The 57,671-nt window shown below is 32.5% G+C and carries 50 protein-coding genes and 1 tRNA gene (1 of these 51 running past the window's edge); 32 read left to right on the top strand and 19 right to left on the bottom strand.

Annotation, left to right across the window (positions count from 1 at the left end):
* Window positions 1-1,203: the 3' portion of a bifunctional folylpolyglutamate synthase/dihydrofolate synthase gene (locus tag OS191_RS13900; RefSeq protein ID WP_267156321.1), read on the top strand. The gene continues 15 nt to the left of window position 1, outside the view; the window shows 1,203 of its 1,218 coding nt (coding positions 16-1,218); the start codon falls outside the window, past its left edge; its stop codon occupies window positions 1,201-1,203.
* Between the two features lie 64 nt (window positions 1,204-1,267).
* A tRNA-Val gene (locus OS191_RS13895) sits at window positions 1,268-1,342 on the top strand.
* Between the two features lie 54 nt (window positions 1,343-1,396).
* On the opposite strand, the gene OS191_RS13890 is transcribed toward OS191_RS13895, so the two are convergent.
* A complete protein-coding gene (locus OS191_RS13890) occupies window positions 1,397-2,245 on the bottom strand; it encodes an AraC family transcriptional regulator (protein WP_267156320.1) in 849 nt (282 codons plus the stop codon).
* Window positions 2,246-2,393: 148 nt separating this feature from the next.
* Between OS191_RS13890 and OS191_RS13885 the strand changes: the two genes are divergently transcribed.
* From OS191_RS13885 to OS191_RS13855, 7 genes are all read left to right on the top strand, one after another.
* Window positions 2,394-3,308: a dihydrodipicolinate synthase family protein gene (locus OS191_RS13885; RefSeq protein ID WP_267156319.1), complete on the top strand. Its 915-nt coding sequence runs from the start codon at window positions 2,394-2,396 to the stop codon at window positions 3,306-3,308.
* Window positions 3,309-3,417: 109 nt separating this feature from the next.
* Window positions 3,418-5,001, top strand: coding sequence for an aldehyde dehydrogenase (NADP(+)) (locus OS191_RS13880; RefSeq protein ID WP_267156318.1), 1,584 nt, complete (start codon window positions 3,418-3,420; stop codon window positions 4,999-5,001).
* A 4-nt stretch (window positions 5,002-5,005) separates the two neighbouring features.
* On the top strand, window positions 5,006-6,742 hold the full coding sequence (locus OS191_RS13875; protein WP_267156317.1) for a DUF885 domain-containing protein: 1,737 nt from the start codon (window positions 5,006-5,008) through the stop codon (window positions 6,740-6,742).
* Window positions 6,735-7,745 carry a 4-hydroxyproline epimerase gene (locus tag OS191_RS13870; protein WP_267156316.1) on the top strand — a complete coding sequence of 337 codons (1,011 nt, stop codon included), beginning with the start codon at window positions 6,735-6,737 and terminating at the stop codon, window positions 7,743-7,745. The genes OS191_RS13875 and OS191_RS13870 overlap by 8 nt, the downstream gene beginning before the upstream one ends.
* Before the next feature lie 49 nt (window positions 7,746-7,794).
* Window positions 7,795-8,040 carry a four helix bundle protein gene (locus OS191_RS13865; protein WP_267156315.1) on the top strand — a complete coding sequence of 82 codons (246 nt, stop codon included), beginning with the start codon at window positions 7,795-7,797 and terminating at the stop codon, window positions 8,038-8,040.
* Window positions 8,041-8,179: 139 nt separating this feature from the next.
* Window positions 8,180-9,424, top strand: coding sequence for an NAD(P)/FAD-dependent oxidoreductase (locus OS191_RS13860; protein WP_267156314.1), 1,245 nt, complete (start codon window positions 8,180-8,182; stop codon window positions 9,422-9,424).
* 2 nt (window positions 9,425-9,426) lie between these two features.
* The gene (locus tag OS191_RS13855) at window positions 9,427-10,719 is read left to right on the top strand and encodes an aminopeptidase P family protein (RefSeq protein ID WP_267156313.1); all 1,293 of its coding nucleotides are present in this window, start codon (window positions 9,427-9,429) and stop codon (window positions 10,717-10,719) included.
* A 96-nt stretch (window positions 10,720-10,815) separates the two neighbouring features.
* Here the strand turns inward: OS191_RS13855 and OS191_RS13850 are convergent, their stop codons facing one another.
* From OS191_RS13850 to gldJ, 3 genes are all read right to left on the bottom strand, one after another.
* Window positions 10,816-12,159: a S28 family serine protease gene (locus OS191_RS13850; RefSeq protein WP_267156312.1), complete on the bottom strand. Its 1,344-nt coding sequence runs from the start codon at window positions 12,157-12,159 to the stop codon at window positions 10,816-10,818.
* A 70-nt stretch (window positions 12,160-12,229) separates the two neighbouring features.
* Complete coding sequence (locus tag OS191_RS13845; RefSeq protein ID WP_267156311.1) at window positions 12,230-13,507, bottom strand: UDP-N-acetylmuramoyl-tripeptide--D-alanyl-D-alanine ligase; 1,278 nt, start codon at window positions 13,505-13,507, stop codon at window positions 12,230-12,232.
* A 65-nt stretch (window positions 13,508-13,572) separates the two neighbouring features.
* Window positions 13,573-15,264, bottom strand: a complete 1,692-nt coding sequence (gene gldJ / locus OS191_RS13840; protein WP_267156310.1) for a gliding motility lipoprotein GldJ — start codon at window positions 15,262-15,264, stop codon at window positions 13,573-13,575.
* Window positions 15,265-15,527: 263 nt separating this feature from the next.
* On the opposite strand from gldJ, the gene porU reads away from it, so the two are divergent.
* The 8 genes from porU (at window position 15,528) to OS191_RS13800 (ending at window position 30,077) form a co-directional block, all read left to right on the top strand.
* Entirely contained in the window at window positions 15,528-19,406 is a 3,879-nt protein-coding gene (porU, locus tag OS191_RS13835; RefSeq protein WP_267156309.1) for a type IX secretion system sortase PorU, read from the top strand.
* A 35-nt stretch (window positions 19,407-19,441) separates the two neighbouring features.
* Window positions 19,442-20,686: a type IX secretion system outer membrane channel protein PorV gene (porV, locus tag OS191_RS13830; RefSeq protein ID WP_267156308.1), complete on the top strand. Its 1,245-nt coding sequence runs from the start codon at window positions 19,442-19,444 to the stop codon at window positions 20,684-20,686.
* Between the two features lie 101 nt (window positions 20,687-20,787).
* A complete protein-coding gene (gene cdd / locus OS191_RS13825) occupies window positions 20,788-21,270 on the top strand; it encodes a cytidine deaminase (RefSeq protein WP_267156307.1) in 483 nt (160 codons plus the stop codon).
* A 176-nt stretch (window positions 21,271-21,446) separates the two neighbouring features.
* A complete protein-coding gene (pdhA, locus tag OS191_RS13820; protein WP_267156306.1) occupies window positions 21,447-22,445 on the top strand; it encodes a pyruvate dehydrogenase (acetyl-transferring) E1 component subunit alpha in 999 nt (332 codons plus the stop codon).
* A gap of 3 nt (window positions 22,446-22,448) precedes the next feature.
* Window positions 22,449-24,101, top strand: a complete 1,653-nt coding sequence (locus tag OS191_RS13815) for a pyruvate dehydrogenase complex dihydrolipoamide acetyltransferase (RefSeq protein ID WP_267156305.1) — start codon at window positions 22,449-22,451, stop codon at window positions 24,099-24,101.
* Between the two features lie 97 nt (window positions 24,102-24,198).
* Window positions 24,199-25,221 carry a M28 family peptidase gene (locus OS191_RS13810; RefSeq protein ID WP_267156304.1) on the top strand — a complete coding sequence of 341 codons (1,023 nt, stop codon included), beginning with the start codon at window positions 24,199-24,201 and terminating at the stop codon, window positions 25,219-25,221.
* Complete coding sequence (locus OS191_RS13805) at window positions 25,211-25,897, top strand: SDR family NAD(P)-dependent oxidoreductase (RefSeq protein WP_267156303.1); 687 nt, start codon at window positions 25,211-25,213, stop codon at window positions 25,895-25,897. The genes OS191_RS13810 and OS191_RS13805 overlap by 11 nt, the downstream gene beginning before the upstream one ends.
* Window positions 25,898-26,039: 142 nt before the next feature.
* Entirely contained in the window at window positions 26,040-30,077 is a 4,038-nt protein-coding gene (locus OS191_RS13800; protein WP_267156302.1) for an FG-GAP-like repeat-containing protein, read from the top strand.
* A gap of 76 nt (window positions 30,078-30,153) precedes the next feature.
* Here OS191_RS13800 and OS191_RS13795 read toward each other — a convergent pair whose 3' ends face one another.
* Window positions 30,154-30,660, bottom strand: coding sequence for a DUF3124 domain-containing protein (locus OS191_RS13795; RefSeq protein ID WP_267156301.1), 507 nt, complete (start codon window positions 30,658-30,660; stop codon window positions 30,154-30,156).
* A 118-nt stretch (window positions 30,661-30,778) separates the two neighbouring features.
* Between OS191_RS13795 and ctlX the strand changes: the two genes are divergently transcribed.
* Complete coding sequence (gene ctlX, locus OS191_RS13790; RefSeq protein WP_267156300.1) at window positions 30,779-31,711, top strand: citrulline utilization hydrolase CtlX; 933 nt, start codon at window positions 30,779-30,781, stop codon at window positions 31,709-31,711.
* Here the strand turns inward: ctlX and OS191_RS13785 are convergent.
* Window positions 31,708-33,768: a tetratricopeptide repeat-containing sensor histidine kinase gene (locus OS191_RS13785; RefSeq protein ID WP_267156299.1), complete on the bottom strand. Its 2,061-nt coding sequence runs from the start codon at window positions 33,766-33,768 to the stop codon at window positions 31,708-31,710. The genes ctlX and OS191_RS13785 overlap by 4 nt on opposite strands.
* A 443-nt stretch (window positions 33,769-34,211) precedes the next feature.
* On the opposite strand from OS191_RS13785, the gene argS reads away from it, so the two are divergent.
* The 3 genes from argS to OS191_RS13770 all read left to right on the top strand — a co-directional run bounded on the left by argS (window position 34,212) and on the right by OS191_RS13770 (window position 37,094).
* Window positions 34,212-35,996 carry an arginine--tRNA ligase gene (gene argS / locus OS191_RS13780; protein WP_267156298.1) on the top strand — a complete coding sequence of 595 codons (1,785 nt, stop codon included), beginning with the start codon at window positions 34,212-34,214 and terminating at the stop codon, window positions 35,994-35,996.
* A gap of 79 nt (window positions 35,997-36,075) precedes the next feature.
* The gene (locus OS191_RS13775) at window positions 36,076-36,570 is read left to right on the top strand and encodes a MepB family protein (RefSeq protein WP_267156297.1); all 495 of its coding nucleotides are present in this window, start codon (window positions 36,076-36,078) and stop codon (window positions 36,568-36,570) included.
* Between the two features lie 131 nt (window positions 36,571-36,701).
* On the top strand, window positions 36,702-37,094 hold the full coding sequence (locus OS191_RS13770; RefSeq protein WP_267156296.1) for a hypothetical protein: 393 nt from the start codon (window positions 36,702-36,704) through the stop codon (window positions 37,092-37,094).
* Window positions 37,095-37,098: 4 nt separating this feature from the next.
* Here the strand turns inward: OS191_RS13770 and OS191_RS13765 are convergent, their stop codons facing one another.
* The 12 genes from OS191_RS13765 to OS191_RS13710 all read right to left on the bottom strand — a co-directional run bounded on the left by OS191_RS13765 (window position 37,099) and on the right by OS191_RS13710 (window position 48,072).
* Window positions 37,099-37,761, bottom strand: a complete 663-nt coding sequence (locus OS191_RS13765) for a hypothetical protein (RefSeq protein ID WP_267156295.1) — start codon at window positions 37,759-37,761, stop codon at window positions 37,099-37,101.
* Between the two features lie 67 nt (window positions 37,762-37,828).
* Window positions 37,829-38,284 carry a tRNA (cytidine(34)-2'-O)-methyltransferase gene (locus tag OS191_RS13760; RefSeq protein WP_267156294.1) on the bottom strand — a complete coding sequence of 152 codons (456 nt, stop codon included), beginning with the start codon at window positions 38,282-38,284 and terminating at the stop codon, window positions 37,829-37,831.
* Window positions 38,285-38,368: 84 nt separating this feature from the next.
* Entirely contained in the window at window positions 38,369-38,512 is a 144-nt protein-coding gene (locus tag OS191_RS13755; RefSeq protein WP_267156293.1) for a hypothetical protein, read from the bottom strand.
* Window positions 38,513-38,657: 145 nt separating this feature from the next.
* On the bottom strand, window positions 38,658-39,692 hold the full coding sequence (locus tag OS191_RS13750) for a DUF481 domain-containing protein (RefSeq protein WP_267156292.1): 1,035 nt from the start codon (window positions 39,690-39,692) through the stop codon (window positions 38,658-38,660).
* Between the two features lie 12 nt (window positions 39,693-39,704).
* The gene (locus OS191_RS13745) at window positions 39,705-41,420 is read right to left on the bottom strand and encodes a metal-dependent bile salt hydrolase (RefSeq protein ID WP_267156291.1); all 1,716 of its coding nucleotides are present in this window, start codon (window positions 41,418-41,420) and stop codon (window positions 39,705-39,707) included.
* 52 nt (window positions 41,421-41,472) lie between these two features.
* On the bottom strand, window positions 41,473-42,237 hold the full coding sequence (gene trpA / locus OS191_RS13740) for a tryptophan synthase subunit alpha (RefSeq protein ID WP_267156290.1): 765 nt from the start codon (window positions 42,235-42,237) through the stop codon (window positions 41,473-41,475).
* A gap of 95 nt (window positions 42,238-42,332) precedes the next feature.
* Complete coding sequence (trpB, locus tag OS191_RS13735) at window positions 42,333-43,514, bottom strand: tryptophan synthase subunit beta (protein ID WP_267156289.1); 1,182 nt, start codon at window positions 43,512-43,514, stop codon at window positions 42,333-42,335.
* Window positions 43,504-44,121, bottom strand: coding sequence for a phosphoribosylanthranilate isomerase (locus OS191_RS13730; protein WP_267156288.1), 618 nt, complete (start codon window positions 44,119-44,121; stop codon window positions 43,504-43,506). Before OS191_RS13730 ends, trpB begins: the two co-directional genes overlap by 11 nt.
* 17 nt (window positions 44,122-44,138) lie before the next feature.
* Window positions 44,139-44,924 carry an indole-3-glycerol phosphate synthase TrpC gene (gene trpC / locus OS191_RS13725; RefSeq protein ID WP_267156287.1) on the bottom strand — a complete coding sequence of 262 codons (786 nt, stop codon included), beginning with the start codon at window positions 44,922-44,924 and terminating at the stop codon, window positions 44,139-44,141.
* Window positions 44,921-45,919, bottom strand: a complete 999-nt coding sequence (gene trpD / locus OS191_RS13720) for an anthranilate phosphoribosyltransferase (protein WP_267156286.1) — start codon at window positions 45,917-45,919, stop codon at window positions 44,921-44,923. Before trpD ends, trpC begins: the two co-directional genes overlap by 4 nt.
* An 82-nt stretch (window positions 45,920-46,001) precedes the next feature.
* The gene (locus OS191_RS13715) at window positions 46,002-46,568 is read right to left on the bottom strand and encodes an anthranilate synthase component II (RefSeq protein WP_267156285.1); all 567 of its coding nucleotides are present in this window, start codon (window positions 46,566-46,568) and stop codon (window positions 46,002-46,004) included.
* 100 nt (window positions 46,569-46,668) lie between these two features.
* Window positions 46,669-48,072: an anthranilate synthase component I family protein gene (locus OS191_RS13710; protein ID WP_267156284.1), complete on the bottom strand. Its 1,404-nt coding sequence runs from the start codon at window positions 48,070-48,072 to the stop codon at window positions 46,669-46,671.
* 377 nt (window positions 48,073-48,449) lie between these two features.
* On the opposite strand from OS191_RS13710, the gene OS191_RS13705 reads away from it, so the two are divergent.
* From OS191_RS13705 to OS191_RS13690, 4 genes are all read left to right on the top strand, one after another.
* Window positions 48,450-48,968, top strand: a complete 519-nt coding sequence (locus OS191_RS13705; RefSeq protein WP_267156283.1) for a TlpA family protein disulfide reductase — start codon at window positions 48,450-48,452, stop codon at window positions 48,966-48,968.
* A 5-nt stretch (window positions 48,969-48,973) separates the two neighbouring features.
* The gene (locus OS191_RS13700; protein WP_267156282.1) at window positions 48,974-49,570 is read left to right on the top strand and encodes a thioredoxin family protein; all 597 of its coding nucleotides are present in this window, start codon (window positions 48,974-48,976) and stop codon (window positions 49,568-49,570) included.
* A gap of 97 nt (window positions 49,571-49,667) precedes the next feature.
* Window positions 49,668-49,982: a rhodanese-like domain-containing protein gene (locus tag OS191_RS13695; RefSeq protein WP_267156281.1), complete on the top strand. Its 315-nt coding sequence runs from the start codon at window positions 49,668-49,670 to the stop codon at window positions 49,980-49,982.
* A 39-nt stretch (window positions 49,983-50,021) separates the two neighbouring features.
* A complete protein-coding gene (locus tag OS191_RS13690) occupies window positions 50,022-50,414 on the top strand; it encodes a rhodanese-like domain-containing protein (RefSeq protein ID WP_267156280.1) in 393 nt (130 codons plus the stop codon).
* On the opposite strand, the gene OS191_RS13685 is transcribed toward OS191_RS13690, so the two are convergent.
* Window positions 50,406-51,290: a helix-turn-helix domain-containing protein gene (locus OS191_RS13685; protein ID WP_267156279.1), complete on the bottom strand. Its 885-nt coding sequence runs from the start codon at window positions 51,288-51,290 to the stop codon at window positions 50,406-50,408. The two genes, OS191_RS13690 and OS191_RS13685, sit on opposite strands and share 9 nt — an antisense overlap.
* 122 nt (window positions 51,291-51,412) lie before the next feature.
* Between OS191_RS13685 and OS191_RS13680 the strand changes: the two genes are divergently transcribed.
* From OS191_RS13680 to OS191_RS13650, 7 genes are all read left to right on the top strand, one after another.
* Window positions 51,413-51,625 (top strand): hypothetical protein, encoded by a 213-nt coding sequence (locus OS191_RS13680; RefSeq protein ID WP_267156278.1) that lies wholly within the window; start codon window positions 51,413-51,415, stop codon window positions 51,623-51,625.
* A gap of 27 nt (window positions 51,626-51,652) precedes the next feature.
* Window positions 51,653-51,889 (top strand): hypothetical protein, encoded by a 237-nt coding sequence (locus OS191_RS13675; RefSeq protein ID WP_267156277.1) that lies wholly within the window; start codon window positions 51,653-51,655, stop codon window positions 51,887-51,889.
* Window positions 51,890-51,901: 12 nt separating this feature from the next.
* Entirely contained in the window at window positions 51,902-52,426 is a 525-nt protein-coding gene (locus OS191_RS13670) for a hypothetical protein (protein WP_267156276.1), read from the top strand.
* A 196-nt stretch (window positions 52,427-52,622) separates the two neighbouring features.
* Complete coding sequence (locus tag OS191_RS13665) at window positions 52,623-52,886, top strand: hypothetical protein (protein ID WP_267156275.1); 264 nt, start codon at window positions 52,623-52,625, stop codon at window positions 52,884-52,886.
* Window positions 52,887-53,211: 325 nt separating this feature from the next.
* The gene (locus OS191_RS13660; protein WP_267156274.1) at window positions 53,212-55,158 is read left to right on the top strand and encodes a sensor histidine kinase; all 1,947 of its coding nucleotides are present in this window, start codon (window positions 53,212-53,214) and stop codon (window positions 55,156-55,158) included.
* A 114-nt stretch (window positions 55,159-55,272) separates the two neighbouring features.
* Complete coding sequence (locus OS191_RS13655) at window positions 55,273-55,995, top strand: LytR/AlgR family response regulator transcription factor (protein ID WP_267156273.1); 723 nt, start codon at window positions 55,273-55,275, stop codon at window positions 55,993-55,995.
* 351 nt (window positions 55,996-56,346) lie between these two features.
* On the top strand, window positions 56,347-57,671 hold a 1,325-nt coding region (locus OS191_RS13650), incomplete at its 3' end, for an Ig-like domain-containing protein (protein WP_267156272.1).

Genomic DNA, 57,671 nt, shown 5'->3' with positions numbered 1-57,671 from the left:
ACTGTAAATTGGATGTTTTCTCGACTTCCAATGTATCAAAGACAGGGAAAATCGGCTTATAAAGCAGATTTAAAGAACACCTTGCTGTTAGCTGAATATCTAAATAATCCTCATCAAACTTTTAAATCTATTCATGTGGCCGGAACTAACGGAAAAGGTTCCACGAGTCATATGTTAGCTTCTGTATTACAAGAAGCAGGATATAAAGTAGGTTTATTTACTTCCCCGCATTTAAAAGACTTTAGAGAGCGCATAAAAATTAATGGAACTTTAGTAAGTAAAGCTTTTGTGATCGATTTTATAAAACAGAATAAAGTTTTTTTAGAATCTGAAAGTTTATCCTTTTTTGAAATGACTTCAGGAATGGCATTCGATTATTTTGCAAAGCAGCAGGTAGATATTGCTATTATTGAAGTTGGATTGGGTGGTAGATTAGACTCTACAAATATTATTACTCCTGAAGTTTCAGTAATTACAAATATAGGACTGGATCATATACAATTTCTAGGAAACAACTTAGAAGCTATTGCAACTGAAAAAGCAGGCATTATAAAACCACATGTTCCTGTAGTTATAGGTGAAACTCAAAAAGAAACAACCAAGGTGTTTCAAGAGGTTGCTAAAAAAAATGGTTCAGATATTTATTTTACAGATGCTTTAACACATCAAACATATCCAAGCGATTTAAAAGGCACCTATCAGCAGAAAAATATCAAAACTGTTTTGCAAACTCTTCAAATTCTAAAGCAAAATTCTTTTAAAATTTCAGAAAACCAGGTTAGAAAAGGGTTGTTACAGGTAGTAAAAAATACCGGTTTACAAGGAAGATGGCAAATACTACAAGAGCATCCTAAAGTTATTTGTGATACAGCACATAACAAAGAAGGGCTAAAATATGTAATTAAACAGTTGGAGGAAGAAGTATATAATAGCTTACATATTGTTTTTGGAGTTGTAAATGATAAGGATCTTAGCTCAATTTTAAGCATTATGCCAAAAAAGGCCACCTATTATTTTTGTAAACCAGATGTTCCAAGAGGAATGGATGCAAATATTTTGCAACAAGAATTTTTGCATACAGGTATCAAAGGTAGAAGCTATATAAGTGTAAATGAGGCATTAGATGCTGCAAAAAATAAGGCTTCAATCAAAGATTTGATTTATGTTGGAGGAAGTACTTTTGTAGTTGCAGAAATAATTTAATTTTTTTTGCAAAAAGCTTTTGCAATATGGAAAACTAATTTATATTTGCAGTCCAATTACGAAAGGGCGCGTAGCTCAGTTGGTTCAGAGCACCTGGTTTACACCCAGGGGGTCAGGGGTTCGAATCCCTTCGCGCCCACAGAACAAAAAAGGTCTATACAATTTGTATAGACCTTTTTTTATTTCATTCTTTCTACTTAGAATTTTCTTGTTTGTATATTAGAGGTGTTTTATGTTTCACTTTTTTAAACTGTCTGTTAAAATTGGAAATGTTATTAAAACCAACCTTATAAGCCACATCAGAAATGGTTATATCCTGGCTAGTTAATAGGTGTTTACAAGCATGTTCAATTCGTAGTTCGTTTAAAAAAACAACATAGGTTTTATTCGTGTACTTTTTAAAGTATTTGCAAAAAGCATTTTTAGTCATATTTGCCACACTTGCCACAGACTCAAGCGTAATGTCTTTATCAAAATGTGTCATGGTATAATCAAAAACATCTCTCATGCGTTCTCCTTCGGTTACTGAAAAGTTTTTTTCATAAATAAAAGATGAAAGGCTTTTATATTCACATATAGAAAGTAGTTTTAGCAATTCCAACAAGATAATTAAACGCTCCAATTTACTGGCATTTTCTATTTTAGCAAAAAGCATTCGTATGTCTTCTTGATGCGATGTGGCTTTGAAACCATGAAGCGCTCTTTTAAAAAACACTTGAATTTCGGTCAATTCTTCCAATCTAAAAAATTCAGTACCAAAACTATCTTCCGTAAAGAATAAGGATTGCATATGAGATTGATCTGCTAATTCTCTATCACTTTGAAAAACATGTGGCTGTTGACTTCCAAGAATGATAATATCACCCGATTTATAATGATTAATGGCATCTCCGGCAATGAGTGTACCTTCACCTTGAATTATTAAACTTAATTGAATGTCTTCATGTTGATGCAGTTTGTCATAAAAATAAGGCTCCAGATCCACTTGATAAACCAAATTTGCTAATTCGGGTTTTGGTATTTTAAAAGGAAGGACTTTCATTTTTACATTTTATAATTAAGTACAAAATTAAGCATTATATTTTGTTTTTATCTAAAACTGGATAATATAGTATGATAATTGGATAAAAATAGCTTATCACTTAGTTTGATTCTTAATTAAATTTGTGTTTAATAAAACACATTATAATATGGGTATTCAATGGAAAGGCATCATGCCAGCAGTTACAACTAAGTTCACAGATACAGATGAACTGGATTTAAAAATGTTTGAAGTAAACATTCGTGCACAAGTAGAAGCAGGAGTTCATGGCATTGTACTTGGAGGTACTTTAGGGGAGGCTAGTACGTTGTTAGATGAAGAAAAACGCAGCTTGACAAGAACAGCCGTAGAATTAGTAAAAGATAAAGTTCCAGTGCTTATAAACATTGCTGAACAAACTACTAAAGCTGCCATACAAGCTGCTCATAAAGCTGAAGAAGATGGGGCTCAAGGCTTGATGATGTTGCCACCCATGAGATATACTTCTAGCGACAGAGAAACCGTTGAATATTTTAAAGCCGTAGCCAATAATACGTCTTTACCAATTATGGTGTATAATAATCCGGTAGACTATAAGGTTAAGGTAACCATGGACATGTTTGATGAGTTGTTAAAATGTGATAATATAGAAGCGGTTAAAGAATCAACCAGAGATACCACCAATATTACACGTATAAAAAATTATTTTGGAGATAGATTAAAAATTATGACAGGAGTAGATACCATTGCACTAGAGAGTTTACTAATAGGTGCAGATGGTTGGGTTGCTGGTTTGGTTTGTGCTTTTCCTGCCGAAACAGTAGCTATTTACGAGCTTCAAAAAGTTGGTAGAATTAAAGAGGCTTTAGAGATTTATAGATGGTTTATGCCTTTGTTAGAATTAGATATCAATCCAAGATTGGTTCAAAATATTAAATTAGCTGAAGTAGCAACTGGAATTGGAACAGAAAATGTTCGTGCACCACGATTACCTCTCATTGGAGATGAACGTAAATACGTGTTAAGTGTTATAGAAAATAGTTTAAAAAACAGACCAGTACTTCCAGATTATAAAAATCTTTAAGTTTTTTAGGAAATAACAGCTATTTTTTATCTTTAACAGAGCGAAAAGAGGTTTTATATAAAATCAAAAAAAAATCAATTATCCCTTTTGGGGAGAGAAAAGTTAAAACATGATAACAGGAAAAAATTATATTGGGAAGCAACTTTCAGCAAAAGGACACAATACATACAAAACCTTTAATCCACAGCTCAATATTGAAAATACTCCAATTTATACGGAAGCAACAAAAGAGGAGATCGATGAAGCTGTTAGTCTAGCTTCTAAAGCGTTTAAAACATTTAGAAATATTTCAGGAAAAAAGAAATCTGAATTTCTAAATGCCATTGCGGAAGAAATTTTAGCTTTAGACTCTCAATTAATAGAAACTTACTGCTCCGAGACCGGCTTGCCAGAAGGTAGAGCTAAGGGTGAGAGGGGTAGAACTGTTGGACAATTACGTGCTTTTGCAGACTTACTAAACGAAGGTTCTTGGGTAGAAGCAAGTATTGATACAGCTCAGCCGGATAGACAACCTATGCCCAAATCGGATATTAGAAAAATGTTAGTGCCTCTAGGGCCAATAGTTGTTTTTGGTGCGAGTAATTTTCCATTAGCATATTCTACAGCAGGAGGAGATACGGCAGCAGCTTTGGCAGCTGGATGTCCGGTACTTGTTAAATCTCATCCCATGCATGCCGGAACAGGAGAATTGGTAAGTTCAGCAATTGTTAAAGCAGCTGAAAAAACAGGCATGCCAAATGGTGTATTCTCTAATTTAAACAGTAGTGGTATTGAAGTAGGCACGCAACTAGTGTCACATCCAGGAGTTAAAGCTGTTGGTTTTACAGGAAGTATTCGTGCAGGACGCGCTTTATACGATTTAGCAGCAAAACGCGAAGAACCTATTCCTGTTTTTGCCGAAATGGGAAGTATTAATCCCGTAGTTATTTTACCTCATGCTTTAAAAAATAGAGGTGAAGCCTTAGCAAAAACCTATGCAGGATCTATTACTTTAGGAACTGGACAGTTTTGTACCAATCCTGGATTGTTATTAGGAATTAAAGGAGATTCTTTAACGAATTTTATACAGAATTTATCTGATGAAATCGTAAAGATTGCTCCATCCTGTATGTTGCACCCAAACATTATTGGTGCTTATGAAACTAACAAGCAAAAAGCGCTGTCTCAACCTGAATTGACTGTTGTGGCCGATTTTGATACGGATGTGAAAACTAATTATGCCAGACAAACAGTAACCACAGTTGAAGGACGTAGTTTTTTAAAGAACACTACATTACATCAAGAAGTTTTTGGACCCTATTCTATGGTTGTTCAATGTGAAAACAAAGAGCAATTAGAGCAGATTATCTCTAGTCTTGAAGGTCAGTTAACAGGGACTTTAATTGCAGAAGATGATGAAGCAACACAATATGTACAAGTTATAGAAGCGCTTCAAAATCGCGTAGGGCGACTTATTTATAATGGGGTGCCAACAGGCGTTGAGGTTTGTCCGTCCATGGTTCATGGTGGGCCTTATCCTGCTTCGACGGATAGCCGATTCACAGCCGTAGGAATCCATTCCATAAAACGTTGGGTAAGACCATTTAGTTATCAAGATTGGCCAAATAATTTGTTGCCAGACGAACTGAAAAACGAAAATCCATTAAAAATTTCACGCTTACTCAATAATAAGCCATCAACAGATACCATCTAATTCAATGAAAGTTTTAAAGCTTTTAATATTCTTTTTCTTTATAAGTCTTATGGCTTGTAAAAAGGAAATTTATGTAAATGACTTTTCAGAAGTTTTATTAGAAGATGTTATTAAACGGTACGAAACTGAAAGAACATACGATTTTGAACCTTATGAATCGGTTGATAATACAGCTAAATTCTATCAGAATGAAGCAAATTTTTCTAAAGAACTTCAACAGGAGCTTTTAAAAGTTAATAAAGAAGGATTAACAGAATCTGAAAAAATTTCTCTTGAATTATTGAATTTTGTATTGCAGGATAAAATCGATTCAAATATCTATAAAACCTACCTGAATACCATTACTTCAGAATCCGCTTTTCATTTGAATTTAAGTCAGATGGCAAACATCACTTTTGCAGATTATAAGCAGGTTAAAGCCTATTTAAATCAGTTGCACGAATTGCCTAAAAAGGTAGATTATAATTTGGACATTTTAAGAGAAAGTGTCAAAGAGGGGATGTCTCAACCAGCAGCTGTTTTTGGTGATTATAGTTTTTCTTATAGCAAACATTTAGTTAGCGATTATACAGAAAGTGAATTTTACCAACCTTTTAAAAAGTTGCCAGAAAGCTTAACGAGTCATCAAAAAGACAGTGTTTTACTGGCTGCAAAAACAAGTATAGAAACGGATGTAATAGCTCCATATCAAAAAATTAAGGATTTCTTTGAAACTGAGTATTTTTCAAATTCAAGAAAAGATTTGGGAATTATTTCTATTCCAAATGGGGAAGCGTTTTACCAAAATAGAATTAATTTCTTTACCACAAGTACTCAATATACAGCTGAAGATATTCATCAAATAGGGCTAAAGGAGGTGGCTAGAATTAAAGCTGAAATGCAAGTTATTATTGAAGATTTAGGTTTTAAAGGAAGCTTTGAAGACTTTTTAAAATTTCTTAGAACCGATTCTCAGTTTTATGCAAAAACACCCAAAGAGTTAATGATGTTTGCTCGGGATATTTCAAAAAGAATAGATGGCGAGTTACCAAAATACTTTAAAACTTTACCAAGAAAGCCTTATGGAGTAGTTCCCGTTCCTGCCGCTATTGCACCAAAGTATACAAGTGGCAGATATTCTGGGTCTCATAATGATAAGACAGCTGGGTTTTACTGGGTAAACACCTATAATTTGCCTAGTAGAACTTTATATACCATTCCAGCTTTAACGGCTCATGAGGCTGTTCCGGGACATCATTTACAGATATCTTTAAACAATGAGTTGGGTGATTCTATTCCAAAATTTAGAAGAGATTTATATTTGTCTGCTTATGGCGAAGGTTGGGGCTTATACTCTGAATATTTAGCAAATGAAATGGGGATTTATACTACGCCTTACGAAAAGTTTGGACAATTAACTTATGAAATGTGGCGAGCTTGTAGATTGGTTGTAGATCCAGGAGTTCATGCAAAAGGTTGGACTCGCCAGCAAGTAATTGATTATATGGCTGCAAACACAGCATTGTCTATGCATGAAGTAACTACAGAAACCGATAGATATATTTCCTGGCCAGGACAAGCCATTTCATATAAAATAGGAGAAATAAAAATTAGAGAATTACGAAAAAAAGCTGAAATCGAATTAAAAGAGAAGTTCGATATCAGAGAGTTTCATGAAGTAATTTTAGGACAAGGGACTGTAACCTTAGCCATAATGGAAACACGTGTAAATAATTATATTCAGAGAGTAAAAAATGAGTAAAAGCACTTTCTTTTGTATCGATGCTCATACTTGTGGAAATCCTGTAAGGGTTGTTAAACAAGGTGGTCCAAACCTAGTTGGGAGCACCATGAGTGAAAAACGACAACATTTTTTAAAAGAATTCGACTGGATTCGAAAAGGTCTTATGTTTGAACCTCGTGGTCACGACATGATGAGTGGAAGTATTTTATATCCACCACACAATCCTGAAAACGATTTTGCTATTCTTTTTATAGAAACCTCTGGCTGTTTGCCAATGTGTGGACATGGAACCATTGGCACAATTACCATTGCTATTGAAGAAGGTTTAATTATTCCAAAAGTTCCTGGAAAGATAAGAATGGAAGCACCTGCAGGATTAGTAGAAATTGAATATCAACAAACCGGAACAAAAGTAGAATGGGTAAGGTTAAAAAACGTTAAGAGTTTTTTAGCTGCTGAAGATTTAAGCATAGATTGCCCAGAACTAGGAGATATTACCTTCGATGTGGCTTATGGAGGAAATTATTATGCTATTATAGATCCACAACAAAATTTCTCTGGTGTTCAAGATTTTTCGGCATCTAAGCTTATTCAATATTCTCAGGTAATTAGACAGCGTATTAACGAAAAATATCCGAACTTATTTGTTCATCCAGAAAATGAAACCATCAAGGATGTCACGCATTTGCTATGGACAGGAACACCAATAGACCCAACATCATCTGGTAGAAATGCTGTTTTTTATGGAGATAAAGCCATCGATAGAAGTCCGTGTGGCACGGGAACTTCAGCCAGATTAGCACAATTATTTGCCAAAGGAAAATTAAAAGTAGGCGACCATTTTATTCACGAGAGTTTTATTGGAAGCAAGTTTGTTGGACGAGTAGAAAAAGAAACTATCTTAGATGGAAAATTAGCCATAATTCCAAGCATCCAAGGTTGGGCGAAAATTTATGGACATAATAGCATTACTATAGATACTGAAGACGATCCTTATGCTTTAGGTTTTCAAGTAATTTAAACAGTGATATAATGAATTAATGATTTAATGAACTAATAAAGATTAAATTATGAATAAATCGGACTTTATTGAGCATTTAAAGGATAGAACAAGAAAATTAGCCGTCGATATTATTCTATTCTATGAAGAACTTCCTAAAACTGATTCTACAAGAGTTATTGGAAGGCAATTAATTCGTTCGGTAACATCGACGGCCACAAATTATCGATCAGCTTGTATTTCTCGGTCACAAAAAGAGTTTTTTGCCAAAATTTCAATAGTTGTGAGGAAGCAGATGAAACCTTATTATAGTTAGAAATTTTAAGAGATACAAAATTAGCTTCTGAAGAAACTTTGAAACCATTTATGGATGAATCATTAGAGATTGTTAAGATTGTATCAAAAGCTAGAAAAAACATATATCCCAATAATTAATTCATTATCTCATTAACTCAATGAAAAAAGTTATCATCATCGGAGGAGGCATCATTGGTTTATGCTCTGCTTATTATCTTCAGAAGGAAGGTCACCAAGTAAGCATTATAGATCAATCCAATATGGATTCAGGCGCTTCTTATGTCAACGCTGGCTATTTGTCGCCTAGTCATTTAGTGCCATTATCGGCTCCTGGAGTTATGAAAAAAGGCTTAAAATGGATGTTAAACCCTGCAAGTCCTTTATATATAAAACCCCGTTTGGATGCCGATTTTATAAAATGGACGTTGGCTTTTAATAAATCCTGTAATGCCAATCATGTTAAGAAATCTATTCCAGTAATAAAGAATATCAGCCTCTTAAGCCAGACCTTATATGACGATATAAAGCGAGATGAAGATTTTAATTTTCAGTACGAAAAGAAAGGTTTGCTCATGTTATGTCAGACAGATAAGACGCTAGAAGAAGAGCTTGAAACAGCTCATTTAGCAAAACGTGAAGGTTTGGATGTTCATGAAATAAGTAAAGAGGACTTAAAACTGTTAGAACCAAATGCTACTTTTAATATCAAAGGTGCCACCTATTATAAATGCGATTCTCATACCACACCTCAAGAATTTATGGAAGATATGAAAGCTCATTTAAAAGCTGTAGGTATTCAGTTTTTTTTAAATGAAAGAGTTGAAGACTTAGTGCAGGATAAGGACATAATTGTAGCTATTAAGACCAAAAACCAAACCTTGAAAGCAGACGAATTTGTTTTGTCGGCTGGTTCCTGGAGTTCCTTATTAAGTAAAAAATTAGGCTTGAAACTATTGCTTCAAGCAGGAAAGGGCTACCGTATTAATACCACTCAAGATACTGGAATTACCATTCCTTCCATTCTTGCCGAAGCCAAAGTGGCTGTAACTCCCATGCACGGATTTACACGTTTTGCAGGAACTATGGAAATTGCAGGAATAAACGATAAAGTTAATAAGATTCGAGTAGAAGCCATCTCGAAAGCCACAACAAGCTATTATCCAGAAGTGATATTAACTCAAGAAGAAAAAAACGATGTAGCGTCTGGTTTACGTCCAGTGTCTCCCGATGGTTTGCCATATATTGGAAAGTCCTCAAAATGTAAAAACCTTACCATTGCCACAGGACATGCTATGATGGGTTGGAGTATGGGACCAGCAACAGGAAAGCTGGTTTCAGAAGTTATTTCCAATAAAAAACCTATATTAGACCTTCATCCATTTCATCCAGATAGAAAATTTTAAATATGCGTTACAATCAAATTCCAAAGAGTTTATTTATAAAAAATAGAAATAATTTTACGGCTAAAATGAAGACGAATACTTTAGCCATTCTTACATCCAATGATGTTAAGCACAATAATGCAGACGATGTGATGGGCTTTACCCAAAACAACGATTTGTTTTATTTGTCTGGTATCGATCAGGAAGAGTCTATTTTAATTCTGTACCCAGATGCCATTAGGAAAGAAAATCGGGAGATGCTTTTTGTGAAGGAGACCAATGAGCAAATTAAAATTTGGGATGGCGATAAATTAACAAAAAAACAAGCCACAGATATTTCAGGAATTACTCGTGTAGAATGGATTCACTACTTTGAAAAAGTGTTACAACTGATGGCGTTTGAAGCCGATGGTATATACCTTGGACATAACGAACATATAAAACGTGTTACTTTTAATCAGCAAACCCAGCAAGACAGAATGATTGCTTGGTGTAAGGAGAAATATCCGTTGCACGAATATCACCGAGTAGCAAAAATTACTCGAGACTTAAGACTTATTAAATCTGAAGAAGAAATTGCCCTCATGCAACAAGCTGCAGATATTAGTGTGGTATCTTTTAAACGTGTTTTAAAAGCCTGCAAACCTAAAATGAAAGAGTTTGAGCTTGAGGCTGAATTAGTTTATAATTTAATTAAGTCGGGAGGTACACGCCATGCCTTTAAACCTATAGTGGCATCAGGCAAAAATGCTTGTGCTTTACATTACAATACCAATGACGATATTTGTGATAGTGGTGAAATGATTCTTTTAGATTTTGGAGTATGCTATGCCAATTATAATAGTGATACAACCAGATGTTTTCCTGTAAACGGGAGCTTTTCTGAAAGACAAAAAGAAGTTTACAGCTCCGTTTTATACTGTTTAAAAGAGGGGAGTAAGTTGCTTAAACCTGGAGTCCTTCCTTCAGATTATGAAATGCAAATGGCAAAACTGGTAGAAACTGAACTTATAAAATTAGGTTTGCTAGATGCCGAAGATGTAGCTAAGCAAAACCCTGAAAAACCTTTATATAAAAAATACTTTATGCATGGAACGGCGCATCATATTGGATTGGATGTTCATGATGTTGGCTTGTATTCTAAAGTGTTGGAGCCAGGAATGGTTTTAACATGCGAGCCGGGTATTTATATTCCAGATGAAGGTATTGGTTGTAGATTGGAAAACGATTATCTCATTACCAAAGATGGAAATGTCAATCTAACTGAAGCTATGCCTATTGAGATTGAAGACATTGAAGCTTTAATGACATCCTAAAGATGTAAGAAGTTTAAGCTATCTTTATAATATAAAAAAGGTGGAAAAGTTAGTTACTTTTTCACCTTTTTCATTTAGATAATATGTGAGTTTTTTCTAGTTTGTTTTTAGGGTATCTGTTTGTTCATTTACTAGCCATGAATCAATAATATCATAAATTTCTTTCTGTTTTTCTGGGCTAAAACTCTTAATTCTAGTTGTGTGACTGCCTTGAGGTAAAACAAATTTGTATAGCTCTCTTTTTGTAGCGTCATTTTCCAACTCTACAGCTGTAGCACTCCAAGAATCATATTCTCCATAAATAAATAGCATGTCCTCTGCTACATAGTCCAAAAAGTTTTTAACCTCTTGCATAGGAGTATAATCGTAAGTTTTTGAGATTCCTTCAGGAAAAGCCCATTCAAATTTATAAACCTTTTCTTCTGTATTTAAATACTGTTTAAATGGTGCTGTTTCATAGCCGTAAATACCTTGTTCAGTTAAAGCTGCCCAGAAATAGGGTTGTAAACTTTCTACAGACTTTTCTTCAAAAAAACCATATCCTACCACGCTAATTAAATGTCTATACATTTCTTGAATAGTAACATCTCCGGTTGGAATACTTTCAACAGGTGTACCCCATTGCCAAAAGGCAAAAGAATATTCTAGAATGGTGTAATCTAAGGCTTTATCAACTCCAAACTCCCAAGACATATCTTTTTCTATGGCTGCAGTTTTCATCATCTCTAAAAGAGCCTCTCTATTTTCAAAGCATAAATCTTGAAAGGCTTTTACTTTATCCCGGTTTTGTTGGGTGCTTACTTCCTTTAGAAATTTATAAACTCTAGGATCTTCACGTTCAAAATTTAAAGGACCCACATAACAAACACAAGCATCCACATTTTTAGGGAAATATCTACGGTGTAGCATAACGGTTTGACAGCCTTTAGAAATTCCTGTAGAAATAAATTTAGTGTCAGGATATAAAGCATTTCTAATAGCATCTATAATTCTAGCCTGGTCTTTAGCTGCGTTTTTAACTGTAAGCGTGTTCCAATCTATTTCTTCAGGACGTGAGTTGTTAAAATATCGATGCTCAATGTTTAATTGGTTTGCATTATAATGTTTAGCCAATTCTCCAGCTCTTTCTGAGCCAATGCCATACCCTTGAAGCTCTACAATTACTGGTTGTTCTGGATTTTCATAACCTAAAAACACACGTTGTTTAAAATGACCTTTTGTAGAATCTTCGTAATCTACAGGTTGTTCAAACCAGATTTCATAATTTTCATCAAAATGACTTACTGGTTTTCTTTTTTCAATACTAATCACGTTTTCCATACTTGCTAGTTTCTCAAACGTTGTAAGGGTTATTTCTGGTGGAACTGTAGGTTTTAAAGTTTGACAACCTACTAAAGAAAGTATAAAAAGTGTGAGGGAAATAGAACGGAAAAACGGCATATTTAAAAAAGTTTATTTTTTAGTTTAAGAAAGGCTAAATATAATCATTAAAAATATTTTTGGTTTAAGATTATTCTAACAAATCTAAAATTCGCTCTAAAGCCATACCACGAGAACCTTTGATTAATAGTGTTGCATGCTTTAAAGTATTTAAATTAAAATGTGTTTTAAAATCATTGAAAGATGAATAGGTTTCATTTGTCTTAGAAATTGATTCATGAAAATTTTCACCAATAAAAATAACTTTTGAAATATTTAATGAATTAGCAAATTCAGCAATGGCTTGATGTTCTTTTTTGGCGTCTTGTCCTAATTCGAACATGTCTCCAAGAATGGCTATTTTGTTTTCAGTTTCTAATTTTCCGAAATTCTCTAAGGCAACAGTCATACTTGATGGATTGGCATTATAAGCATCAAGAATAATTTTAATATTTCCTTTTTTTACAATTTGCGATCGGTTGTTTTTTGGTACATAATTCTCAATGGCAGATTTTATTTGTTGGTCATTAACTTTAAAATAAGTTCCAAGAGCTACAGCAGCAGAGATATTGTTGAAGTTGTATTCGCCTATTAGCTGACTGTTAATTTCGTTTTTATTGTAGGTAATTGTTACTTCTGGTTGGGCACTTTTAAAATGAATTATAAAATCATCGGTTTTATTTTTACCAAATGAAAGCGTCCTTGCACCTTTACTTTTTTCTAATTGAATAGGATCATTGGAATTAACAAATATGATTTTCTTGTGTTTTATTAAATGTAGGTAGAGTTCAGACTTCGCTTCAATAACACCTTCAATACTTCCAAAACCTTCTAAATGTGCTTTCCCAAAATTGGTTATTAAGCCATAATCTGGAAACGCAATATTGCACAAAAATTCTATTTCTTTTGGATGATTAGCACCCATTTCTACAATGCCAATCTCAGTATCCTTAGTCATCTTTAAAAGAGTTAAGGGAACGCCAATGTGGTTGTTGAGATTGCCAATGGTGGCTGAAGAGTTGTATTTTTTACTGAGAACAGCGTTTATTAACTCTTTTGTAGTTGTTTTTCCATTACTTCCTGTTAGAGCAATAATAGGTAGTTTTAAATATTTTCTATGAAAACTAGCTAAGTCTTGAAGTGTTTGTAGAACGTCTTCTACCAAAATACATTGGTTACTTGTAGCACATTCTTTTTCATCCACAATACAATAGGAAGCCCCGTTTTCTATGGCTTGTTTGGTAAAGGCATTCCCGTTAAAGTTATCTCCTTTTAGCGCAAAATACAAATCGTCTTTAGCTATTTTTCGGGTGTCTGTTGAGACAGATGGATGCTTTAAAAAAAGTGTATGGAGTTGTTCTGTGTTCATAAAATAAAAGTATAAAAAAAGTCCTAACTAATTGTTAGGACTTTTTTAAAAGATATGAAAATTTCTTAATTTTTAGTTTTGTTCTTGTTTTTAGATTTAGAACCAACTCTAGACATGGCACATCTAAAGCCAATATAATCTGTAGCCATAGTTTGTGGGAAATAACGTCTTTGTGCAGGATCTAACCAGTATTCTCTGTCTTTCCAAGAACCACCCTTGTAAACACGAACTTCGTCGTTGATTAATGAGGTTCTTTTGTTAGATTTATCGTACTCTCTAATTAATGCTCCTGTAGAATCATCTAAAGATACATTGTGTTTTGGAGAGTTATACATTTTGCTTGTTACAGAATTTTCTGATCCAAGACCTTCTTCGTCTCCAAAACTTTCTCTGTATTGGCGAGACGATTGTTTGTCTCCATCTCTAAAGTTTCTGTTATCAGATCTATCGAAGTTTTGTCTTAAATAAGTTTCATCATCGTCAACTGGAACTTGAGCAATTTCTCCAGGTAAGTCTCTAGCAATTACTTTTCCGTTAGGTAAGGTATCGAAAACAATTTCGTCTGTAGTTACAATTTTAACAGTACCGTCTTCACCAATAGCGTTTTTAGTATATACGTTTCCACGGTAGTAGTTAAAGTCGTTAAACTCGTCATCAACTATAGGTCTGTAAACATCGGCAACCCATTCGGCTACGTTCCCAGCCATATCATATAAACCAAAATCGTTTGGAGCATATTGTTTTACTTCGTTGGTAATATCTGCACCATCATCAGACCATCCAGCAATTCCACCGTAATCTCCTTTTCCTTGTTTGAAGTTAGCCAATTGGTCTCCACGAACTTTACGTTTTCCTGAACGTGTATATTGTCCATCCCAAGGGTATTTCTTTCTACCTCTATAAATGTTGTAGTTTCTTAATTCTGTTAATCCTAATGCAGCATATTCCCATTCCGTTTCCGTTGGAAGTCTATAACTAGGAGAAATGATACCAGTTTCTCTACCAGCGTAAACACCAATAGTATCTCCAGAAGCAGTAGTTTGTACTCTTCTTCTAGAGTTTTGTGGATCAGTAAGACTGTCATTACCACCATACACTTGCGTTGGTGCATTAATATAGGTGTCTGTGTTAAAAGTTTCACCGGCTTCTACACTAGTAATTTTAGCATCTCTAGCTATATAACCAGCGTTTTCTAAATACATTTCGTTTACACGATCTGTTCTCCAGTTTGCAAATTCAACTGCTTGAATCCAACTTACACCTACTACAGGATATTCTCCATATCCAGGGTGACGTAAATAGTTTTCTGTCATTACTTCATTATAACCTAAACGGTTTCTCCAAACTAGAGTGTCTGGAAGTGCACCATCATAAATCGCTCTATAGTTTTCTTCAGAAGGAGGATAGATTCTTTTTAACCAATCTAAGTATTCCATATACATTTTATTGGTTACCTCTGTTTCGTCCATATAAAAAGATTGAACGTGTTGTTGGTTTGGAGAATTGTTCCAATCGTGCATCACGTCGTCTTGAACACGACCCATGGTAAAAGTACCACCTTCTACAAACACTAGTCCTGGAGCAGTTTCTTGTTCTTTAAATTGGGTGTTATATTGGAAACCACCATCTCTGGAGTTTATGTCCCAACCAGTAGCTCTGGAGCTGTTAGAGCTCGATGATCTTTTACAACCAATCGTAGTTAAAGAAATTGTTACTAACAACAAGATCTTGAATGCCATTACTTTTTTCATATCCATACTTTTAAGTAAGCTTATAATATTTTTGGTGACGCAATATAAGAAATATCGGTTATAATACAAGTTAAAATAAAAAAATTGATTAAAATTTTATGCACTTCATCCTATTTATTAAACCGTATAACGATGATTTTCGCGTTTTATACCGTTAATTTGTGTTTAAATAACGTGCTTTTTTATAAATTATTATTGTAATTTTGATTCCTTAGTTAAAATTGTTTGTTTTGTGATACTAACAAGCAATTATTCACGTTATCTAATCAATGAAAAAGAAATTATTATTCCTAACCTTTTTTGCAACATTAGTTATCTATTCCCAACAAAAGCAATTTCAGATTGTTTGGGAAGGGGAAAAGGTATTGTCAGCCGGAAGTTATTCTGTAATAGTTCCTTCATTTAATGAAGCGAATTTTAATTATAGTGATACTGAAGGACTACAATATATTTCGCAGTGGAAAATTAACCAAGCTGTTGATGCGTCTTCTGTAAACGTTGAAAATGTTACGTATGCAAATATTTCAAGAAGTGAACTTAAAAATGTTAATATTGAAACAATTCCCACAAAATTAACCTACAGTCTTAAAACGTCTCTTGCAAGAGATCAAATGTTTGCTTATTTTATATTGTCTCCTATTATTAAAGATGCCAATGGAACTTTTAAAAAGGTGACTTCCTTTTCTATTAGCTATTCTAATGGTAGATTGCCAACTAATAGAAACCAAAATCAAAGAGTTATTACAAACTCTGTTTTAAGTACAGGACAATGGTATAAGTTTCAGGTAGAAGCAACAGGGGTCTATAAGATTACCAAAGATTTTTTATCTCAAATGGGAATCAATATTGATAATGTAGATCCAAGAACCCTAAAAATATATGGAAATGGAGGGAATATGATTCCCTATTCCAATTCAATAGACTATCCAATAGATGTTAAAGAAAATGCTATTAGAGTTATTGGAGAAAGCGATGGTGTATTTCATGATAGTGATTATATTTTGTTTTACGCTCAAGGCCCACATGAATTTAATGAAGACAGTAACTCTAATATTAATTGTTATACAGATTTAACGTATTATTATATAAATATTAGTCCCGGTAATGGGAAGCGTATTCAGCCCTTCTTGCAACCTTCTGGTCCAGTAGACTTATCTATAGATACATTTCAGCAATATAAATATCATGAAGTGGATGAGTATAATTTAGTAAGTGTTGGAAGACGTTGGTTTGGAGATAAATTTGATGTGGAAGATACTAAAACCTTCGATTTTACCTTTCCAGACTTGGTTGTTTCTGAGCCAGTAAATTTAAAAGTGTTTCTTGGTGGAACCTCCGAAACACCTACAACCATGAACGTTAACGTAAATAGTGACAATATAGCTACTTTGCCCATACCAGCGATTACAGATTCTAATTTAGCAACTGAAGCAAGTTATAATAATTTTATTACAGTTAATTCTTCTAATTTAACTGTAACATTAACATATAATAATGGAGGAAACCCTTCAGCTCTAGCCTATGTAGATTATATTTCACTTGAAGCTACAAGAGCATTAAATTTTTCTGGAGAGCAATTCACATTTAAAAATAAAGCAGTTACATCCATGTCAGGAATAGGACAATATAATGTCTCTAATACCTCGCAGGTTGAAGAGATTTGGCATGTAACCGATATTTATAATGTAACTAATTTAGTAAATACAGATAATAGTTCAAACTTAAGCTTTACATCTGCTTTAGGAACATTAAAATCTTATGCTATTGTTACACCCTTAAACTATTATCAGCCAATTTTAAGTTCAAATTCTACAGTTTATAATCAGAATATTAAAGGTACTATTTTTCAAGATCCATTAGGACAAAGTATGGATGTAGATTACTTAATAATTACACCTACAAGTTTATTAGGTCAGGCTGAAAGACTAGCTCAAATTAATAGAATAAATAACAATTTAAATGTAAAGGTTGTTACTTTAAAAGATATATACACGGAGTTTAGTACAGGTAATCAAGATATTGGAGCCATCCGAAATTTTGTAAAATATGTTTATGACAATGCAACTACGCCAGAAAAAAGACTAAAATATGTTTGTTTGTTTGGAGATGGTTCTTTCGATTATAAGGACAGAATTCCAAACAATACCAATTTAGTGCCTTCATGGCATGCATACAACAGTTTTAATCTGACAAATTCTTTTATTTCTGATGATTTTTATGGAATGATGGATTTTAATGAAGGTAATATGGAGATTTCAGATAAATTGGACATCGCAGTTGGAAGAATTTTAGCCGAGAATTATCAGAGCGCAACGGAACTTGTAGATAAAATTGAAAGATATTATATAGATGCTTCTTATGGGAGTTGGAGAAATAATTTTGTAGTTATTTCAGATGATGTCGATGAAACCTGGGAACAATCTCTACAAGCTACAACAGACCATATTGGAAATGTGGTAGCTGCCGAAAAACCGTTTATTAATGTTACAAAAATCCACACAGATGCCTTTCAACAAGAGTCTTCTGCTGGAGGTAATAGATATCCCACAGTTAATACTGCTATTAAAAACGCTCTTGAAACAGGAGCTTTGGTGGTAAATTACTTTGGACATGGAGGAGAAGATGGATTAGCACATGAGCGTATTTTTGGAAAACCAGATGCGCAAGAATTAAACAATGTATGTAAATTAACTTGTTTTGTAACGGTTACCTGTGAGTTTACTAAGTTTGACAACCCTTTGAGGCCTACAGCCGGAGAATATACCTATTGGAATAAAGATGGAGGAGCTATAGGACTAATTACTACTACTAGACAAATTTTTGTAAATGTTGGAATTACCTTTAATACTGTTTTAGAAGAATATTTGTTTTCATATAGTGATAATGACACTTATCCTGATGACGAATATCCTAGTATGGCGGAAGCCCTAAGACTCACTAAAATAGATCCTGCCATCTCGATTATAGGACAAAGAAGATTGGTGTTCTTTATTGGAGATCCAGCCATGAAGCTTGCTTTTCCAGGTCCAGATATTGTTTTAACAAAAGTTAACGATGCCCCAATAACAGGAACTACAGATGTTTTACAAGCCTTAAGCAAAGTGAAATTATCCGGAGAAGTTTTGGATTTATCAGGAAATGTCATGACAGACTATAATGGCATTCTGTCAACCACTATTTACGATAAGAAAATAGAAAGACAAACATTAGGAAATGATAGAACCAGAGATGGGGGTCAAATAATTATTATGGATTTTGAAACCCTTGGACCTATTATTTTCAGAGGACAATCTTCTGTTACAAACGGGCAATTCGATATAGAATTTGTGGTGCCTAAAGATATTGGCATTCCTGTCGATTTTGGTAGAGTTAGTTTTTATGCTAAAAAAGAAGGCATTCATGTGGATCATACAGGAGCAAGTGTAGATCAAATACAAATAGGGGGTTTAAATGCGGATGCTCCAGAAGATAATATAGGTCCTGTTATAGCCGCATATATGAACGATGAAAGTTTTGTCTCTGGAGGTATTACAAATAGGTCTCCAAGTTTATTGGTGAAATTAGAAGACGAAAATGGAATTAATACGGCGAGTGGTATTGGTCACGATATTGTTGGAATTTTAGATGGAGATGAAGCAAATCCTTATGTATTAAACGATTACTATCAAACGGAATTGGACGATTATCAAAGAGGGATTGTAAATTATCCATTAAGAGACTTAGAACCTGGCTTGCACACCTTAAGTATTAAAGCTTGGGATGTTTATAATAATTCATCTACCACAGAAATTCAATTTGTGGTGTTTGACGAGAATCAGCAGTTAATCATCGAAAATGTTTTAAATTATCCAAATCCCTTCGTTAATTACACAGAATTTTGGTTTAATCACAATAGTTCGGAGCCTTTAGACGTTTTAGTTCAAATATTTACTGTTACTGGAAAAATTGTTAGAACCTTAAGTGGGCAAACAAATAGTGGTGAATGTTGTAACAATGGAGCATCTTCTTTATCTAGAGAAATTATTTGGGATGGAAGAGACGATTTTGGAGACAAAATAGGGAAAGGTGTTTATATCTATAAATTAACTGTTCGTTCCCCAGGATTAAATAAAACCGTAGAAAAAATAGAGAAACTTGTTATCCTATAATAAACATAATTATATTTGTTAAATAAAATTAATTCATGAAGAAATCACTTTTAATGTTGTCAGCATTGTTTTTTGCTGCCCAAATACAAGCACAAAATCCTGTTGAAATAATAACTCCAGATTCTTACGATTCAAGAGTGATTACCACAGGAGTTCCATTCTTATTAATAGCTCCAGATGCTCGAGCAGCATCTATGGGAGACATGGGGGTGGCTACCTCTGTAGATGGGTTTTCTCAGCAATGGAATGCGTCTAAATATGCGTTTTCTGAAACAAAACAAGGTGTAGCCATTAGTTACACACCTTACTTGAGTAAATTGGTAAATGATATCTTTTTAGGAAATGTAACATATTTTAATAGATTAAATGAAAGGTCTGCATTTGCAGCAAGTTTTAAATATTTTTCTTTAGGAGAGATTGAATTTGTAGAGGATGAGTTTTCTGAAGAATTAATTAAAAAGCCAAATGAGTTTACTTTTGACGTATCTTATGCTTTAAAATTAAGTGAGCAGTTTTCTATGGCAGTGAGTATGCGTTATTTAAATTCCGATTTAAAGATTGATGACACCCAAGATGCCAAAGCAGCAAGTACTTTTGGGGTAGATATTTCTGGATATTACCAAAGTGAAGAGCAAGCTTATAATAGTTTCAACGGAAGAACGAGATTGGGTTTTGCTATTCAAAATATTGGTCCAAAATTTAAATATGATGCAGGTGGGCAAGAAAACTTTCAGCCTACAACCTTGCGCTTAGGAGGTGGTTTCGATTTTATTTTAGATGATTTTAATAAAGTGTCTCTTACAGCTGAGGTGACTAAATTATTAGTTCCAACCCCTCCAATTACTGGAACAAAATTAGTTTTTGACGATGTAAATGACGATGGTGTTTATAATCCAGCCGATGGAGATACTATAATAAGTGAAGACGCAAATTATATTATTGAAGGAAAAGATCCAGATGTTGGTTTTGTTAAAGGGATGTTTCAATCCTTTAGCGATGCTCCAGGAGGTTTTAGTGAAGAAATGCAAGAGTGGACATGGGCACTAGGGGCCGAATATTATTACCAAGATTCTTTTGCTTTTAGAGCCGGATATTTTCATGAAAGCCCAGACAAAGGTGCTAGACAGTTCTTTGCCATTGGAGCCGGATTTAAATACAATGTTATTGGTATCGATTTATCGTATTTGTTTTCAGCATCTAAAGTGCCAAGTCCTTTAGAAAATACGCTGCGTTTCTCTTTAACGTTTAATATAGATAGAGAAGCTTATTCAGAATATTAATATATCATAAAAACAGACAAAAAACTATTGCTAATCGCGATAGTTTTTTTGTCTGAAATAGTATTATTATCTTTAAATGTACTAAAAAGTACAATAAAAGTATGAAAGAAATTAAAATTGAATCTACTTTAACTGTTTTCGAAAACTTAGAAGAGTTACCTACAGATATTGTTGCATTAATGGATCAAGCGGCTGTAGCTAGAAGGAATTCGTATTCACCATATTCCAATTTTAGCGTGGGAGCAGCCATATTATTAGATAATAATGAAATTGTTTTAGGTTCAAACCAAGAAAATGCTTCTTATCCTTCTGGATTGTGCGCAGAACGTACTGCTATTTATTATGCAGGATCTCAATACCCTGATGCTAGAATATTAAAAATGGCTATTATTGCTGGGTCAAGAATACATCAAACTATTACGCCAATTCCTCCATGTGGTGCATGTAGGCAAGCAATTGCAGAATATGAAGTTAAGCAAGATTCACCCATAGAAATCTATTTTATGGGGGAAGCAGGAAAAGTTGTCAAGTCTCATTCTTTAGCCAACTTATTGCCTTTGGTTTTCGATAAATCTGTACTTTAAAGAACCTATTTTATACTTATTATTCTCTTCACAAAAAATTTTACGAATTACAGTTTTTTCATTAGTTACTAAAGTGTTACTTTTGTTAACTGTTTAGCTCCTTTTTAAAAAGGAGGTTTTATTCCTAAGCCTTATAAAGGTTTATATTGAAAATTATTTTTTTAATATTTATTTAGATGCAAAAAATAACCAAAGAAGTTTACCTTAAATGGTACGAAGACATGTTGTTTTGGAGAAAGTTTGAAGACAAACTAGCTGCTGTTTATATTCAACAAAAAGTAAGAGGATTTCTTCACTTATATAATGGTCAAGAAGCCGTGTTAGCAGGAGCTTTACATGCCATGGACTTAACTAAAGACAAAATGATAACGGCTTACCGTAATCACGTGCAGCCAATTGGAATGGGAGTCGATCCTAAACGTGTTATGGCAGAATTGTATGGAAAAGCAACAGGAACCTCTCAAGGACTTGGTGGTTCTATGCATATTTTTTCTAAAGAACACCGTTTTTATGGAGGACACGGAATTGTTGGTGGTCAAATTCCATTAGGAGCAGGAATTGCTTTTGGAGATAAATATCACAATGTTGATGGTGTAACCCTATGTTGTTTTGGGGATGGAGCTGCCAGACAAGGATCGCTTCATGAAACCTTTAATATGGCTATGCTTTGGAAATTACCAGTTGTTTTTGTTTGTGAAAATAATGGATATGCCATGGGAACTTCGGTAGAACGTACAGCAAATCATACAGATATCTGGAAACTTGGTTTGGGTTACGAAATGCCTTGTGGACCAGTAGATGGAATGAATCCTGTTAAAGTTGCTGAAGCTTTCGACGAAGCCATACAAAGAGCTAGAAGAGGAGATGGACCAACATTCCTGGAATTAAAAACATATAGATATAGAGGGCACTCGATGAGTGATGCTCAGCATTATAGAACTAAAGACGAAGTAGAAGAGTATAAGAAAATAGATCCAATTACTCAGGTAAAAGATATTATTCTTGAAAATAAATATGCTTCGGAAGCAGAAATAAAGAAAATAGATAAGCGAGTTAAAGATTTGGTTAACGAATGTGAAAAGTTTGCTGAAGAATCTCCTTATCCAGAGAAGAATGTGATGTACGATGCTGTTTACGAGCAAGAAGATTATCCATTTATACAACACAAAATATAAGCTATGGCAGAAATTATAAACATGCCTCGTTTAAGCGATACCATGGAAGAAGGTACTGTGGCCACTTGGTTAAAAAAAGTTGGAGATAAAATAGAAGAAGGCGACATCCTTGCTGAAATTGAAACAGACAAAGCAACTATGGAGTTCGAGTCTTTTCATGAAGGAACTTTGCTTCATATTGGAGTGCAAGAAGGAGAAACAACTAAAGTGGATGAGTTATTAGCTATTATTGGAGAAGAAGGAGAAGATATTTCTGAATTAGTTTCAAATTCTAAAACTGAAGGAAAGAAAGATGTCATTCAGACGGACAGCGAAGAATCTCAAGAGAATTTAAAAAAAGAAACTAGCTCGAAGGAAACCGATGAGTCAGTAAGTGATACTGAACTCCCAGAAGGCGTAATTGTAGTTACCATGCCACGTTTAAGCGATACCATGGAAGAAGGTACCGTTGCTACTTGGCTTAAGAAAATTGGAGATAAAGTAGAAGAAGGCGATATTCTTGCTGAAATTGAAACAGATAAAGCCACTATGGAATTTGAAAGTTTCCAAGCTGGGACTTTATTACATGTAGGTTTACAAGAAGGAGAAACTGCTAAAGTTGATGCTCTATTAGCCATAATTGGTCCTGAAGGAACAGATGTTTCAGGCGTAGCTAAAAACTTTAAAATGGAAGGCGCTTCATCAAAAAGTGACTCGTCTTCAAAAGAGAAGCTTAAAAAAGAACCTAAAACTTCAGACACCATGTCTACAGACAAGCAGGCAGTCGAGAAGTCTCAAACTTCAAGTTCACCTTCAAGTTCAGATGGAAGCAGAGTATTTATTTCGCCATTAGCTAGGAAAATGGCCGATGAGAAAGGAATTAATATCTCTCAGGTACAAGGTTCTGGAGAAAACGGTAGAATTATAAAACGCGATATAGAAAACTTTACACCATCAGCATCTGCAACAGTTGGGAAATTTGTTCCAACAGGGCAAGAGGATTTTGATGAGGTAAAACACTCTCAAATGCGTAAAGTTATAGCTAAACGTTTAGCGGAATCTAAATTTACAGCGCCACATTATTATTTAAATGTGGAGTTCGATATGGAAAATGCTATGGCATTCCGTGCCCAGTATAATTCCTTGCCAGACACAAAAATTTCGTATAACGATATAGTTGTTAAGGCTTGTGCGTTGGCTTTAAAGAAACATCCACAAGTAAACTCGCAATGGTTTGACGATAAAATGAAATTAAACAACCATGTACATATAGGTGTTGCAGTTGCAGTTCCAGATGGTTTGGTTGTTCCAGTAGTAAAATTTGCTAATGAGCAGAGTTTAACTCAAATTGGAGCATCTGTTAAGGATTTTGCAGGAAAAGCCAGAAATAAAAAACTGACACCACAAGAAATGGAAGGAAGCACCTTTACTATTTCTAATTTAGGCATGTTTGGAATAGAAAGCTTTACATCTATTATAAATCAGCCTAACTCTGCTATTTTATCGGTTGGAGCTATTGTTGAAAAACCAGTAGTTAAAAACGGACAAATAGTTGTTGGCAATACAATGAAGTTAACCATGGCTTGCGATCACAGAACAGTTGATGGAGCAACAGGATCTGAATTTCTTATCACTTTAAAAGGTTATATAGAGAACCCTGTGACCATGTTGGTTTAATTAAATTCAAAATAAACATATCTAAGTATAATATTAACCTGTTTCATTTTAAATGAAACAGGTTTTTTTATCTTTAAGCAAAATATTAAAAAAACGCATGAAACACTTTTTAACTCTCCTTAGCTTCATATTTCTTTTTATAGCTTGTAAATCGACCACAGTTGTGATGAATAATGAAGACCCAAGTCAGAACGTTATTCCAAGCCCTTCAAAAAACGATGTCATAATGACTTCGTCTTCGAGTTCTAAAACAATTACCAGTCTAGAACTCAAAGAAACGGTTGAGTTTTTAGCTTCAGATGCGTTAAAAGGCAGAAATACAGGAAGTGAAGGTATAGAACATGCAGCTTCTTTTATAGAGAAAAAATTTAAAAATTTTAAACTTAAACCTTATTTTGAAACTTATAGAGATAGTTTTAAAATAGGAGATAAGAACGCTTATAATATTGTAGGGTTTCTTGAAGGACACGATAAAAATCTAAAAGAAGAAGTTATTATTATTGGAGCTCATTATGACCATATTGGATATGGAAAAGTAGTAGCAAACGATTCTATAGCCAATGGAGCCAATGACAATGCTTCCGGAACGAGTGGTGTTTTGGCAATGTCTAAATATTTTTCGGAAACAAAATCTCATGGTAGAAGTTTGATGTTTGTACTTTTTTCTGCTGAAGAAATGGGATTGTTAGGGTCTAAGCATTTAGCCGAAAAATTGAAGCTTGAGAATATAGATTTATATACCATGTTAAACTTTGAAATGATTGGTGTACCTTTTCCAGATAGAGATTATGTCGCCTTTGTTACAGGTTACGATATATCTAATATGGCATTAAAAATTAACGACTATGCTGGGAGTAATTTAGTAGGCTTATCAGAAATTGCTAAACAGTACCAATTATTTAAAGCTTCTGATAATCACCCTTTTTACGAAGCTTTTAAATTGCCTTGTCAAACCATAGCATCCTGCGACTTATCAAATTATGATTATTACCATCATGTAGGTGACGAAGCAGATCAATTAGATTATAATCATATGGCAAGTTTAATAAATAAAATGCTTCCAGTAATTGAAAAAATGAGTCACACACCAACAAAAGAAATTGTATTATATGAAGAGTAAACATATTATTATTACCGGAACTAGCAGAGGTATTGGTTTTGAACTAGTAAAGTTGCTCGCAGCTCAGGGGCATAAAGTGTTAGCTTTATCTAGAAACCATAATCCCGTTACAGATCTTCAATTGGACGATGTAACTTCTTTTTCATTCGATTTAAGCGAACCATCCAGCTATCAGGCAGTAGCAGATTTTATTAAAAAGGAATGGCATTATGTAGATATTTTAATTAATAATGCTGGTGCAATTATAAATAAGCCTTTTTCACAAACAAGTTTTCAAGATTTTGAAAAGGTTTATAAAACCAATGTTTTTGGTGTTTCCGAACTAATAAGGACAGTGCTTCCATTTATAAAAAAAGATGGTCACGTAGTTACTATAAGTTCTATGGGAGGTGTTCAAGGAAGTGTAAAGTTTCCAGGGCTTTCAGCTTATAGTTCCAGTAAAGGAGCAGTAATTACTTTAACCGAATTACTTGCTGAAGAATACAAGGAATCTGGTCCAAGTTTTAATGTTTTGGCATTAGGAGCTGTACAGACAGAGATGTTAGAGGAAGCATTTCCAGGATATCAAGCTCCAACTTCTGCAACTGAGATGGCAAAATACATTTTAGACTTTTCATTAAATGGTCAAAAACACTACAATGGAAAGTTGCTTCAAGTTTCAAATTCTACTCCTTGAAACTATTATCAGTGAACATATTAGATCGATTTTTTAGAGAAAAATAATGTTAAAATACAGTTAAAAGATTATATTTTACATTTTGTAGATTATATTTTTTAGACTTGTTTTTTATGTATTCATTTAATGCAAAATAAACAAGATGAAAACAAAAATACATTTAAATCTAATTAATAGCGTTCTTATTTTTTTATGTTTCACTTTTCATGTTTCAGCTCAAATTTTTGAAAGGGCCGAGTCCATTTCTGGATTAGGAAATCTCGAACAAAACAATGGTGTTGCCGTAGCCGATTTTAATGGAGATAATGCCATGGACATGTTTGTAGTTGCTAAAGCTATTGATAGAAACGGTGTCGAAAGAACTCATAGTAGACTTTACAGAAATAATAACGATGGTTCTTTTACAGACGTAACAAATGCGGCTGGATTATCCAATTTACTCATCCAGGATTATAGCTTGGATGGTGTGTTTTATGGTTTCGACGGTTTTAAAATTGGCGCTTTTTGGGGAGATTATGATAATGATGGTTTTCCAGATTTATTTCTTACCAATACTTTTAACGTCCAATTATTTAGAAATCTTGGAGATGGTACATTTCAAAATGTAACGGCTACTGCAGGATTTAATTTATCTAATTCTTGCCAATATACAGGAGCTACTTGGTTCGATTTTAATAACGATGGCTTTTTGGACATTTATATTTGTGATTGGGGTGGATGTACTTCAAATTCGTTATATCAAAATAATGGTGATGGTACCTTTACAGATGTAACTGTTTCTACCGGTATTCAAGAGGTATCTCCACGACAAAGTTTTACTGCCATGCCATACGATTTTAATGATGATGGATTCTTAGATTTATATGTTTCTAACGATTTTGATTTAAGAAACTACTTGTATATTAATCAAGGTGGAACTGGTTTTCTAGAACTTGCAACAACTGTAGGTTTAGGCAATAATTTTGACGACATGGGAATTGCCATGGGTGATTATGATAATGATGGTGATTTTGATTTCTATATTACAGGTATAGACGAAACGGCGCTTTTTACTAATAATGGAAATAATACCTTTACTGAAAATGCTGCTGCTAACAATGTGTTTGGAGCTGGATGGGCTTGGGGAACTAAATTTGCAGATTTTGATTTAGATGGAGATGACGATTTATTTGTCACAAATGGATATATTTTTGAAGGGAGAGGCGCAGAATATAATGTCTATTTTAAAAATAATTATGTTGAAGGACTAAATAATTTTACTGATGCTACGGTGTCTTCAAATTTGCATGATTCTACAATAGGTATTGAAGCTTTAGATTTTGATTATGACAATGATGGGGATTTAGATTTATATGTTACAAATTCAGATTCACATTCTTATTTATATGAAAACAAAACACTCAACTTCGACCAACCTAATCCAATACATTACTTAAAAGTTTCTTTAGAAGGTGTTGTTTCGAATAGAAGTGCTATTGGAACCGAACTAACCATAGTTACCAACAGTGGTACATTCAAGAAGTACTTTAATGGTGTTGGCTTTTTAGGTCAAAGTATCAAGCCGGTAATTTTTGGTTTAAATGCTGAAACTACAGTTACAAGTTTAACTATTAAATGGCCATCTGGCTTAGTAGAAACACATAGTAACCTTACTGGAGATACACATGTAAAAGCGACTGAAGGTGCTGGAATAGTCACTTTATCAGTATCGCCAAGTGTAAAAATATATGGGTGTACAGATCCTCAATCATGTTCTTATGATCCTGCAGCAACCGTAAATGATAATTCTTGTACGTATTTAACATCAGGTGCCATTTCAGGTGCCATCAATACTAGATTCTTAGAAGAACAAATATATTCCTATCCAAGCACTCCTGGATCTACAACTTTTTGGGAAGTATCTGGTGGAGAGCTTGTATCTGGTCAGGGAACTGGTCAAATTACAGTAAGATGGGGTGTTAATGAGTTAGGAAGTGTATCCGTTATTGAAAACGATGGTAGCTGTTATAGTCCATTAGTTTCATTAAATGTAACTGGATATTATCCAATTTCTGCTGATATTTCTATAGCTAGAGTATGGAATGAAGTTCTTTTAGAAGGAATTAGAAAAGATTTTGCTAGGCCAACTGTTCATGCAAGAAACCTATTTCATTCTAGCGTTGCCATGTATGATATTTGGGCTATTTATGATGCTGTTGCAGAACCCTATTTAATGGGAAATCAAGTTCATGGATTTACTAGTGTTTTAGAGAGTTTTACACCTCTAGAAAGTAATGAGCTTTCAAATAAAAAAGCTATAAGTTATGCCATGTATAGGTTAATACAACATAGATTTCAAAACTCTCCTGGCGTAGTAGAAACTCTAGCAAGAGCTGATTATGTTATGGATAAACTAAATTATCCTATGGGATATACGGGCACAAATTATCAATCTGGAAATGCTGCCGACTTAGGAAACTACGTAGCCGAAACAATTATAAATTATGGTTTTACAGATGGTTCTAGAGAAGCTACCGAATATGATAATGCTTATTACGAACCAATAAACCCACCTTTAGCTCCTGCCTATGAAAATAACACCATTATTTTCCCAAACAGATGGCAGCCTTTAAGTTTAGATACTTATATCGATCAAAGTGGAAATTTAATTGATGGAGCTCTTATTGCTTTTCTTGGTCCAGAATGGGGGAATGTTAACGCGTTTGCACTATCCTCAGCAGATAGAACTACATTTCAGAGAGATGGCGATAACTATCAGGTGTATAAAGATCCTGGTGCACCACCTTTCTTAGATAATTCAGGAAATAGTGCTTCAAGTGATGCTTATAAATGGAATTTTTCTTTAGTTTCTATATGGGGGTCTCATTTAGACCCTGCAGATGGCGTTATGTGGGACATATCTCCTAATGCAATAGGAAATATTTCAATTTCATCGTTTCCAACAAACTATTTAAATTATCCTAGCTTTTATGATGTATTAAATGGAGGTGATCCAAGTACAGGTAGAAATGTAAATCCTAGCACCGGTCAAGCTTATGCGCCACAAATGGTGCCTAGAGGAGATTATACTAGAGTTTTAGCAGAGTTTTGGGCAGATGGTCCAGATTCTGAAACACCTCCAGGACATTGGTTTACACTTTTAAACCACGTGTCAGATCATCCGCAATTTGTAAAACAATTTAATGGGACAGGAGCAACTTTAGACGCTTTAGAATGGGATGTAAAATCGTATTTTATCCTTGGTGGAGCTATGCACGATTCAGCTATTACAGCATGGGGAATTAAAGGTTGGTACGACTATATTAGACCAATTTCTGCCATTCGTTATATGGCTTCAAAAGGTCAAAGTACAAATCAAACTTTAAGTAACTACGATCCAGAAGGAATTCCGTTACAGGCAGGTTTTATTGAGGTTGTAGAAAGTGGAGATCCTTTAGCTGGAGCTTTAGACCAACATGTGGGAAAAATTAAATTAAACTCTTGGAAAGGTCCTGATTTTGTTAATGATCCAGGTACAGACACAGCAGGTGTTGGTTGGATTTTATCAGAAGACTGGTGGCCATACCAAAGACCTTCTTTTGTAACACCTCCTTTTTCAGGATTTGTTTCAGGGCACTCTACATATTCTAGAGCTGCAGCAGAAGTAATGACCTTAATTACTGGTGATGAATATTTTCCAGGAGGAATGGGTGAATTTATAGCTAGACAAAACGAGTTTTTAGTTTTTGAAGATGGACCGTCAGTAGATGTAGTTTTACAATGGGCTACCTATAGAGATGCCTCAGATCAATGTAGTTTATCTAGAATTTGGGGAGGAATCCATCCACCAGCCGATGATATTCCAGGACGCTTAATTGGAGAGGAAATTGGTATAGAATCTTATAATTTTGCTGTACCTTATTTCACGGGTAATACAATAGGTATAGAAGAATTTGCTTTGTCAAGTATTTTTCCAAACCCCGTTAATTCTGGAGAGTACATTAATATTTCAAATTCAAGTCCTACAAATAGTTATGAGTTATTTGATATAAGTGGAAGATATATTAAGATTGATCAAGTAGATTTTAATTATCAAAACAATTCTACTAGAATTACAATCCCTTCATCTACATCTTCAGGAGTATACTTCTTAAGATGGAATGGATATACTAAGAAAATAATGGTTAAAAAAGGAAGTTAAATTTCTTAATCAAATAAAATAAAAAAGGTTTTAAACAATTGTTTAAAACCTTTTTATTTTAAAGATATTTCCAGCTTTATAGATTAACACCTTGCGTGGTAAAAGAAATGCCTTGTTGTCCAGAAGTAGAAATCATAACAGCTTCAAATAAAGGCTTATGGTCATTATCTTTTAGTGCCCAATCGAACACAAAATTTGCTCCAGAACCCCCACGTTTGTCTTTTTCATCTATAATTATTTCAATAGTTTCCAATGGTTTTAAAGCAATTGGTTCTTGAAAATATGTACGTATTAAGTCGCCTTTGGTGTTGTAATAATTAGCTTTAAGTAAATATATATCATGAATAGTACTTATGTTTCTTAGACTTACTGTAACGGTTAAGTTTATTGTTCTGTGTTCTGTAATGCTATAGATTTCTGAATATACAGATAAGTAGCTTTGCCCTTTTTTTAAACTATCAGTATCTGTTAGTTTTACTGCACGATTTTTCCAATTAACAGGGTTGATTTTATCAAACTCCTTTGTGTCTTCACAAGAAAAGAATAACTGACAGCATATAAATATTAATAAAAAATGTTTCATAAGCTCTTAAAATTAGATAGACATATTAATTAGATTATCAAAGTAACAATTTTTATTGCTATACACAATTGCTTTTCATTTTTAATAAAGTAATTTTGCAATTCAAAAATGTAAACCTATGAATCAAACTACAAATACCATCTTAATGATTCGTCCAGTCCACTTTAGGATGAATGAGCAAACAGCTGTTAATAATTATTTTCAGGAAGATCTAGATCTAAAAAATGCCGAGATTAATACTAAAGCTCAAGAAGAGTTTGATGTATTTGTAGAAAAACTAAAAGCCGTAGGCGTTCAGGTTATTGTAGTAAACGATATAAAAGCTTTAGATGCTCCAGATTCTATATTTCCTAATAATTGGGTTAGTTTCCATGAAAATGGCGATGTAGCATTATATCCTATGTTTGCCGAAAACCGTAGAGTAGAAAGAAGAGAAGACGTTTTATTACGTATTGAAGAGGCAGGTTTTATAATTGAAAATATTGTAGACTATACAAGCGCTGAAGACGAAGGTATTTTTCTTGAAGGTACTGGGAGTTTACTTTTAGATCGTGTAAATAGTAAAGCTTATTGTGCTTTATCTGCTAGAGCAGACGAAGATTTGTTTATAGAATTCTGTGAAGATTTTGAATATACTCCTATTGTTTTCAATGCCTATCAAACTGTTGATGGTAAACGTAAAGCTATTTACCATACCAATGTTATGATGGCTTTAGCTGAAACATTTGCTATTATTTGTTTGGATTGTATAGATGATAAAAAAGAGCGTAAAAATGTGTTGAAGCACTTAAAAGAAGATAAAAAAGAAGTCATAGCTATTACAGAGGAACAAGTGGCTAATTTTGCAGGAAATATGTTACAGGTTAAAGGAGCAGATGATAAGCGCTACTTAATTATGAGCCAAGCAGCATACGACTGTTTAACAGCTTCACAAATAAAAACCATTGAAAGACATTGCCAAATATTATCGAGTTCTTTAGAAACTATTGAAACCTGTGGTGGTGGAAGTGCTCGTTGTATGATGGCAGAGGTATTTTTGCCTAAAAACTAGCTTTGTGGATTAGATTTTGGGAGTTCTACATAAAAAGTAGTACCAACATTTAAATCGCTTTCAACCCAGATTCTTCCATGATTAAGATCTACTAACTCTTTACATATAGTTAATCCTAAACCGGTACCTTTTTCGTTTTGGGTACCAACAGTTGTAAACGAAGAGTTTTTAAATAGTTTCTCTTGGTTTTCTTTAGAAATTCCTACACCAGTATCTGAAATACTAATAATAGATTTACCATTGCTAATTTGGTTAGCAATAGTAATGGTATCTCCTTTTTTGCTGAATTTTATAGCATTTGTAAGAAGGTTTTGAATTATAATTTCTACCATGCTTTTATCTGCATAAACAAAGTCTCTTAAGGTTTTATCTCTTAAAATAATACCTTTCTTTTCAAGTTTTTGTTCCAGTAAATTCATTTTATCTTCAAAGACTTCTTGTAAATCAAATAAACTAGGACTAGGTTCTAAAGACTGCATTTGAGACTTAGACCAGTTTAATAAGTTAAACAATAATAAAGAAGCATTGTTAGCGTTTTCGCTTAATTCTGGAATTAACGATTTAAATTCTTCTTGGGTTAAAGACCCGTCTTTTAATAAATCTATAAACCCTTTAATGGACGTTAGAGAATCTTTTAAATCGTGAGAAACAATAGAAAACAATTTGTCCTTTACTTTGTTTATATCTTCTAAATGTTTGGTTTGTTCTAATATAGCTTCATTTTGAATTTCAATACGCAGGTTTTTTTCTTCTAGTTCTCTAGTGTATTTTAATCTGCTATTTCGTTTAATATAGATTAGAACTAAAAAAGTAGATAGAATGACTACGGCTCCTAATAAAGCGTAAAAAACAATCCGTAACCTATCAAATTCTTGTTGATCTTTTGCCGTTCTAGTTCCAATTTTAGAATCTACATTTTCCTCAATAGTATTGTTTATTCCTAAGTTATCAACTAAAATTGGTTCTTTTGTTTCAACAAATGGTTTGGTTTCTTTTTTTATAATTTGATTTTGTAACTGGTAATATTCCCTTTGCCAGATAAAAGCACGATCAAATCTTCTATTCGTTGAATCTAAAGACTTTAAGAGGTCATAATTTTTTAATTGTTGCTCCTTAGCATTTATAGAGCTAGCAATATCCTTTGCTTCAAACAACTGAATTTCGGCATATTTTAAGAAGTTTCTTCTAAGGTTTAAATCTCCTAGACTATTAAGAGAAACTAAAGTTCCATGAGAATTTTTTAAATCCCTATTAAGTCTTAATCCGTCTACTAAATATTTTAAAGCATTATCATAGTCATTAAATTGTAAGTATTCGCCACCTAATTTTGGCAAAATTTCACCTCTTAAAGAGTCATTTTCAACAGAAGTTAGTTTTAATACTTTTTCATAATAGTCTATGGATTTTCTATGTTCTTTTTGAAGAGAATACAACTCTGCTAATCTTTTTAGAACATGAATAGAACCTTCATTGTTGTTTATTTGTCTTTCTGCGTCTAAGGTCTTTATATAGTATTCTGTAGCTTTATTTACTTCATTTATACTAAAATATGCTTCAGCTAAACATTCGTAAGCTGAGCGTAACTCGTTCTTTAGATTTCTTTTTTCAAACTCTTTTAAAGCTAAAAGCGCGTATTGAAGCCCTAGATTATAGTTGCCTCTTTTAATTTCATTTAAACCAATGCTGTTATTAACTTTTGCAATATTTAATGTGTCATCAAGTTGAATAAATAATTCCTTGGCTTTTAAATAATTGTCTCTAGCGTTAATATAATCGTTTTTATACGCATAAATCAATGCTTTATAATAGGTTATTTCAGCAATGCCATCTTGATAATTTAATTTTTGGGATAGTTTTTCTGTTTGAGAAATGTATTTTAAGGCTTTATCATATTCTTTGTCCTTATAAAGCACTTTTACCAACAATAAAGAGGTTTCAATTTTTGTAGTATCCGAATTTTGAAAAGCTAATTGTATCGTAAGACTATCTTGTTCCTTGGTCTGGGAAAAACCAATGAAAAAAATAAGACAAGCAACTAAAGAAAATAATTTCTTCATAAATTAGCCTTACAACAGTAAAAATGAGCAACTTAATTTGTTGAGATTAAGTTTGGTAGCCAGTATTTAGAGCTGTAATAATTAGTTAGTTCAAGAAATCCCATAGCATTGGGACAATTAATAGCATTACTTAACAAAAATTGTGAAAAGAGATTTAATATGCTAATTTTTGGGTTTTACTACCAATAAATTAGTTGAAATGGTGCAAGAAAATATCGTTAAATTTCATGCTATCGATGAAAGGTAAATAAGTAGGAAAAAATACACTTTTGTCGATGAAATGCATGTTCAAAATCTGTTAAGAATTTGTGTTTAGTTTTTTATGTATTTGAAAGCAAGAGCTACCGAGTTTGTAAAACAAGCTTTAAAGTAAGATAAGCAGTAATTTTGAGTAAATACCTTTAATAAAAGTTTTATCTTTGCATCCTTAAAAATAATAGATTATGAGTCTTCAAGACATCTTATCCAAACATGTTGTACAGGCTGTAAAAGCCATTTATAAACAAGATTTACCATCTGTAGAATTTCAAGCAACCAGAAAAGAGTTTGATGGAGATATTACTGTGGTTATTTTCCCAATGCTACGTGTTGTTAAAGGAAATCCTGTGCAAATTGGAGAAGTTATTGGAGAATATTTATTGGAACATGCAGAAGCTGTTGTTGGCTTTAATGTTATAAAAGGTTTCTTGAATGTCGAAATAAGTGATAATTATTATCTTCATTTTTTTAATCGTGTTAGTACAGATCCAGATTATGGGTTTGTAACAGCTAAGCCTGAAGATAAAGCTGTTATGGTAGAATATTCGTCTCCAAATACGAATAAGCCATTACACCTTGGACATGTTAGAAATAATTTATTAGGTTATAGTGTTGCTGAAATTTTAAAAGCCTCTGGAAAGAAAGTTTACAAAACACAGATTATAAACGACAGAGGAATTCATATTTGTAAAAGCATGATAGCCTGGAAACTTTTTGGAAATGGAGAAACACCAGAATCTACAGGGTTAAAAGGTGATAAATTGGTTGGGAATTACTATGTAAAATTCGATCAAGAATATAAAAAGGAAATTAAAAATTTAATTTCTGAAGGACAGACAGAAGAGGAAGCTAAAAAGAATGCTCCAATTTTAAAAGCAGCTCAAGAGATGCTTATTAAATGGGAAGCAGGAGATAAAGAAACGGTTGCTCTATGGGAAACAATGAATCAATGGGTTTATAAAGGTTTTGATGTAACCTATAAAAACTTAGGCGTCGATTTCGATAAGCTTTATTATGAAAGTGAAACCTATTTATTAGGAAAAGAATTTGTTACCGAAGGTTTAAAAACCGGTGTTTTCTTTAAAAAAGAGGATGGCTCTGTTTGGTGCGATTTAACAGACGAAGGTCTAGATGAAAAAATAGTATTACGTAGCGACGGTACAGCTGTATATATGACACAAGATATTGGTACAGCCATACAACGTGTTAAAGATTATCCTGATGTAGGAGGGATGGTTTATACGGTTGGAAACGAGCAGGAATATCATTTTAAGGTCTTGTTTTTAATTATCAAGAAACTAGGTTTTGAATGGGCTAAAAATCTCTTTCATTTAAGTTATGGGATGGTAGATTTACCTTCTGGTAAAATGAAAAGCCGTGAAGGAACTGTGGTTGATGCTGACGATTTAATTGAAGAAATGGCCACAACAGCTGGTGATATTTCAGAAGAATTAGGAAAACTAGATGGTTATACAGATGCAGAAAAACAAGAGCTTTATAAAGCAATTGGTCTTGGCGCTTTAAAATATTACATTCTAAAAGTGGACCCAAAGAAACGTATCTTGTTCGATCCTAAAGAATCTATCGATTTTCAAGGCAATACAGGGCCTTTTATTCAATATACATATGCTAGAATACAATCTATTTTAAGAAAGGCCGAGGTAGATGTAAATGCAAAATTATTAGCAGATAACCTAATTCTGGATCAAAAGGAAAAAGAGTTGATTAAGCAAATTCAACTTTTCGAAGAAGTTATTCAAAACGCAGCAGACAATCATAGTCCTGCTTTAATTGCCAATTATACATACGATTTAGTAAAGGAATTTAACTCCTTCTATCAAAATGTCTCTATTTTGGGAGCAGATACAGATTTAGAAATTCAATTTAGAGTGCAATTATCTAAGGTTGTGGCCAACATTATAAAAAATGCTTTTGGTTTATTAGGTATTCAGGTACCAGAGCGAATGTAGAATCTTAAGTTATTCTGGAATTCTTATTTTATATGAGTTAAGCGAAACTTAGAACTTAATATGAATGGTTATAATATAGATGGATAAGAATTTATTAGAAGTAAAAACTAAAGTTTACGACAAAATTAAACTGAAAATTTCAAACTTTAGAGAAGAGCTTGAAAGTAAAGAATATCATGCTTGTAGGTTTAAATTAGATGACCGAGAAATCATTTGCCGAAATGCTAAAATTACACCTAAAAAGGTTGGACAATTCGTTACTTTCTGGAAACGACAAGGCAATGGACCAATTGAGCCATTTAATGACATGGACCAAATCGACTTTTATGTTGTAAACGTACGTTCGGAAAATGAGTTCGGACAATTTGTTTTTCCAAAATCTGTGCTAATTAATAAAGGAATTATATCAACGGCTAAGAAAGAAGGGAAAAGGGCTTTTCGAGTTTATCCAAAATGGGATTTGCCAAATAATAAACAAGCCGAACGAACTCAAAAATGGCAATTAAATTATTTTTATAAAATCAGTAATTTAACTAATTTTAATCAAGTTTCTAATTTTTATAAAACGGTATAATTTTTTAGATAGTACTGTTGAAGTTTTGGTGAAACATCTTTATTTGTAAACCTAAAGCAGCTTAAAATAGCTTATATAATATCAATAATAAATTATATTTAAATTGTCACTCTTTTGAAATATTAAAAATCATGAAAGTAATAAACCTTTCTTATGGGAAAATAATAGTTTTACAAGACGATATTGCAGAAGTAATAATCAATCAAGGTGTTGTCATGGACGAAGAAATGATAGACCATTATCACAATCTATTAAGGTCTAAACTAAAAGCACCTTTCTTCTTAATCATTAATAAAAAGAATGCCTACACTTATAACTTTTTAGCACAACGAAATTTAGCAACTATTAAGGAAATAGCAGCTATGGCAGTAATAGCTTATAGCCAAAGAACAAGCATGACTACCGATATGTTAGATAAACTCCCTAGAAAAGAAACATGGAACCTAAGAATATTTTCAGATAGAGAAGAAGCTTTAAAATGGATTTTGTTCGAAAAGGATAAGCTTAAAAACTGTGATAATTAAGGCGTTAATTCTCGTCTTCTTCTTCAAACTCTATAATAGTAACATCAAATTCAGCTTCAGAAAACTCATCTTTGCTCATCCAATAATCAGATGTGGTTAGAATATACGTATTTTCATCTTTAGAAGTTAAATCCCAAATAATATTCTCAGCTTCATCAAACTTCTCTATTCCTGATAGTTGACTGGAGAACAAACGTTTTATAACATTACTTTTAGCAAGTGTGGCACTAAATGCCTTTAAAACATTTTCCTTAGTAACTTCTTTATTTGGAGTCATTTCAAACTCAATTAGTGTTGCTTTTGCGTTTGGATACGTTCCGTTATATGCCTTATAAAGCAATTGATTGATTTTATACAATTCATAATGTAGTGAAATATCGGCATATTCTTCAGAGATTTTGTCAAGCAACATTTCATGAGAGATTTGTTCTATTTGATTTTTGTTTAAATGGTCTGAGAGTCTATAATCTAAAACAATGGCAGCAGCTTCTTCTGGCTCAAAATCTGATATTGCCATAAAAAGTAATTCAAGTAATTCTTCAGGTTTAGAATTTTCTGCATCTTCAAACCCAAATTTTTCAAGCAATTGTATATAATCAGTATTAGACCAAGCGTCTTTTAATTCTTCAACAGATGTTACACTATTGATAATCACGTGATATTTCATAGGTTTAAAATTTATATTAAGAAATTATTACAACTTCTATACGATTCTGTTTTATAAACAATAGAAGCTATTTTTGTATGCTTTTAAGTCCTTCGTAAGCAATAATACCTACAGCATTAGCTAGGTTTAAACTTCTAACATGTTCACTAAATAAAGGTATTTTAAATAATTTTTCTGGGTGGCTTTCTAGAATAGATTTTGGTAAACCCACCGATTCTTTTCCAAAAACCAAAAACATCTCATCTTCAAAAGAAATATCCCAATGAGATTTTGTACCATGACTAGATAAAAACACCATTTTTGCATTTGAGTTTGTTTTAAAAAACTCGTCGATGTTTTCGTAATAATGTATATTTAAATGTTGCCAATAGTCTAAACCAGCACGTTTTAAACGTGTATCGCTTATCTCAAACCCAAAAGGTTTTACTAAGTGTAAATTGGATCCAGATGCTAATGCCAAGCGTCCAATATTTCCTGTGTTATTAGGTATTTCGGGTTCTATAAGTACAATATTTAATGCCATAAGTAATTTAACTAGTGTTGTATTTAGACAAAACAAAACCCATTCTATAACGAATAGGTTTCTGTAAAAACTGAATAATTTTATTTATTTTTTATTTTGTTGCTTTTTTATGGTGTCCTTATCTATATCGAACTGGTTTACTTCGTTTTTTATTTTTCCAGTAGGATTTGTAGGATTGGTTTGTTCTTTAGTTCGTTCAAATTTCTTTTTATCTTTTATATGGCCCATGGCTTTTATTTTGTTTTATGATTCATATAGAAGATACAAATCTAAAAACGAAATAATATTAAAACTATCTTAAATTCAGCACTTTAAATGTTAAATTGGTGCTTTTGGCTAGGTGAATTGTTTTTAATTATAAGTTTAGGTATCATTAATTAAATTCCCATCCAAAAGATGACTGAAACACGTAATCTGAATTTGAAGTTTCTTCTACAGGTTTGCTATCGTAGTTATAAGATAAACTCAATTTTATAAAGAAATCTAAAGGTAAATCATATTTAAAATTGAGATTATAATCTAAACGATATCGTCCTCCTTCTGTTAAACTGGGAAAAAAGGTAGCATCTGTGCTTAAACTAATGTCATTTAAATCGAAAATGTTTAATTGTACGCCACCATAGGCTTCCAGAGAGTTTCTATTGGTATTTAATTCATCAGTATATTGTTCGTTGTTAAAAGCCAAACCAAAACCTCCACCAAAATAAAGTCTGTTAGTATGGATAACATATTTACCTAAACCTCCTTTTACTGTAGAACGTAATTTTAATTTTTGTTCATCGTTGGATAAGAAATCGGCAGACATGGAGTAGAACCAATCGTTTTTCATAAAGTAATTAATCATAACGTTGGCATCTGTTCTGTGGGTTTCGGCTACATCGTTTTGATTGCTTCTTACAGAATTGTAACTTCCAGATAACAACCATTTATAAGCAGTATAACTTAAATCGCTACTCACTGAAAACTGACTTAAATTATTGCTTTTAGTAATATTGAAACCTAAGGAAACAGATGCAGTTAAACGAGATAAAAAGTCGTTTTCTACAGGTTTTATATAAACAATGTTTTTTAAGTCTGTCGTAATTTCTTCGTTATAATTTAAGGTTACTTTTCCAACCTCGTCTGTTTTTGTATATAAGGAACTGTTTATTCTTCTTCCATCAGATAGCGTAAGTAAATAAGATTGTTCACTTCTAACACTAATAATATCTAACCAAGTAATCTTAAAGTCAGAATCACTATAACTCGTTTTTACAGTTAATACACCACGATCCATAGATTTTATTTCTCCAATAATTTTGTCTTTGTTTTTTAAAACAAGTGTGTCATTTTGAGACCAGATTAGATTGCTATAAAACAGACATATTAGTATAGTTAAAGTAGGAAGCTTTCTAAGACTTAAAGACATTAATATTTAAATTTAATTAGATTTGTAAACTGTTTCTCCCTCCTTGATTGTTTCTAAAACTACAATATCTTTTATTTCTGCAGGTTTCACTTTTACTGGATTCTTATCTAGTATTACCAAATCTGCAAGTTTTCCAGCTTTTAAAGATCCTTTTTGGTTTTCTTCAAAATGCTGATAAGCAGACCATATGGTAATAGCTTTTAAAGCTTCGTAAGGAGTTAACCTTTCTTCTTCTCCAATAATTACTCCGGAACGAGAAGTTCTTTCAACGGCTGTTGAAACAACTCGCATAAGATTAGGTAATGCCACAGGGGCGTCTGTATGTATAGTAAGTTTTAAACCTTTGTTTAAGGCTGTTCTTGTAGGACTAATTTTATTACCTAAACTATCTCCAATAATTTTTTTGTGCCAATCTCCCCAATAAAACGTATGTAGTGGATAAAGAGATGTAATAACATCCATTTCTTTATAGGAATCTAATTGGTCTTCTCGTATATATTGCCCATGTATTAGGACGTTACGTCTATCGTTATTACCATACTTCTCTGTAAGAGGTTTCATTGTTCGAATCATTTGATCCATTGCAGCATCTCCATTAGCATGGGTTAGGATTTGCCAATTATTTTTAAAAGCTTTTTCGTAAATATTAGACAATACACTGTCTTTTGGAATAGCAGGATACCCTAAATAATCTTTTTTTGCTCCATCAGGAGGAATTAAATAAGGTTGCGTTCTCCAGGCTGTTCTACCTTGTGGCGACCCATCTAAGGTTACTTTCATTCCTCCAATTCTGTAGTGGTTATTATAAGATTTACTATTCCATTCAGAATTCATAAATTCATCTACAAATAAATAGTCTATATAACTAACAACATCTATTTTTAATTTCTCTGTTTTTGCTAATGATACCAAATCTTCGTGATTTTCCATTACTCTACCATCTTGAGCAGTTGTATAACCGTAAGAAACGGCCATATTTTGTCCAGCTTCAAAAAACTTATCGGAAGCTTCCTTATTACTAGGAATTAATGCTTTCATCATATATGGGATGGCTGCTAATTCTTCTAAAACACCATTAGGTTCATTATTTTTTTCACGTCTAATTAAACCACCTTCTGGATCTTTAGTTTCGGAAGTGATATTTAATACTTCCAAACCTTTGGAATTTACAGCTGCAAAATGACCAGATATATGAACAATCATAATTGGAAACTCTGTAGAAACTTGGTCTAAATCGTGTTTGGTAGGAAACCTGTTTTCTTTAAGAACAGAATCGTCAAACCCCATTCCAAAAATCCATCCTGTTAGTTCTCGATTTTCAGGCGTATTCCATTCTTTTAAAATATTGATAAGTGTAGGGATGTCTTTAGCTCCAGCATCTGGTGGAGGTAGAATTTGAGCTCCAATTGCTTGCGTAGAAAACATTGAAAAGTGTTCATGTCCATCTATTAATCCTGGTAAGAGGGTTTTTCCTTGCAAGTCAATCATTTTGTGTCCTGCTCCAGCAATTTCCATAGCTTTGTTAGATTCGCCAACAAATTCTATTTTACCGTCCCGAACAACTAAAGCCTCAGCATATTCAGGATTTTCACCTTCCATGGTTAGGATATCTCCTCTATAATATACAGTAGCTTGGCTAATATTAGAAGTGTTTTCTTGATTGCTTTTTTCTTTACATGACGTCAAGAAAATAAGAGCTAATAATAGAATTGATGTAAATTTTTTCATTATGGTTAAGTTTGGTTAAGGTGTTAAATATATTAAAATGTGATTGTTTTGGCTAATCTTTTATTTGCTTTATAAATCTTTTAAGATTTTTTACACCAAATTTTGTTATATACTTAATGAACGCACTTCCAATGATGGCTCCTTTCGTAAATTGAGTTGCTTGTTTAAATGTTTTACTGTCAGAAATCCCAAATCCTACTATTTGAGGATTTTTAAGCTTCATATTAGATATGCGCTTAAAATATTGGGTTTGTGCTTCGCCAAAACCTGATTGACTTCCAGTAACACTTGCACTACTTACCATATAAATGAACCCGTTTGAAATAGAATCTATATATCTTATGCGTTCTTCACTTGTTTGAGGTGTGATTAGGAATACATTAATAATGCTGTGTCTTTCAAACGTTGTCTGATACTTTTCGTGATATACATCTATAGGTAAATCTGGAATAATGAGGCCGTCGATACCAATTTCCTGGCATTTTTTACAGAAGGCCTCAACGCCATATTGTAAAATCGGATTAAAATACCCCATAATTATTAAAGGAATATTAACAGTTTTTCTAATGTCTTTAAGTTGGGTAAAAAGGACTTCAGTAGTCATGCCGTTTTTTAGTGCCTGAGTAGAACTAGCTTGAATGGTTGGTCCATCGGCAAGTGGGTCGCTAAAAGGTAAACCTATTTCTAACATGTCCACTCCGCTTTTTTCGAGATCTTCGATAATAGCTTTTGTATCGTTTAGACTTGGGTATCCTGCTGTGAAATATATAGACAATAGCTTTTTGTCTTCCAGTAATTTTTTGTTGATTCTGTTCATGTTTACTTCCCACAGAAGTGGGAATCATTTTTTAATTAAAATTATATTTTTTGTGAATCTTTAAATGAAGTTTGACTATTTCAAATAAAGATATCTTATAATTTAAAATGCTTTATATAAGTTTCCAAATCCTTGTCTCCACGTCCAGATAAACTAACAACCACAATATCGGTTGGATTAAAAGATGTCTTTTCGAAAACAGCTAAGGCATGCGAACTTTCTATTGCCGGAATAATCCCTTCTAATTTGCATAGATCTAATCCAGCACTCATAGCTTCTTCATCAGTAACAGATAAAAATTTTGCCCGTCCGGTTTTGTACAAATGGGCATGCATGGGGCCAACTCCGGGGTAATCAAGTCCTGCCGATATGGAGTAGGGTTCTGTAATTTGCCCATCATTTGTTTGCATTAAAAGTGTTTTGCTTCCATGTATAATTCCTTCTTTTCCTAAAACTGAAGTCGCAGCACTTTCACCAGAATGAATGCCTTTTCCAGCTGCTTCAACTGCCAAAAGCTTGACATTTGTGTTGTCTAAAAAGTGATAATAGGCACCAGCTGCATTGCTGCCTCCACCAACGCAAGCTATCACATAATCAGGTTCTGATTTTCCTTCATGTTCATGTAATTGCCATTGGATTTCTTCAGATACTACTGCTTGAAATCGAGCTACCATGTCTGGATATGGATGTGGCCCAACTACAGACCCAATAATATAATGTGTATCCACTGGGTTGTTAATCCAATCTCGAATCGCTTCGTTGGTAGCATCTTTAAGAGTTCTGCTACCTGATTTTGCTGGAATAACTGTAGCTCCAAGCATTTTCATTCTTGCAACATTTGGAGCCTGTCTAGTAATGTCAATTTCTCCCATATACACTATACATTCTAAACCCATTAATGCGCAAACTGTTGCCGTAGCAACACCATGTTGGCCAGCCCCAGTTTCGGCAATGATACGATGTTTTCCTAAACGTTTTGCCATTAAAATCTGCCCAATGGTATTATTTATTTTATGAGCTCCTGTATGATTCAGATCTTCACGTTTTAAATAGATTTTAGTCTTATACTTTTCTGAAAGGCGTTTGGCAAAATAGAGGGGGGAAGGCCTACCAACATAATCTTTTAATAGCTGATTGAATTCCTTTTGAAACTCTGACTCAGCCATAATTTTTAAATAGTTTTGACGTAATTCCTCTACATTTGGATAGAGCATTTCTGGAATATACGCACCTCCAAAATCTCCGTAATAACCTCTTTCGTTTATATTATAGCTCATAATTGAGATTTATTTTTTTTAACTTTTCAATGTCTTTTAATCCTGGTGTTATTTCAAATTTGCTATTGATGTCTAAGGCATAGCAATACTTAGAAACATCGTTTTTAAAAAACGTCTTTAGATTATCTATCTCGTCTATACCTATTCCACCACTTAAAATAAATGGTTTTGATGAAGGATAGCTATTTAAAATGTTCCAATTAAAGGTGAAACCATTTCCTCCTGGTTGTTTACCTTTAGTGTCGAATAGGAACTTATCGACTTTATTTTCAAAAGGTTTTAATTTGTTGAATTTGAAATGGTCATCTATAGAAAAAACCTTCCAAACCAAAACATCAGGAGAGTAAAGCCTCAACGCTATATTTAATCGCAATACATAAAGTTCGTCTTCATTGCCATGCAGTTGAATGATATTTAATTCGTGTTTTATCACCTTTCCGATAATATCTGAAATATCAGCATCTACAAAAACCCCAACTTTTTTGATTTGCTTTGGTATTTCAGGGAGTTTTCCTTCAAAAAAACGAGAAGATTTTTCATAGAATATAAATCCTAGATAATCAGGTTGTAAGCTTGAAACTTCCTTGATGTTATCGAGGTATTTCATACCACATATTTTTAATTTCATCTTTCTAAAGTTTTTATAAATTCTTTGGCACTTTTTCCTGGATTCTTAGTTTTCATAAAGTTTTCGCCAATTAAAAAACCTTGGTATCCATATGGTTGTAATTCTTTAATTGCTTCAATAGAACTAATGCCACTTTCTGATACTTTAATAAATTTGTCTGGAATTAGTGAGCTTAGTGTTTTACTGGTTTTTAAACTGACTTCAAAAGTTTTTAAATTTCTGTTGTTTACACCAATCATATCAAGACTAGGCATTAGGGATTTGTGTAATTCCTCTTCGTTATGAACCTCTAAAAGCACTTCTAAATCAAGGCTTTTTGCTAATTCTGAAAAACGTTTTATTTCTGCTTTGGTTAAAATAGCAGCAATTAATAAAATAACATCTGCTCCAAATGCTTTGGCTTCAATAATTTGAAAATCGTCTATTATAAATTCTTTTCTTAGAATGGGTAAAGTACAGTTTTGTCTTGCAGTTATTAAATCGTCTAATGTGCCTCCAAAATATATTTCATCGGTTAAAACGGACATGCCACAAACGCCTGCATCCTCATAACCAATGGCTATGTCTTCTACCAATGCCGTATTATTTATAATGGACTTAGAAGGGGAACGCCTTTTAAATTCGGCAATAATTCCAGATGTACTGTTTTGTAAATTATTAGTTAAGGAGAACGTGTTTCTCTCAAAAAAAGGAATCTTTTCAAGCATTTTTACAGTGAACATCTCTTTTTTTAAGATAAGTTCTTGGTGTTTATCGGCTACTATTTTATCTAATATATTCATTTCTTCTTACTTAGTTTTACTAGTTGTTTGAAGCTATTTAAAGCTTTGCCACTTTCTAAAGATTCTTTAGCCAAATTGAAACTGTCTGCCACAGTTTTATTTGTAACCGTTGCGATAGCCATAGCAGCATTGGCATAAACTACATGGTTTTGGGCTTCTGTTCCTTGTCCGTTTAAAATATGTGTAAATATTTTAGCCGAAGTTGATACCGAATTTCCTCCATGAATGGCTTCTTGGCTTAAATGTTCGAGACCAAAATCTTCTGGATTGATAATATATTCTGATGTGTTCTTAATGACTTTTGTTGGTCCTGTTAAAGAAATTTCATCATAACCATCTAAGGCATGAAGAATGGTGTAATTTTTATCTGTATTTTGATATAAATACCCATACATTCTTAATAATTCCAAATTAAATACGCCAACCATTTGATGTTTTGGAAACGATGGATTTACCATGGGTCCTAACATGTTAAAAAATGTTTTTATACCAAGTTCACGTCTTATAGGAGCCACATGTTTCATGGCTGGGTGAAATAATGGCGCATGTAAGATGCATATTCCAGCTTCGTCTAAACTGCGTTTTAAAAAATCTGCATCTGAAGTGAATTTAACCCCTAAATGTTCCAAAACATTAGAAGAACCACAAGCTGAAGAGACACCATAATTTCCATGTTTGGTAACGTGTATTCCTGCACCTGCTGTTACAAAAGAAGCTAAAGTAGAAATGTTAAATGTGTCTTTTCCATCACCTCCAGTACCACATAAATCGATGGCGTTATAAGCTTTTAAATCTACAGGAATGCACAATTCTAAAAGGGCATCTCTAAATCCAAAAAGCTCTTCTATGGTAATGCTTCTCATCATAAATACCGTTAGAAAAGATGCCATTTGGCTTTGGTTATAATCGCCTTTGGAAATGTTTATCAAAACTTGTTTTGCTTCTTCGCTAGAGATGCTTTCTTGATTAATGAGTCTGTTTAATATTTGTTTCATATATCTACCTAGGAAGTAGGTGTTTCTTATTAGTTATACGTCTTTTTATTTTTTTATACGTTTATGTGATTACTCTGAAACACTATTGATTGATCCAATTTTCTAATATCTTTTTTCCGTTAGGTGTTAATACCGATTCCGGATGATATTGAACTCCTTTAACATCGTATATTCTATGTCTTAAAGACATGATTTGTCCGTTTTCATCAAAAGAAGTTGCTTCTAATTCTTCTGGGAGTTTGGTGTCTACTACCCAGGAATGATATCTGCCAACTTCAAACGTTTTTTCTAAACCTTTAAAAAGTACTTCATCAGTAACACAAGAGGTAACTTTTGTTGCAACCCCATGAAAAACCGTTTCTAAATTGATGAGTTTTCCACCAAAAACTTCAGCTATGGCTTGCTGTCCCAAACAGACTCCCAAAATACTTTTTGTATTAGCATACTTTTTAATAATGGGTTTTAATAAACCTGCTTCATCTGGAATTCCAGGGCCTGGAGATAGAACAATTTTATAAAAAGCTTCAACATCATCTAAATGAAGTTGATCGTTTCTTTTTACGGTTACTTGACAGCCTAAATCTTCTAAATAATGAACTAGATTGTAGGTGAAACTGTCGTAATTGTCAATAACTAATATATTTTTCATGTGATATTAATTGCCACGAATACACAAATAATTATGTTTTCGTTTTATTGGTTTTTCTTTTTTTATGTTCGAGTGAAAATTGCCTACTACGACTGAACACTCAAATCTCCTCTGCAATTTCAATAGCTTTTGTTAAGGCTCCTAATTTGTTATAAACTTCTTGTAATTCGTTTTCCGGATTTGATTTAGAAACCAAACCAGCTCCAGCCTGCCAATGTAATTGATGGTCTTTGCTTAAGAATGTTCTAATCATAATGGCATGATTAAAATTTCCTTCAAAATCCATAAAACCAATGGCTCCTCCATAAAAATCGCGACTGGTTTTTTCGTATTTTTCAATAAGCTGCATGGCTTTATGTTTTGGAGCACCACTTAAAGTTCCAGCAGGAAACGTATCTGCAACTACTTGCATGGTTTTTGTGTTTTTATGTTTGGTGCCAGTGACTTTACTTACCAAGTGAATGACATGAGAGAAAAACTGAACTTCGCGATAGTTTTCTACTACTACTTGACTTCCGTTTCTACTTAAATCGTTTCTAGCTAAATCTACTAACATCACGTGCTCAGCATTTTCCTTATCGTCTAAAGCCAGTTTTTTTGCTAATTCAGTATCTTTTTCGTCGTTTCCTGTACGTTTAAATGTGCCTGCAATCGGGTGAATTTCAGCTTTGTCATTATGGATTACTAGTTGCGCTTCTGGTGAACTGCCAAAGATTTTAAAATCGCCATAATCGAAATAAAACAAGTATGGAGAAGGATTAATACTTCGTAAGGCGCGATATACATTAAACTCATCACCTTTAAAGTCTTGAGAGAATTTTTTTGAAAGTACTAATTGAAACACATCACCACGAGCACAATGCTTCTTTGCTAATTCCACATGTTCTTTATATTCATAGTCCGTAAGATTGGATGTGGTTTCGCCTTTTGTTGAAAAACTAAAAGCAGCAAAATTTTTGGATTTTATCAGTTGGAGTATATCATCGATATTATTTTCTGCGTTAAAACAATGTGCAAAAATGTGAGCTTCATTTTTAAAATGATTGATTGCAATAATGTTTTGATATACAGCATAATAAATATCCGGAATATCTAAATGTTTTTCTTTTTTTGAAATCGCAATATCTTCAAAATACCTAACAGCATCATAAGCTAGATAACCAAAAATGCCATTGTTTATAAATTTGAAATGTTTTTCAGATTGTACTTTGAAACGCTTAGTGAATTTATGGATAACCTCAGGAACACTCGTATTTTTATGAATATTATTTTTAAAAATGGTTCCATCTGGAAAGGTTTGTGTGATAACTTCATTTTTAACTTCAATAGAGGCAATAGGATTGCAACAGATATATGAGAAACTGTTGTCGTTGGCATGATAATCACTACTCTCTAAAAGAATACTGTTTGGAAATTTATCACGTATTTTAAGATAGATACTTACAGGAGTCATCGTATCTGAAAGTATTTTTTTATGATGGGTGTATAAACTGAATGTTTTCATTTAATAATTTATATAAAAAAAGGCTTGTCGTGAATGACAAGCCTTGTTATTTTGAGTTTTAAATATACAAAAGGTTACCTCACGAAGTTTGAGTTTCGAAAGTTCCACCACCAAGTATGATTTAAAATTGTATTCATTATTGTTTTTATGTTTTTCAAAGATAGAAATGAAAATGATTTATTCAAATTAATTAGGATAAAATTAAAAAGACAACTCATGAATTGCTAAATAAATTAAAAAAAGAAGAGTTTAAATAAATATTACATATCCTTGATCTGTTGTTTTTTAAGTTATTTGTATTTCTTATTTTAGTGGGATGCAGTTTAATGTTTTGTTAAAATTTGATATGGATGAAATGCGATTCCTAATTTTATAGCATGAGGTATATTTTTTTTTTATTAGTTTTAGTGATGGTTTCGTGTAAAAACGAAACAAAGGAAGTATTGGATTCGTCTTTAAATACAGACAGTAAAGATATTGATTTAGAGATTCAGGATTTTAGTGGAATAGAAAAATACTTGTATACAACGACAGATAAAACCTATGTTGTAAATTTTTGGGCCACTTGGTGTGCACCTTGCATCAAAGAATTACCTTATTTTGAAGATATAAATAAAAATTATTCCAATAAAAATGTGGATGTTATTTTAGTGAGTTTAGATTTTCCACATGTTTATGAAACTAAATTAAAACCTTTTATAAGAAAGAATAATTTAAAATCTAAAGTTGTAGTTTTAAACGATATGGACTCTAATTCATGGATTCCTAAAGTACATGAAGATTGGTCTGGAGCTATTCCTGCAACATTAATATTTAATAAAAATGAGCGTAAATTTTTTGAAAGAGCTTTTACCTACAACGAACTAGAACACGAAATAAAACAATTTTTAAAATAAATATTATGTACAAATTAAAAACACTAGTTATTGCTTTATTAATATCCACTGTTGCTATAGCTCAAAGTGGTTATAAAGTAGGAGATATTGCAACCGATTTTAAACTTGAAAACGTTGATGGCAAGATGGTTTCATTGTCAGATTATAACCAGGCAAAAGGCTATATCGTTATTTTTACTTGTAATACCTGTCCTTTTTCTGTGGCTTATGAAGATAGAGTTATAGCACTTAATAAAAAATATGAATCTCAAGGATATCCTGTAATTGCTATTATGCCAAATAACCCAGCTGCAAGTCCTGGAGATAGTATGGAAGCTATGAAAGCAAGATCCAAAGCAAAAGGCTATACGTTTCCTTATTTAATGGATAAAAATCAGGAAATATATCCACAATATGGCGCTTCGAAAACTCCACATGTTTATGTGTTGCAAAAAGTCAAAAAAGGAAATAAGGTTAAATATATTGGAGCTATTGATGATAATTATCAACATCCAGATTCTGTAAATCAGAAGTATGTTGAAAATGCAGTAGATGCTTTATTGGCTGGAAATCCCATAAAAGAAACTCATACTAGAGCTCTAGGTTGCACAATAAAAATTTAAATATTTTAAAAAATCTGAAGAAATGACTTTGGATTTTTTTTGCACTTATTTTATTTAGAAATAGTATTTTTGCTGAAATTAAAATTTAATATCACCAATGGCAGATTTAAACCAAGAGCAATGGCAAGACCAATTATTAAAAGATGACAATGCTTTGATAATTGATGTCCGTACAGAAGAAGAATTAGAAGAAGGATGCATTAAAAATGCAAAACATATAGATATTTATCTTGGACAAGGATTTATAGATCAGATTGAAACGTTAGATAAGAGTAAAAATTATTATATCTATTGTCGTTCGGGAGGAAGAAGTGCACAAGCATGTGCCATCATGAATCAACTAGGGTTTGCCAACACTTATAACCTGATGGGTGGATTTTGTGAGTGGAATGGCGAGGTAGTAAATAGTTAAATTATTTTTAGTTTAAATATAATCATTAAAAAACGAAGCATGAAACGAGTTGTATTTAGTATCCTGTTTTTAGTAACGATTCTTGGCTGTAAAGAAACCAGAAATGAAAATATTAATGTGGTAACTGCCGAAGAAATGCAATCTATTTTGGAACTTGAAGAAGTGCAATTAGTAGATGTAAGAACTCCAGAAGAATTTTCTGAAGGCTTTATAAAAGATGCTCAAAACATCGACTTCTATTCAGATACCTTCGATGAGGATATTTTAAAACTGGATAAATCTAAACCCGTTATTTTATATTGTAAATCAGGAAGAAGAAGTGCCTCATGTGCAGAGAAATTAATTGAAGCTGGTTTTGTTAAGGTATACGATTTAAAAGGTGGTATCACTCAATGGAAACATGATGGTTTAGGTGTAGAAATATCAAATTAGATGTTTATCTAGAAACTTCCTAAAAATTACATTATTACTCTCATACAACCTTGGTGGAGCCAAACTTTTAATCTCTTCTTGCAATTTCTTATCCTCCCATACAACATATACACCCATTAGTGTGTTTATATGGTATGAGTCGTTTCTAGAGGTGTAAGAAGCATATATATATTCTTTGTTTATTTTTTTAAGAAAATTTATAAAACAAGCTGCAAGGTAAAAAAAGTTCTCATTACAGTCACTACACATATTATATGAATAAAATACAGGTGTTTTTTGTTTCTTATAATCTATTAAATCTGAAACGGTAATGTCATTTTCAGTAAGAACTCTTTTTCTAATTTTATTATACAGTCTTTTTGAAATAGGTAAAAACACAGTGTGTCCTGAATAGAAGCCAGAAGTATCGAATATAATTTGATTTATTTCAGGTAATAATTCTGAAGCTCTTAATATTACTTCCTTAGAAATAGGTGTTATTACATGATGCTGTGTTTTAGAATATCTAATTATTTCATCTATATCAGAATCATATTTTATGGTTCTCATTCTATTTGTTTCGGCATGTAAATCTATAATCCAATTAGGGTCAGGTAATTCTTTAGAAATATTGCTTAAAGAGTATTTTCTTACGTTAAAATCGTAATAGGTTGGTATAGAAACGGGGGCATTTAAGTTTCTAATTACTTGATAAGGAATAAAAGTAATATCTACCATTTCCTCTTCCTTATCGGACTTTAATAAAGTTTCATTTTTCTCCCACCTTATAACAGTTCTAATATCCACATCAAATTTTGAAGCTAATTCAGCTTGAGTCATATTCTTGAAACTTCTAAAATCTATCATTAAGGCACCTAAAGACGTGTATTTTTTCATTTCAACGCTAATTGGTTTATAGTTAGTCTTTGAGTAAAAGTAACTTTTTTTATTTACATGACACACAACGTCATACAAAGACTGCTATGGGTAATCTACTTTTGTCGTATCAAATAATAAATATGATTCGTAAGATTAATAAAATAAGTTTTGCCAGAATTCCCAAGGCCAAACAATCTAAAGACAAATTTGTAAAAGCGGTTTTCAATCATGTGATTAAGGATTGTAAAAGAAACACAGCTTCCATAGACAATGCCATGGAATGTATTGATGATTTAAACAATATAATTCTTTCTCATAAAATCCGTCTTCAGCTTTTAAATAATCATAAATAACACAAAAAGTAGATTAAATTTTAAAATATGATTCGAGCAAAACTTTTATTTATTGAGGAAGAGTTAAAAAAACAACCGGTTCAAAATTTAGAGTTTTTAGAAGCATTATACACCATTAAAAATCTAATAAATCAAATAGATTTTAGCGCAGAAGTAGTGCCTGTAGAAGATATAAAAAAAGTTAATAAACTTTTTAAATCTTTAAAAAAAGATTCACTTACTAAAACAGAAAAACTCATAATTAAGCAACTTGTAAAAAATTAAATAATTAGAGGTATGTATAAAAGAACAGTTGTATTTGTAAACATTATTTTATTTTTAACAGTATGTTTGGTTGTGGTAAATTGCCATTCTAAAAATAAAAAAATTGAAAACGGCCATGTAAATGATCGTGATACTTTAATAGACGAACACACTAACACAATAGTAGCTATAGATAGAGTGTTTTACAGAAAAAAGGGCACATTACATAATGATCCTTTAGAATTTAAAATACCAGATGGGGAATCTTATGTGGTCGTTGTCGTAAAATCAAAAGACTTTAAAAAGTTTTCATTATTTGTCATCGAAGACTATAGTTTATTTCTTGAAAATGCGAAAGATGTTATGTCTCATTCCAATGAAGATTATACAATTTGTATAGATGATTTGGAATCTACTTATATGAGGAAGAGTCTGTCTTTTGAAAAAGGAGTTTTTATCAGAAAAGAAGTTAATAAAACACCTTCAGCAATTTTTGATTTATCAGCTAAAGACTTGAAAGAAATTGAAAATGCCTACCAATTACTTTTAAATGAATAGTTTTTTTAAAGGTTTTTTTCTTGAAAATGAATAAAAACAGACGTTCAACTATAATATTGTACCTTAATCCGTTCTTTTGTAGTAGTTTATTTATTTTTTGTAAGTTTAAGTAATTACGAATAAAAAGAATAAGGCCCCAAATTATAATTCAAAAAACGTAAGTAGTATTTTTTATTAACTAAAACTTATTATCATTATGAACGGGTACATTATTTTATCGATTATTGCATTAATGTTTCTCTTTTTTTACTTGTATTCTTATAGAACTGTGGCTATGGAAGACAAAAAAAGAAAAGACATTTGGGAGAAAAAGCGTCAGTTAGAAATGATCTATCATGCAAGAAGAAAAGAACGAGCTGAAAAAAGGCGTCAAAAGTTCGAAAGGTTCATGGAACGAAGCAAAGAAATTCAACAAGAACTTGCCAGACTGAGTAAAGCAAATCAAATACAACCTAATTAATATTTTATACCGTTACAATTAAAACCTCTAAAGCATTCGTGTTTTAGAGGTTTTTTTATATAAATTATTATCTAAAATTGTTTTTTTTTGATGCTCCAACTTTTACATATTATTAGATTAAGAGAAAATATTAGTTAGCTATAGATTTAATAATAAAAATTGTTTTAAATACTTCGTTGGCTGAATAATCTAAATAGTTCAACACAGTGTTTTGTACAAATCAATGAGCAAGAATCTGGCAAAAATCCTATTTTCATTCATAACATTTTTGACGCAGTTTACATAGGTTAATTTATCTTTGTCAATTAAATTCTTTAATACTTATATGAAAAAATTAATCTTAGTTTTTTTAATTGTTCTGTTTCCCAGTATTCACATACTATCTCAGCCCGTTAAAGAACGAAATAAAAGTAAGGACAGTATTTATAAAATTGAGGACTTTATATTAACAAAACAACTAGACTCTGCAACATATTTTATTGCTTTAATAAAAAATAAAACCCCTTATTTAGATCTCTTAAGTAATATTGCTTTTGAGAAAAAGCTAGATTACAAAGCACATTATAAATTTATTGTACGGGTTTCTAATAGGAAAAATGTCAATTATAATCAGGTTTCTAATTACATAAATACTTACATCAAAGCTCCTAAAAGTAATCATGACATTAATCTAGAATATGCAAATATTAAAATTGCTCAAATTACAAAGTTAAGAAATGAAGGCGCACTAGACGATGCATCTCGTATTAGTAAAAAATTAGAAAGTTATTTAAACCAATTTGACCAAAATAACGAATATGTTATTAGAACCAAAGCAAGTGCCAGCTCACATACTATAGTATTGCATCTTATTCAAGAGGAAATTGAAAATGGTAAAGAAATCATTTTTAGAAACATTGAAATAGCTAAAAAGTTCAATGACAAAACATTATTAATCAAATCTTTGTATCATCTTAGTGATTTTTTAATAAAAGAAGGTAAACTTCAGAAATACATTGATGTTTGTGAGGAAGCTTTGGAAATTGAAAATCAGTTAGAGCAAAATACAGAATACCATTATGATATTTTATTACATTTAATTGATGCTTATATTTATAAAGGAGGTCATGAGAATAGGGTAGAGGAATTGTTAAATGAGCTTTATAATAACCTAAATACGAGGTTAGATAGTTACTCATTATACGCTAAATACCTAAGTAAGTTACCAACCAATTCAGTTATAAAAAAGGAGGTTTTTAAAAAATTTGGAGTTTCAAACACAAAGGAACTTGCTGAATTATTTATAAATGAAACTAAAGGTGTGCTTAATCTTAATGATTATTATTATGTACTTATTGAATGCTCCCAAGCTCTCGAAACAGATAATTATTTAAAGGAGGCAATACGTTATCAGGAGGAAGCTGTAAATGTTACTCGAAAAGTTTACTCTAAAGATTTATCAAACTCTTTGGCAACTTTTAAAACAGAGCAAGCAGTTAAAATAAAAGATCTGGAAATTGAAAATCAGAAAGCACTCTCAAATATTTATATTGTGTCAGTTTTATTAGTTGCAATATTTCTTATAATTTCTTTATACTTTTTACGAAAATCTATAAAACAGTCTAAAGCACTAAAAGAGAAAAATAAAATTATTGACGATTCCCTAAAAGAAAAAGAATTGTTAGTAAAAGAAGTACATCATCGGGTAAAAAATAATTTTCAAATAGTGTCTAGTTTATTAGAATTACAAATTAAAGATATAGAAGATGAAAAAGCGCTTGAGCTGGCAACCGAGGGTAAGAATAGGGTGAAATCTATGGCATTAATTCATCAAAAACTATATCAAAACGAAAACGGATTAATAGACTTTGAGGAGTACATAAAATTAGTAGTTAAAGAGTTAAACGCATTATATGCTTCAGATAAAAAAATAGAAACTATAGTAGAATCTTCAGGCATGCAGTTTGATGTAGATACTGCAATTCCGCTAGGTTTAATAATAAATGAAATAATTACAAATTCTTATAAATACGCATTTAATAGGATGGAAGGAAATAAGCTATATATTTCCATTAAGAAACCAGAAAACACACCAGACTATCAATTGATTATTGCAGATAATGGGCCCGGATTAAATAAAAACATAGATTTAAGTAAGGTAAAAACTTTGGGATTAAGACTTATTACACGTTTAGTAAAGCAACTACATGGAGCACTGGAACAAACTAATGAAGAAGGTGCGAAATTTATTATTACCTTTAAAGATATTCATGCAAGAAAATCATTAAATTAATAGGTGTTTGGTTTTTCATTCAGAACACAAAATAAGTCGTTTAGAACATTTGTATGTACTAAAGACGACAGGCTATATTAATTTTAATTTTGAAATAATAATTGTTTATAAACAATGGAAAAAGTAAAAATATTAGTTGTTGAAGATGAAATAATTATAGCAGATAATATATGTGATACCTTAGATGATCTAGGTTATGAAGCATTAGAGCCAGCAATAAATTATTCAGAGGCAATAGAACGTATTGAAGAAGAAAAGCCAGATATTGCTATTTTAGATATTCAATTATCCGGAGCTAAAACAGGTATTGATCTTGCAAAAAAAATTAAAAAGAACTATAATTTTCCATTTATTTTCCTGACATCAAATGCGGATGTGAGAACGGTTACAGAGGCAAAAAAAGTTATGCCTCCAGCATACTTAATTAAACCATTTACAAAAGAAGAATTATACACTTCTATAGAAATTGCGCTTTACAATCATTCCTCAAAAACAGGACAGGTAATAGAAGATAATTTAATTGTCAAAGATGCTTTATTTGTTAAAGATAAAGGAGTGTTTTCTAAACTATTATTTAAAGATATTCTCTATTTAAAAAGTGCTCACGTATATGTTGAGATTGTTTTAAAAGATAAACAAACCCAAGTATTACGTATCAGTTTAAACGAAATCATAGAAAAAATGAATGAGAAGTTTATTCGTGTACATCGTGGTTATATAATAAACTTAGACTATTTAGAGCAGATAGATAATGCATCTTTAAGAATCAACAAAGTGGTAATACCCATCGGGAAAAAGTATCGCGAAAACCTTCTCCATAAAATCAACTTAATTTAGGTTTTACTAAAATGCTTTAAATCGTGCTTTAGCTCGGTGAAACGCATAAATAATCGTTCAAATGCGCTTATTTTGCTTTTAATAGGTGTTTTTAGAACATGTTTACTTCAATTCAGAACATTATACATTTATTAATAAACCCCATAAGATACATTTGTCATGTAGTCAAAAAACCCATGTCTTATATGTACAAACTTATGTTCCATTTTTTAATTATTCATGTTAAACCATGTTCTCTAATTCATAATGGTTTTTCACAAGTTAGATACATTTATTTTTTAAGACATTAATATCGATTTATCGGATAGACTATAATCGAATTTTAATAATAATTATTTAAAAGATTTTCCTATGGAAAAAAACTCCAAATCAATAATTAAAAAGTGTCCTATTATAATACTGCTAATAGTATTATTTTTTTCTGGTAAAGTTCAATCTCAAACAATTGCAGCTACAGATGGGGGAAGCCCATGTTCAAATTGTGTGCCTCCTGGTTGGGTTGATGGCGGTGGTACGCCGGATATTTCCAGTTTCTCACAAGCGGCTGCACCACCTGTAACAGGAGGAGGAGCAACCTGGAACTTAACAGGAAATCAATTACCATTACCGCCAAATAATCATCAAGACTGGATTTCGTTAAGAGATTTAGGATCAAACTTTACAGAAGAATCTGTCTCAACAGATATGTCGGGGTTAATTGTGGGTAGAGATTATGAGATAAACGTTTATAGCTTAACAGCAACCACCTTAAATGATGGTAATAATGGTGATTATTATGCTGGAACTTTAATTGATTTGTTTACATATAGGATAGGAGCTAGGCCTATTCAAACGGTAAATTCAATAACTACCAATATTTGGTCATTATCTAAATTTAGGTTTACAGCTTCTGCTACTGCCGAAACATTAGTGATATTCCCAGGTCAAAATGGAGCTGGTCAGCCAAGGGTAAATTACGAAACAATTCAAATTTCCATTACTTTAAATGCAATAAATGCTGTTCCAACGGCAGATAATAATACTACTTCCATAGCTTGTAGTTTAACAGGGGTTCCAGCAGCTTTTAATGTAACAAGTACAGATGTTGATGTTGATGGAAATATAGATTCTTCAACAGTTGATTTCGATCAAGCTACTCCTGGCTTTCAAGATACAGCCAATACGGCAGAAGGTTCTTGGTCTGTTGATACAAATGGAAATGTAACTTTTACGCCAATTAGTGGTTTTGTAGGTTCTGCTACAATAAATTATACCGTTAACGATGATTTTGTTTTAGATGGTGTTAATCAATCAGCTACATCTAATGTTGCAACGTTAACTGTTAATGTCTCAAATGCAAACGATGCAGATTGCGATGGCGTCCCAACATCTGAAGATTGTGACGACAATGATGCAACAAATACAAACTCAAACGTCAACGATGCAGATTGTGACGGTGTTCCAACATCTGAGGATTGTGATGACAACGATGCTACCAACACAAATTCTAATGTTAACGATGCCGATTGCGATGGTGTTCCAACCAGTGAAGACTGTGATGATAACGACGCAACTAATACAAACTCAAATGTCAACGATGCCGATTGTGACGGTGTTCCAACCAGTGAAGACTGTGATGATAACGACGCAACTAACACAAACTCTAATGTAAACGATGCAGATTGTGATGGCGTTCC

Origin of the sequence: Xanthomarina sp. F2636L (assembly GCF_026410195.1) — a bacterium.
Taxonomy (GTDB): domain Bacteria; phylum Bacteroidota; class Bacteroidia; order Flavobacteriales; family Flavobacteriaceae; genus Xanthomarina.
Note: the sequence above shows the minus strand (reverse complement) of the source record. Positions and strands in the feature narration are given on the sequence as shown.

Bases quoted from the DNA above. Each gene is read 5' to 3' on its own strand.
- OS191_RS13705 (WP_267156283.1), top strand. From the start codon at position 48,450: ATGAGGTATATTTTTTTTTTATTAGTTTTAGTGATGGTTTCGTGTAAA.
- OS191_RS13685 (WP_267156279.1), bottom strand. From the start codon at position 51,290: ATGAAAAAATACACGTCTTTAGGTGCCTTAATGATAGATTTTAGAAGT.
- OS191_RS13670 (WP_267156276.1), top strand. From the start codon at position 51,902: ATGTATAAAAGAACAGTTGTATTTGTAAACATTATTTTATTTTTAACA.
- gldJ (WP_267156310.1), bottom strand. From the start codon at position 15,264: ATGGATATGAAAAAAGTAATGGCATTCAAGATCTTGTTGTTAGTAACA.
- OS191_RS13770 (WP_267156296.1), top strand. From the start codon at position 36,702: ATGAAAGTAATAAACCTTTCTTATGGGAAAATAATAGTTTTACAAGAC.
- argS (WP_267156298.1), top strand. From the start codon at position 34,212: ATGAGTCTTCAAGACATCTTATCCAAACATGTTGTACAGGCTGTAAAA.
- OS191_RS13805 (WP_267156303.1), top strand. From the start codon at position 25,211: ATGAAGAGTAAACATATTATTATTACCGGAACTAGCAGAGGTATTGGT.
- OS191_RS13680 (WP_267156278.1), top strand. From the start codon at position 51,413: ATGATTCGTAAGATTAATAAAATAAGTTTTGCCAGAATTCCCAAGGCC.
- cdd (WP_267156307.1), top strand. From the start codon at position 20,788: ATGAAAGAAATTAAAATTGAATCTACTTTAACTGTTTTCGAAAACTTA.
- porV (WP_267156308.1), top strand. From the start codon at position 19,442: ATGAAGAAATCACTTTTAATGTTGTCAGCATTGTTTTTTGCTGCCCAA.
- OS191_RS13785 (WP_267156299.1), bottom strand. From the start codon at position 33,768: ATGAAGAAATTATTTTCTTTAGTTGCTTGTCTTATTTTTTTCATTGGT.
- OS191_RS13860 (WP_267156314.1), top strand. From the start codon at position 8,180: ATGAAAAAAGTTATCATCATCGGAGGAGGCATCATTGGTTTATGCTCT.
- OS191_RS13660 (WP_267156274.1), top strand. From the start codon at position 53,212: ATGAAAAAATTAATCTTAGTTTTTTTAATTGTTCTGTTTCCCAGTATT.
- OS191_RS13695 (WP_267156281.1), top strand. From the start codon at position 49,668: ATGGCAGATTTAAACCAAGAGCAATGGCAAGACCAATTATTAAAAGAT.
- OS191_RS13855 (WP_267156313.1), top strand. From the start codon at position 9,427: ATGCGTTACAATCAAATTCCAAAGAGTTTATTTATAAAAAATAGAAAT.
- OS191_RS13675 (WP_267156277.1), top strand. From the start codon at position 51,653: ATGATTCGAGCAAAACTTTTATTTATTGAGGAAGAGTTAAAAAAACAA.
- OS191_RS13880 (WP_267156318.1), top strand. From the start codon at position 3,418: ATGATAACAGGAAAAAATTATATTGGGAAGCAACTTTCAGCAAAAGGA.
- trpA (WP_267156290.1), bottom strand. From the start codon at position 42,237: ATGAACAGAATCAACAAAAAATTACTGGAAGACAAAAAGCTATTGTCT.
- OS191_RS13765 (WP_267156295.1), bottom strand. From the start codon at position 37,761: ATGAAATATCACGTGATTATCAATAGTGTAACATCTGTTGAAGAATTA.
- OS191_RS13865 (WP_267156315.1), top strand. From the start codon at position 7,795: ATGAATAAATCGGACTTTATTGAGCATTTAAAGGATAGAACAAGAAAA.
- ctlX (WP_267156300.1), top strand. From the start codon at position 30,779: ATGAATCAAACTACAAATACCATCTTAATGATTCGTCCAGTCCACTTT.
- OS191_RS13810 (WP_267156304.1), top strand. From the start codon at position 24,199: ATGAAACACTTTTTAACTCTCCTTAGCTTCATATTTCTTTTTATAGCT.
- OS191_RS13870 (WP_267156316.1), top strand. From the start codon at position 6,735: ATGAGTAAAAGCACTTTCTTTTGTATCGATGCTCATACTTGTGGAAAT.
- trpB (WP_267156289.1), bottom strand. From the start codon at position 43,514: ATGAGCTATAATATAAACGAAAGAGGTTATTACGGAGATTTTGGAGGT.
- OS191_RS13795 (WP_267156301.1), bottom strand. From the start codon at position 30,660: ATGAAACATTTTTTATTAATATTTATATGCTGTCAGTTATTCTTTTCT.
- OS191_RS13850 (WP_267156312.1), bottom strand. From the start codon at position 12,159: ATGCCGTTTTTCCGTTCTATTTCCCTCACACTTTTTATACTTTCTTTA.
- OS191_RS13665 (WP_267156275.1), top strand. From the start codon at position 52,623: ATGAACGGGTACATTATTTTATCGATTATTGCATTAATGTTTCTCTTT.
- OS191_RS13890 (WP_267156320.1), bottom strand. From the start codon at position 2,245: ATGAAAGTCCTTCCTTTTAAAATACCAAAACCCGAATTAGCAAATTTG.
- OS191_RS13845 (WP_267156311.1), bottom strand. From the start codon at position 13,507: ATGAACACAGAACAACTCCATACACTTTTTTTAAAGCATCCATCTGTC.
- OS191_RS13745 (WP_267156291.1), bottom strand. From the start codon at position 41,420: ATGAAAAAATTTACATCAATTCTATTATTAGCTCTTATTTTCTTGACG.
- OS191_RS13730 (WP_267156288.1), bottom strand. From the start codon at position 44,121: ATGAAATACCTCGATAACATCAAGGAAGTTTCAAGCTTACAACCTGAT.
- OS191_RS13875 (WP_267156317.1), top strand. From the start codon at position 5,006: ATGAAAGTTTTAAAGCTTTTAATATTCTTTTTCTTTATAAGTCTTATG.
- trpD (WP_267156286.1), bottom strand. From the start codon at position 45,919: ATGAAACAAATATTAAACAGACTCATTAATCAAGAAAGCATCTCTAGC.
- OS191_RS13655 (WP_267156273.1), top strand. From the start codon at position 55,273: ATGGAAAAAGTAAAAATATTAGTTGTTGAAGATGAAATAATTATAGCA.
- OS191_RS13885 (WP_267156319.1), top strand. From the start codon at position 2,394: ATGGGTATTCAATGGAAAGGCATCATGCCAGCAGTTACAACTAAGTTC.
- OS191_RS13760 (WP_267156294.1), bottom strand. From the start codon at position 38,284: ATGGCATTAAATATTGTACTTATAGAACCCGAAATACCTAATAACACA.
- OS191_RS13755 (WP_267156293.1), bottom strand. From the start codon at position 38,512: ATGGGCCATATAAAAGATAAAAAGAAATTTGAACGAACTAAAGAACAA.
- OS191_RS13815 (WP_267156305.1), top strand. From the start codon at position 22,449: ATGGCAGAAATTATAAACATGCCTCGTTTAAGCGATACCATGGAAGAA.
- OS191_RS13715 (WP_267156285.1), bottom strand. From the start codon at position 46,568: ATGAAAAATATATTAGTTATTGACAATTACGACAGTTTCACCTACAAT.
- porU (WP_267156309.1), top strand. From the start codon at position 15,528: ATGAAAAAGAAATTATTATTCCTAACCTTTTTTGCAACATTAGTTATC.
- OS191_RS13700 (WP_267156282.1), top strand. From the start codon at position 48,974: ATGTACAAATTAAAAACACTAGTTATTGCTTTATTAATATCCACTGTT.
- OS191_RS13800 (WP_267156302.1), top strand. From the start codon at position 26,040: ATGAAAACAAAAATACATTTAAATCTAATTAATAGCGTTCTTATTTTT.
- OS191_RS13775 (WP_267156297.1), top strand. From the start codon at position 36,076: ATGGATAAGAATTTATTAGAAGTAAAAACTAAAGTTTACGACAAAATT.
- OS191_RS13710 (WP_267156284.1), bottom strand. From the start codon at position 48,072: ATGAAAACATTCAGTTTATACACCCATCATAAAAAAATACTTTCAGAT.
- OS191_RS13750 (WP_267156292.1), bottom strand. From the start codon at position 39,692: ATGTCTTTAAGTCTTAGAAAGCTTCCTACTTTAACTATACTAATATGT.
- pdhA (WP_267156306.1), top strand. From the start codon at position 21,447: ATGCAAAAAATAACCAAAGAAGTTTACCTTAAATGGTACGAAGACATG.
- OS191_RS13690 (WP_267156280.1), top strand. From the start codon at position 50,022: ATGAAACGAGTTGTATTTAGTATCCTGTTTTTAGTAACGATTCTTGGC.
- trpC (WP_267156287.1), bottom strand. From the start codon at position 44,924: ATGAATATATTAGATAAAATAGTAGCCGATAAACACCAAGAACTTATC.